Here is a 57,671-nt window from a genome sequence, read left to right on the forward strand (position 1 = left end):
CTACAGACATTAGTGAGTATTCACTCGATACAGAGTATAACGTATCAACTGTGTCCCATTCGTCTAGAGGCCTAGGACACCGCCCTTTCACGGCGGTAACAGGGGTTCGAATCCCCTATGGGATACCATATTATTCAAGTTTTAGTTTTTATTAGCTAGAATTTGGGGCTATAGCTCAGCTGGGAGAGCGCTTCGCTGGCAGTGAAGAGGTCCACGGTTCGATCCCGTGTAGCTCCACCATTAAATTGGTATTCGTACATATTGATATGTATTCGAAACAAAAAAACCACCTCACGGTGGTTTTTTTGTGCCTATTAGAAAATGATATTACGCGATATCATCTCAATTTCGACTCAACACCAGCAACATTTCGCACGGCTCACGTATCAAACACCATATATACAGAAAACGAGAGCGCCATAACGCCAACAATAAATGTGTGACATTCCACCCATAGGTAGATTTATTTTGTGTGACATCCCACACAAACCACAGTATCTACATATCAGTACTTAAATTAAAGTTAATAACTATCATAATGTTACAAAAAATTAACACTATGGCCTAATGCTTGCTATGTTTTATCTATCCTCATAATGCGTTTATGGTTGGCTTGTTCTGGAACGGGTCACCACCGTGAGGAATATATAACACTAAAAAAAGGAAGCTAAACCTCATGAAAAAATCGACAAGTACCTTTACCCAACCATTAAAGTCAATCGCTAAACTGGCCACCATCGCTTCAATTTTGGCAGCAAGCTTTAATGTATTTGCTGAACCTGTGGAAATTAAATTTTCACATGTTGTGGCCGAAAATACTCCTAAAGGCCAAATGGCGCTCAAGTTTAAAGAATTAATTGAGCAGCGTTTACCTGGCGAGTACGTCGTTAACGTATTTCCTAACTCGCAATTATTTGGTGACAACAATGAATTAGCGGCATTGCTATTAAACGACGTGCAATTTGTGGCGCCTTCCCTATCTAAATTTGAACGCTATACAAAAAAACTACAAATTTTTGACTTACCTTTTTTATTCGAAGATATGGCTGCGGTCGATCGTTTTCAACAATCAGATTCAGGCCAAAAACTTCTTAACTCAATGAACCGAAAAGGTGTGGTGGGCTTAGGGTATCTTCATAACGGCATGAAACAATTTTCAGCTAACAACCCACTGATGTTACCAAAAGATGCAAATGGCAAAAAATTCCGCATTATGGCATCAGACGTTATCGCGGCACAATTTGATGCTGTAGGCGCTATCCCTGTTAAAAAGCCATTCTCAGAAGTTTTTACGTTATTACAAACCCGCGCCATTGATGGTCAAGAGAACACCTGGTCGAACACTTATTCTATGAAGTTCTACGAGGTGCAAAGCCACATCACTGAAAGTAACCATGGCGTATTAGATTACATGGTTGTGACATCAAATACTTTCTGGAAAGGCTTGCCAGCCGACAAACGCGCGGTATTTAAATCATCTCTTGATGAAGCCATCGCCCTTGGCAATAAAATTGCTGCCGAAAAAGACAATGAAGATAAACAAGCTATTTTAGACTCAAAACGCTCTGAGTTAGTGACCTTGTCACCAGAAGACCGTCAACAATGGGTTAATGCAATGAAACCGGTTTGGGCGAAATTTGAAGATCAAATTGGCAAAGACATGATCGATGCCGCACAAGCTGCAAACACAAAATAATCTTAACACTTAATGTGGTGCTGAAACTTATTACCATCAGCACCACACCATCCTTATTTTATTCAAGGAGTATAACTGTGATATCAAGATTATTTGGTTATTTCGAAGAAGGTTTTCTTAACCTTCTCATCACATTGATGACCCTACTTGTATTTGGTGAAGTCATTGCCCGTTTCTTTTTTAATACTGGCTTTTTATGGATACAAGAACTGACATTAACCTTGTGCGGCTGGTTTGTTCTTTTTGGTATGTCTTATGGTGTCAAAGTCGGTGCACATATTGGCGTCGACGCATTTGTATCTAAACTTTCTGGTAAACCACAAAAGATGGTAGCGATATTTGCTTGCTTATGTTGCGTTATATATTGTGCAATGTTTTTGAAAGGTTCGTGGGATTACTTAACACAAATGTACCAAATTGGTATTCCAATGGAAGATATTGATTTTCCAGCATGGTTTATCCATCAGTTAGACCCAGACTATGCATGGGAAACATTACGCATCGATGTTGAAGATGGCGCGGTACCAATCTGGTTGTCTCAAAGTATCTTATTGATTGGTTTCTCAATGTTAACCTGGCGTTTCATTGAGTTATTTATTGCCATTTTACGAAATCAAGCTGTCGGTTTTCAGCTAGCCGATGAAGCAAAAGACAGTATGCACCTGATAGATGAAGCCGCCAAATCAGCTCCAGAACAACAAGAACAAACTGATAAGGACGCAAAATAATGACTATCGCTACATTATTTATCACCCTGCTTATTTGTATGATGGTAGGTATGCCTATTGCAATTGCATTAGGCTTTTCAAGCATGCTCACTATCTTGCTTTACTCAAATGACTCGCTTGCTTCAATCGCTTTAAAACTTTACGAATCAACCTCAGAACATTACACCTTACTTGCGATACCATTTTTTATTTTATCTTCAGCGTTTTTATCAACCGGTGGCGTCGCAAGGCGGATCATCGACTTTGCAATGGACAGTGTCGGGCATATTCGTGGCGGTCTAGCAATGGCGTCAGTCATGGCCTGTATGTTATTTGCTGCGGTATCAGGCTCTTCACCCGCAACTGTTGCCGCCATTGGCTCAATTGTCATCGTAGGTATGGTTCGCGCTGGATACCCAGAGAAATTTGCAGCGGGAGTTATCACAACCTCGGGCACACTTGGTATTTTAATTCCGCCATCCATTGTGATGCTGGTGTATGCGGCGGCAACCGAAGTGTCGGCGGCCAGAATGTTTATGGCAGGCTTAATTCCAGGATTAATGATGGGCTGTATTTTAATGATCGCCATCTATATTGTCGCTCGAATTAAAAAACTCCCCTCACGTCCATTTCCAGGTGTAAAAGCACTCACAATATCAAGTGCTAAGGCAATGGGTGGATTAGCACTCATTCTTATTGTGCTCGGCTCTATCTACGGTGGTGTTGCCAGCCCAACAGAAGCCGCTGCGGTAGCTTGTGTGTATGCCTATTTTATTGCTGTGTTTGGATATCGTGATATTGGACCACTAAAAAATGTTGCCTGGCGAAATAACCAAGAATCGCTCGTTGTAGCAGCTCTGCGCAATATCGGATTCATGTTACTCGCTGTGATTAAAACACCTACAGACAAAGAAATACGTCATGTGGTACGTGATGGGGCAAAAGTCAGTATTATGCTGTTGTTTATTATTGCTAATGCCATGCTATTTGCTCATGTACTAACAACAGAGCGAATTCCTCACATCATCGCTGAAGCAATTGTGGGGCTGGGTTTACCAGCTTGGGGCTTTTTAATTATTGTCAATTTATTGCTGTTAGCGGCGGGTAACTTTATGGAACCGTCAGCAATCTTATTGATTATGGCTCCAATTTTGTTCCCCATTGCAACTCAGTTAGGTATTGATCCAATTCATTTAGGGATCATCATGGTTGTTAACATGGAAATTGGCATGCTGACACCGCCTGTGGGGCTCAATTTGTTTGTCACCGCGGGCATAACAGGAAAAAGCATGGGGTGGGTAATACAGTCTTGCTTACCTTGGTTAGTACTATTACTTGGCTTTTTAATATTAATCACTTACATCCCGCAAATATCACTATTTTTGCCTGAGTATATCGACAAATTAAACGGCTATTAGCTTTTATCATTTATTAAGCGAGCCTTATTAAATTAAGGCTCGCGCTATACCTTAACCAAAAACACACCAACGGCTCAAGTTCCTATGACGTCATACTATTGCGTTTCATCTGAGTCATGTAAAATGGTTTACAGCAATAAACACGACATTGGTTATACTTCCACTATTCAGTAAACCTTCTTTCGCGATTAACCGACCAAAATATTAACCTTCATTACTCACGGTATTTTGCATGCTTTCATTTACAACGATTAAAAAACGTAAAGTACTAATAGGCATATTACTGCTTATCGGGTTATTGCTAACACTCAAGGCGACACACTGGTATTTACTTGATCAAGGTACAAAAAGAATTGCTCAACAATCAGAAAAACAAATTAATGAATTAGTTCTCTTTATTGATAACGCCCTCGCCCATTACGAAAATATACCCGCAGTGTTGGCCAAAAACCCAATCTTAGAACAGGGCTTGCTTGATCAGCAAAACCCTAACACTATCCAAAAGCTGAATGCATACTTGTCAGAGCTACAACAAGTTACAGAATCCTCTGATATATATCTCACAGATGCATTAGGCGTTGCCATTGCAGCAAGCAATTGGGACAAACCCAACTCTTTTGTCAATCATGACTATTCTTTTCGCCCTTATTTTATTGAAGCCATATCCGGAAAATCAGGACGTTACTATGCAGTAGGCACATCATCAAACAAGCGCGGTTTTTACTTTGCCAATCCGGTTTATCATAAAGGCTTAGTCCTAGGAGTCATCGTCGTCAAAGTTGATATTGGTCTTGTAGAGCAGCAAGGGAGTGGCATAGCCTTAGCCAGCCAGTACGAATTTATGATCAGCGACCCTGATAACATTGTCTTCTTGTCTAGTGTTAGTGGATGGCGCTTTAATTCATTAACGCCATTATCACAAGCTAAACGTTTCGCATTAAATTCTTCAAAGCGATATGCCAATCGGCCAATTGGCGAATTACATTTTGCGCCTAAATTCGCATTGGGGGCATCCAACACAACACAGGTTTATCAAATCGCCTCTTTTGAAGAAAATGAAAAATACCTAGAGCGTCATCAATTGATGCCCAACGCCAATTGGCATGTTCATGTTCTGGCACCAATGAAACCTCTTTACGAATCATTACCCCCAATAATGCTGCTAAGTGCAACCTTATACATGCTATTTGCTTTATTTATTGTGTACAGCATTGAACGAAGAAAAAACTTACTCAGAATGCGGCACGCACAAAACCAACTCGAACTGCGTGTAAAAGAGCGCACGATAGAATTAGAACAAGCCAACAATCAATTAAAAGATACCCAAGATGAGCTCATCCAAGCGGCAAAACTGACTGTAATCGGCAGCCTATCGGCCAGTATTAACCATGAGTTAAATCAGCCATTGGCAGCATTAAGGAGTTACGCTCAAAACACTCAAACGTTTATTGGCCGTAACATGATTGATGAAGCCAGCAGTAATATCAAAACCATGATAGAACTGACAGACAGATTAGCCGATATTATTGGCCAATTTAAAAGCTTTACTCGCAAGTCGCAAGGTAAGGACAATGCCACAGAGATCAACCAATCAATTGAGCAAGCTATTACTATTGTGCAACCAGAGCTAGATAAGCAAGGGGTTAAATTGTCTCTTGCATTATTAAAAGGAAAATGCCAAATATGGGGCGACAGCGTTAGATTACAACAAGTACTAGTTAACTTAATCAGTAATGCAATTGTTGCCATGCAACTGTCAAAAAACAAACAATTACACATTGCTGTGTATTGCGATAACAAAGTCAACATCAGCATTCAAGATAGCGGCCCAGGAGTAAGGGAGAGCCAAATGAGTAAAATATTTGAACCCTACTACACCACCAGCGAACGCCAAGGATTAGGGCTAGGATTATCAATATCTCAACGCATAATTGAATCGATGCAAGGCTCAATTACAATCGAAAATGCACAACAAGGCGGCGCTATTTTTCATATTATTTTGCCGCTCTACCTACGCGAGGAAATGTAAACGTGACCCAAATACAAAACATCAATGATTACCAAGTGGTCATTGTTGATGATGAACCCCACATCGGTACCGTATTACAACAGTTGTTTAAACTTGAAAATATCAGTGCACTTGCCATAACAGATCCACAAACCATTGCCCGCCACATTACACCCAATTGGGGTGGCATCATTATTTCAGATGTCAATATGCCGCAGCTTGACGGCCTTAGTCTACTGCAACAATTAAAACAACAAGATAATGATTTACCAGTGGTACTCCTTACTGGCTTTGGTGATATTGCCATGGCCGTTGATGCGCTAAAAAAAGGGGCGTATGACTTCATTGAAAAACCCTTTAACAACGAACACATTCTCGACGTGACCAAACGCGCACTAGAAAAGCGATCACTCACATTAGAAAACCGTAAACTAAAACGTGAGCTAGAATCACACATAGCTCCTGGCCCTCGTATTTTAGGTAGCAGCCCTGGTGTAATGAAAATGCGCCACCTCATTGATCAAGTACTCGACACGCCAGCCGACATCATGATCGAAGGAGAAACAGGGGCAGGCAAAGAGCTAGTCGCTCGTTACCTACATGATCATAGCTACCGTAACAAAGCCAATTTTGTCGCGATTAACTGTGGTGCTATTCCCGAGAATTTAATCGAAAGTGAATTGTTTGGTGCAGAATCGGGCGCATTTACCGGTATTGATAAACGACGCATAGGCAAATTTGAATATGCAAATGGTGGCACGCTTTTTCTAGATGAAATAGAAAGCACACCAATGTCTTTACAAGTTAAATTATTACGAGTACTAGAAGACCGAAAAGTGGAACGCCTAGGCTCTAATACACCTATCAATTTAGATATTAGAGTCATCGCCGCCACAAAATTAAACTTGCAACAACTGTGTGAAGAAGGAAAATTTAGGCAGGACTTACTCTATCGTTTAAATTTAGTCACTATTGCAATTCCACCACTGCGTGAACGTCTAGAAGACATCCCACTGCTTTTTTTGCACTTTGCTCGAATTGCCTCTGCACGATATCACAAAGCATTAATTGCCTTAACACCTCAACAAACCATGGTACTAACCTCTCATGATTGGCCTGGTAACGTTCGCGAATTACGTAACTTAGCCGAGCGCTATGTTTTACTAGGCGCAGATGCCGCCTTTGCTGGAAATTTAGATAACCACACCACCATGCATACAAGTATGTCATTACAACAAAGAGTGGAGTTTTTTGAGCGAATGCTCATTGAAGAAGCGCTAAGTCATAACAAAGGCAGCATAAAATTAACTATGGAGCAGTTAGAATTACCCCGAAAAACCTTATATGACAAAATGCGTAAGTTTGACCTAGACCGCAAACAATTTATCGAAAGCTAACCCTCCCAGACTTATTCAATCAGCCTTTCACTGGGAGCACCTTAGTGCTCCCGTAGTGAACACCCAAACGCCAAACTGCAACCATTAACAATGCCAATAAACTCATAGAGCCTATCACCACCCCATTCCATTGTGCGTCATGCCAAAACCACATCAAATAAGGCCCCCCTAAAGACGCCCCAAGGTAGTAACAACACAAATACAATGATGTCGCTTTAGCTCTATGCTGGGTAGCTCGCATAGCCACAAATGAGTTACAGCAACTATGAGTTAAGAAAAAGCCACAAGCACTAATCAAAAAGCCTGCAACAATGGCAAACAAGGTGTCAACTAACGTCACTAAGGTTCCACACACCATTAAGCACAAAGCCACTCTAAATAAAGGCATAGAACCAAAGCGCATAATCCACTTAGCCGACAAATAAGAAGCAAACGTGCCACTTGAGTAACATAAAAAAATCAAGGTTGCCTGAAAGCGGCTTAACTCATAAGGCTCAGCCATAAGATGCAGCTGAATAAAACTAAATTGATTCACCATCATCATAAAAGCTAAGCCGCCAATTAAATATGCCAAGCACATTTGCTTATCAGCCAAATGAAACATAAAACCATCAATATCTTGTTTTATCTTTCGCAGCAATGATACTTTTTGTTTTATCACGTTGGGTTTAATTTCTCTACGTGGCAGCAAATAAGTCACTAAAGCCACCCCCATTAACGACACTAAAAACACCAACCCCATCGACGATTGCCACGATAGATGCTGAGCCATGAGGCCCCCAAAAATTCGTCCAGCTATTCCACCCATACTGTTGGCCATAATGTAAACCGCAGCAGCTTTGAGCATAAATTGTGGCGCTAATTGCTCCTTAAAATACGCCATAGAAATGGCAGGTACTGCAGCTAACAGCACACCTTGAAGCAAACGAACCCAAACCAACTGATCAAATGTTTGAGCAAACATTAATAAAATATTAGATGCAGCCAAAAGCCATAAACTAACAACAATAGGCGCCAATCGGCCAACCCTGTCAGATAGCACTGCATAAAATAATAACGAAAATGCTAGCGTAAAACTGGTTACCGACAACACTAAGGTCGCTTTAGCACCAGACACATCAAAATGCTCAGCAATTGAAGGCAGCATTCCTTGCACAGTGTACAAATTAATGTAAATCACTACAGAAGCAATACATAAAGCCCAAATCAATCGTGATTGAGCTTCACTGCGATGAACCGGTGTTAACTCTGTCATAGGTAACCTAAACAGCACATTAGGAAAGAAAACAGATTATTACCCGCCAAACATAAAGATCAATGACGGGTAGATAAGTTTGTGAACTAGATTGATTGAAACGTTATTTAACGCGCTTCATCAATACTTCGGCAGAGTATTTACCGTTATTGATCACATGATAGCGATCATAGGTTTGAAAAATCGCTTTCCCCTGGTAAGTAATCATAGCAACTACACCATAATCAACAGCGTTACTGATCACTTCAGCAGGTAAAATAAACTTAAATGGAACAGGCGTTTTGGCCACATCAAAATTTTTCTGTGAAATAATCACCCCAGGACGGTTAAAATCAATTATCGAAATATTAATTTTACACCCTTTAGTAAGCGCTATTTTTTCTAAATATCCAGCATAGCCGTTAACGACAACAGGCTTTGGAGGTTCAACAGTCACACAGGCACTTAGAACAACACTTATCAAAATAAATACACATAACTTAAACCATTGCGTCAATTTACACATTTAAGCATCCTTACTTGTCATTATTATTTGTGAGTCATTCTTAACAGGCCTTCCTGGGTTGCCGAAGCAACAAGCTGCCCTTGCCTATTAAAAAACTGCCCTTTGACAAAACCTCGGCCACCACCCGCATTAGGGCTTTCAATGCTATAAAGCAGCCATTCTTCCATGTTAAATGGGCGATGGAACCACATAGCGTGATCAATGGTCGCCATTCGCATACCTGGAGTTAAATATGACACGCCATGAGGCTGAGCCGCAGTCACTAAAAAGTTAAAATCAGAAGCATACGCCAGCAAATATTCTTGAATATTATGATTATTTGGCACTTGCCCATTGGCTCGCAGCCATACATACCGCTTAGGTTCATTAGTCCCTGGAGCAAGTGGATTAAGCGGGTTAACCAGGCGCATTTCAATCGGCGAATCGGCCATAAACTTTTCCAGCATTTGCTTAGGCACTTTATCTCGCATGGTCATTGCTAACTCTTGCTGATTTAATAATCCCTCAGGCCCCGGTACGTCAGGCATTGAAGCCTGGTGCTCAAAACCGTTTTCGTGTTTTTGAAACGAACAGGTCATATAAAATATGGGGCGCCCCTTTTGTATCGCCTTAACACGACGAGCACTAAAACTGCCACCGTCACGCATGTTCTCAACGTCATACACAATAGGGTGTTTTTCATCGCCAGCACGCAGAAAATAAGAATGTAAAGAGTGCACATGCCTGTCTTCGCTAACAGTTTGTTTTGCTGCACTTAACGCTTGCCCCATCACCTGACCGCCAAAAACATGGCCAAATCCTAAGTCCTGGCTTTGACCGCGAAATAAGCCATCCTCAAGTTTTTCCAATGACAACAATGACAACAAATCGTTTAATACCTGACTCATACTACCTTCTATACAGCAAAAATTAACACCTAAGGTTACCTTAGTTGCATTGATATTTTCTAGCATAATCGCAGTTAAATCGTTGAATAAACATCATCACAAACAATTAGTAAAAGAGTGATACAACGCAAAAATTCATATCAGCACCCAAATTGAAACTTTGATATGATATTAGCCATGGCTAATCGACCCTGTTTTTGACAAAAATATGCAAGCTAGTTCTATACAATCATGGCTTATGGCTATTCGCCCACGCACCTTACCTGCCGCCATAGGCCCGTTACTCGTCGGTAACATGCTCGCAATAGGCTTAAGTCAATTTAGCCTATTGATCGCTTTTACCTCTATGTTATGCGCAATTTTATTACAAATATCGGTCAATCTTGCTAACGATTACTTTGATTTTAAAAATGGCATTGATACTGAAGATCGGATTGGCCCCGTGCGAGTCACACAAAGCGGTTTGATAGCACCACGCCATGTTAGAAATGCCATGATAGGCTGCCTTATCACAGCATTAGTGGTGGGTTCGCTGTTAATCGTCCATGGCGGCTGGCCCATAGCAATTTTGGCAGCAGCTTCGATTTTAGGCGCGCTTTGCTACAGTGGCGGGCCTTATCCACTTGCATCGCACGGATTAGGCGAAATAGCCGCATTTGTTTTTTTTGGCTTAGTGGCCGTGGTCGGAAGTTATTATTTGCAAGCAGGCACCACCACAATTACAGCCTGGTTACTCGGCAGTGCTATCGGTTTTTTTAACGCGGCAATCATGTTAGTTAACAACACTCGTGATATTTCAACCGATACCAAAGCAGGTAAAAATACCCTTGCGGTTCGAATAGGTGAATCACAAGCAAAGGTGTTATATCAAAGTTTGGTGTACTTACCCTTTGGGATCATCATAGCGGGATTTTTATTGGGTTCACTTGATGGCTTACCCGTGTTACTTGCCGGAGTGTCATTAGTCATTGCCCGTAATTTAAGCCGAGAGTTTCATAACAACTCTGGTGAGGCGTTAAATCCAATCCTTGGACAAACTGCAAAGCTTTGTATGATTTTCAGCATCTTGTTTAGCGTCGGACTATTTATCACCCTTAGTTAATACGACAACCTTGTAGGTGGGGTTACTTACCTGCAAGGTTGTACCATAACGAGTTATTAATACCTTGCTCTAAAATGCACTTCGTGTGGTTCCATCTCATTTTTTACCGCAGCCTTAATCGAGTCATCAATAACAGTTGCACTTAAATCATATAAACCACAAAGGGCAAATGCTTTAGTGATATTAATTGATGCACCTAGATACTCATAAACCACTCGAGTACAAATTGGCATTCGCTCACCACTGCCACTTACTCCTATTTTCAAACCTTTGAGCTGAGTAATCCGATTCTTAAATGTTGGAAACAAAATAGTTTGTGAAATCTCATGCTTGGTTAATGACTCATAATCAACCATAAAAATACGGTCTACCAAAAAGTTCGCCATTCCTAGATAGACACCATGATAGGGCTTTCGATGAGACTGTTCGACTATTCGCTCCGTGCGTTGGTAATAAATTTTTTGATTTACCTTGGTAAAACAAACTAATGTTCGCAGTAATTTACCTGGGTGCGCCATCGACAAATAGTATTCGAAATAATAACCAAGATATTTGTCTAAATCATGAGTACTGCTGCGCGCTAATGTTTCAAAGTGGGTGGTTTCAGGTAAGCGCACATTCTCTGTAGTGTGTAATTGAGGCCTAACTTGAATTAATAACTTAAATTGGTTTTGAGGCATCATAATCTCGAACTCTTCAACCCCAAAGAACTCGCAAATTTTTAACATGGTATTGGCACTCGGTTTATGTGTGCCGTTTAAATACCGATTAAATTGAGCGCGGTTAAACCCCAATCTGCGACATACTTCAGCGATTGATTTGTAATAACTACAGAGTAATTGCAAGTTTTTAGAGAAATCGGACGACAAAGCCATTAAATACACCTTGGATTAAGAGCAAGCTAAAAAGCATCGAGGCATCATAAGTTTATTGCCCTTGATACACAACCACAGTCCATTCGCAAAAAGATGCCATAACAGCATCAACTAGCACCATTTATAGTTAACTTGTCAAATCGCTTCTTAATCAAAACATTGGTTAAATATCGTTGAATTTAGCGTAACAGCTTGGCAAACCAATGCCACGAACAACCATTAATCTCAATCAATATAGGCCAGTATATGCTTGCTAGAACAGAACATGATCTTATCGGTGATATGGAACTACCAAATACGGTTTGGTACGGTATTCAGACTCAGCGAGCGCTTGATAACTTTTCAATTTCTGGTATTCCTATCGGGCATTTCCCAGAATTAATTACTAGCTTAGCAATGGTAAAACAAGCGGCTGCGTCAGCTAACCAACAGCTGGGGTTATTACCTCAACATAAAGCTGAAGCGATTATTGCTGCCTGCAAAGACATTCAGTCAGGGCAATATAATCAAGATTTTGTGGTTGATGCAATTCAAGGAGGAGCTGGTACCTCCACCAATATGAATGCAAACGAGGTTATCGCTAATATCGCGTTAACTAAAATGGGACGTATTAAAGGTGATTATCAATTTTTACATCCTAATGACGATGTAAATCGTTGCCAGTCGACGAACGACGTTTACCCAACGGCTGCCAGTCTAGCGATTCAATTTGCCGGTGACGCCTTAATTCTAGCAGTTGCTTCATTAACTCAATCTCTGGATAACAAAGCACAAGAATTCAATCATGTCATTAAAATGGGCCGAACTCAGTTACAAGATGCGGTGCCAATGAGTTTAGGCCAAGAGTTTAAAGCATTCGCCACTGTACTAGGAAAAGAGAGAGCGCGGCTCCAAGAAGCAGGTAAATTACTCTGTGAAATCAATCTTGGCGGCACTGCGATAGGAACGGGGATCAACAGCCATAAAGATTACCCCAATTTGGCCATTGCTCATTTGGTTGCCATTTCAAATAAACCGCTATTTCAAGCAAGCGATCTTATTGCGGCAACATCCGACATGGGCGCCTTTGTTTATTATTCAGGAATATTAAAACGTCTCGCGGTAAAACTAAGTAAAATAAGTAATGATTTAAGGTTGTTATCAAGCGGACCAAGGACCGGATTAGCCGAAATATCATTACCGGCGGTACAGCCAGGTTCAAGTATTATGCCAGGGAAAGTCAACCCGGTAATTCCTGAAGCCGTCAACCAAACTGCTTATCAGGTTATTGCAAGCGATCTTGCGGTCACTCTGGCTGCTGAAGCTGGGCAGTTGCAACTCAATGCGATGGAGCCGCTAATCATCTACAACTTATTAAACTCAATCAAAATGCTAACCTCAGCTTGTAAAATGCTTGATGAGCGCTGCATAAGAGGAATACAAGCTAACGAACAGCGGTGTCGAGATAATGTCGACAACAGTATTGGTGTCGTGACAGCTTTGGTTCCGGTGCTCGGTTATAGCAATGCCAGTGCAGTAGCTAGACAAGCGCTAGCAGAAAACAAAACAATTAGTGAAGTGGTGTTAGCTCGAAATCTACTGAGTCAGCAGCAGCTTGATAACTTATTGAACCCCACCAGCATGATGGGTATTGCTTAATAACATTTATACTCATCCTTATTTATCCCAATAAAAACGCTCTCATTTCAATGAGAGCGTTTTGGTGTTAACAACCCTTACAGCGGATTTATACTTTAGATAATGTGCGCTGTTTGGCGCTCCAGTCTAAATGGTATTTTTCACCTGCGGGTTTATCAGTACGCTCAAAGGTGTGAGCACCGAAAAAGTCACGCTGACCTTGCAATAAGTTAGCCGGTAATGTCTCACAGCGATAACTGTCGTAATAGGCAATAGCCGAGCTAATACAAGGCGCAGGGATCCCTTGCATAACTGATGCAGCAACAGTTTTTCGCCAGCTAAAGTGTTTTTGCGACAAAGTCTGACTAAATGTATCGGCCATTAATAGATTAGCTAGGGTTGCATTTTCTTGATACGCCTGAGTAATCGATTGCAAGAATGTAGCGCGGATAATGCATCCCGCTCGCCATATCTTGGCTATCTCAGCAAAATCTAAAGCCCAATTCTGCTCTTTTGCCATCATCGCCATAAGCTGGAAGCCTTGAGCATAACAACACACTTTGGCGCAATATAATGCATCTTCAAGGTTAGCGATAAACTCCGCTTTTTCGGTTTCGCTCAATACAACCGGGGCCGGCCCCGCAAGCTTAGAATTTAACTGCACTCGCAACGTCTTTTGAGTACTTACAGCACGTGCGTAAACTGCTTCTGCAATCGTTGGCGCCGGGCAACCAATTTGTAAACTGCTCACTGCAGTCCATAAACCGGTGCCTTTTTGACCTGCTTTATCTAAAATCATTTCAACTAGGGGCTTACCCGTTAATGGGTCATCTTGCTGTAATACTTCAGCACTAATCCCCATAAGGTAACTGTTTAATATTCCCTTGTTCCATTGTTTAAATACGGTACCGATTTCATGGGCAGACATCCCCAAACCATCATTAAGCAACTGATAGGCTTCACAAATAAGCTGCATGTCAGCATATTCAATACCGTTATGGACCATTTTGACATAATGGCCAGAGCCCGCAGGACCAATATAGGTTGTGCAAGGCTCGCCTTCAGTCACCGGATTGCCCGGTTCAAAACGCTCAATCGGTAAACCGGTTTGTGGATCCACTTTAGCCGCTATAGCATTCCAAATTGGTTCAACATAACGCCATGCTTTTTCGTCGCCACTTGGCATTAATGAAGGCCCAAAGCGTGCCCCTACCTCACCACCAGAAACGGCTGAACTAAAAAAAGTAAACTGACCTTTATACTTAGCTTCACGCTCTACAGTATCAGTCCATAAACTGTTACCCGTGTCGATAACAATATCTTGAGCTTCTATACCTGCGTCAATTAATGACTTACATACACCATCTACAGGAGCGCCCGCAGGAACAGATAACACGATCACACGAGGTTCGACTAAATTGGCGAGCATTTCTGAAAGATTATTACACGCTTGCATACGGTCAGCTAAGCCAGCCTTGCGCTCATTTGCTTCTTGAGAAATTGCAGCGTTCACTTTTTGAGTATCGAGATCAAAAACAGCCACATGATAGCCGTTATCTGCGATGTTTAGTGCAAGGTTCTTGCCCATCACACCAAGGCCAATAACGCCGACGTGAGATTGTTGGGTGTGGTTATTCATAGTCTATATTTCCACAGGTCACAGAGATTAATCGCGTAATGCGAATCCATTTGGGTGGCAATTATAGCGATTCTTGTAACTAAATTACCAGTAACAAAACGCGGAAACGCTGTTTTTTACAAAGTAAGTCTAGCCGAAGAATATAAAGGTAACCTATTGTCAGAATAGAAAAAACCATAAAAACTACTGTGCTTTTATGGTTTTAGTTCAGTTTAATTAAGGCATTTATTTGTGTTACAAAATGATTTAACCACCAGTGTGCTCTGATGCGAGTGCATTTGCATAACCCATTTTTGTCAACGCGTTACGAACAATTTCTAAGGTGTTTGGATCTTCAATGGTCGCAGGCATGGTGTAATCTTGATTGTCAGCGATTTTGCGCATGGTTGCGCGCAAAATTTTGCCCGAACGCGTTTTTGGTAATTTTTGTACTGCACTCACTAGTCTAAAGGAAGCAACAGGGCCAATTTCATGGCGCACTAACGCCAGTAATTGTTTATACAAGTCATCATCAGATAACGTCACCCCATTTTTAAGCACCACTAATCCAAGCGGAACCTGGCCTTTAAGCTTATCTTGCACGCCAATAACCGCGGCCTCAGCAACGGCTTCATGTTGACACAATACCTCTTCAAAGCGCCCAGTAGATAATCTATGCCCTGCGACATTAATAATATCGTCAATGCGGCTCATGATGTACAAATAGCCATCTTCATCAATGTAACCTGCATCTCCAGTTAAATAATAACCTGGGTACATAGACAAATAACTATCAATATAGCGTTTGTCATTTTGCCACAGCGTAGTAAGCGTGCCTGGTGGCAAAGGCTGCTTAATCACCACATTACCACTTTCATTGGCCGCAACAGGCTCGCCCATCGCATCTAATATCTCGACTTGATAGCCTGGTACAGCTCGTGCGGGGGAACCAGGTTTAATCGCGATTGGATCTGTACCCATTAAATTGGCTGCAACTGGCCAACCGGTTTCTGTTTGCCACCAATGATCAACCACTGGCTTACCTAACTGTTGCTGACTCCAATTTAACGTTTCAGGATCGCAGCGCTCGCCAGCTAAATACATTTGTTTAAGGCACGATAGGTCAAACTGTTTAATAAATTCACCGTTTGGATCTTCACGTTTAATTGCACGAATAGCCGTTGGCGCAGTAAAAAAGCTGCGAACGTGCTTTTGTTCAATAATGCGCCAAAAAGCGCCTGCATCGGGAGTGCCTATCGGTTTACCCTCATACATAATTGTGGTCGCCCCCACAAGCAATGGCCCGTACACAATATAAGAATGTCCAACTACCCACCCTACATCGGATGCAGCCCAAAACACATCACCCACACCAGTGTCATAAATGTGCTCCATAGACCAGGCTAGCGCAACAGCATGACCACCGTTATCGCGAACAACCCCTTTAGGTTGGCCAGTTGTACCTGAGGTATACAACACATATAAAGGGTCTGTCGCATCTAACGAGACACAGTCAACATCTTGTGCATCAACCAATGCACTGTACCAATCAAGATCGCGCGGGGCGTTTAGCTCAGCCTGATATTCAGTGCGATTTAAAATGATACAATGTTCAACTGTGTGTGTTGCCTGAGCTAAAGCATTATCTAATAAAGGCTTATAAGGCACGACACCCGACGGCTCAATACCACATGAAGCAGATAAAATTAATTTGGGTTTCGCATCATTAATACGAGTAGACAACTCATTGGCAGCAAAGCCACCAAACACCACAGAGTGAATGGCGCCAATGCGCGCACAGGCAAGCATTGCGTAGGCGGTTTCAGGGACCATTGGCATGTAAATGACGACACGATCGCCTTTAGTGACACCTAATGACACCATTAACCCCGCAAGGCGTTTGACTTGCGCTAGCATTGATTGATAACTAATCGCGTATTCATTTTGAGTCACGGGACTAATGTAATGGATAGCAGTTTGCTCACCACGACCAGCGAGTACATGACGATCGACAGCATTAAAACAGGTGTTCATTTTGCCATCAGCAAACCATCGATAAAATGGCTTGTTGCTATCATCTAATACCTTATTAGGTACAATGTCCCAACTGATGGCCTTTGCCGCTTTTTGCCAGAAAACTTCGGGCTCAGCTATCGACTGTTCATGCATTAAGAGTCCTAAATCCGCCATATTGATCTCCATTAATCAGGGTGTATGACAATGATTATGAGCAGAATTCATGAAATAGCCCTATTAGACAAAGGGATAACAATTCATCAAATGCACAAAAAAATCTTTAATTTCAATCAAGTGTTTAATATTATAATGACGTTAACTACTAAAGATTAATATCAAATATAACAATTGGTTAATGTATAATACTTAGCAACGTGGCAAGTAGAATTAACACGTATTTGCAGGATAAAAAATCAAAATAAACCCCACAAACTTTACCTTTACGTAAACTTCATATATCTTGCATCAAAAGAAACAGTTTTGGTGACATGATGAGCACAATCCATAGCCCTCAATCCACATACTCAATCAGTGACTTATCAAAAGAATTTGATATCACCACCCGCAGCATTCGTTTTTACGAAGACCAAGGCTTAATCAAACCTAAGCGTCGTGGTCAAACTCGTATATACAGTTTAAAAGACCGAGTACGTCTTAAACTCATACTTAGAGGAAAACGACTTGGGTTTTCATTAGCAGAAACACGCCGATTATTTGAACTTTACGATGCAGATAAAAGCAGTTCGACTCAATTACAAACTATGCTTGATTTAGTCAACGAGAAAAAAACCGCACTACAGCAACAAATGGACGACATTAAAGTGGTATTGATGGAATTGAACTCAGCAGAGCAGCAATGCAAAGCAGCATTAGCAGATAACACAGCCAAAAAGATGAAATAAATAACAGCAAAGAATGGCTGAATCAATTCGGCCAATGTTTTACCCGCTACCCAAAACGCAACTCTATAAGCGTTGGTAGTCAGTGCTTTACAAGACAATAATAAAAATTCAACAGGACACATGCAAATGAGCGACTTATATACCAGCCTAAACTTTGGTTTAGGTGAAGATGTTGACATGTTACGTGATGCAGTTCGTGGTTTTGCCGCCAACGAAATCGCCCCGATTGCCGCCCAAGTCGACCTCGATAACGCCTTCCCTAATCAATTATGGCCAGTGCTTGGCGATATGGGGTTACTTGGCGTCACCGTCGATGAGCAATATGGTGGTGCTAACATGGGCTACCTTGCTCATGTGGTCGCAATGGAGGAAATCTCACGCGCATCAGCGTCTATTGGATTAAGTTACGGCGCGCACTCAAACCTATGTGTTAACCAAATTAACCGCAATGGTAATGACGCGCAAAAGGCAAAATACCTGCCTAAGCTTGTGAGTGGTGAACACATTGGTGCATTGGCCATGAGCGAGCCTAATGCGGGTTCAGACGTTGTATCGATGAAATTGCATGCCCGTAAAGAAGGCGACCGCTACATTCTTAACGGCAATAAAATGTGGATCACCAATGGTCCAGATGCACACACCTATGTGATTTACGCCAAAACCGATCTTGAAAAAGGCCCTCATGGTATTACGGCGTTTATTGTCGAACGCGGATTTAAAGGATTTAGCCAGGCACAAAAACTCGACAAACTCGGGATGCGCGGCTCAAATACCTGCGAATTAGTATTTGAAGACTGTGAAGTGCCAGAAGAAAACATCTTAGGCGGCCTCAATAATGGCGTTAAAGTGCTAATGAGCGGGCTAGATTATGAGCGCGTTGTGTTGTCTGGTGGCCCATTAGGCATTATGTCTGCTTGCATGGACATCGTTGTACCTTATATTCACGAGCGCGAACAGTTTGGGCAGTCCATTGGCCAGTTCCAGTTAGTGCAAGGAAAATTAGCTGATATGTACACAGGCATGAACGCTGCCCGTGCTTATGTTTACAGCGTGGCAAAATCTTGCGATCGCGGTGAAACCACACGTAAAGATGCTGCTGGCGCCATTTTATACAGCGCCGAACTGGCGACTAAAATGGCCTTAGATGCTATCCAATTGCTGGGCGGCAATGGCTATGTTAATGAATACGCCACTGGCCGTTTATTACGCGATGCTAAGCTTTACGAAATTGGTGCTGGCACCTCTGAAATTCGCCGTATGCTCATTGGCCGCGAATTGTTTAACGAGTCAAAGTAACCAGCATTTCAGTATAAAGGTGATATAACAAACATGTTATGTCGCCTTAATTAAGCCCCTATTTTTTGCTTCATTAAGGATATAAAAATGACGCAACTGAGCAGCCGTATCAATCCTCGCAGTGACGAATTTAAAGCCAAGTCAGACAGCATGGCCTTACTTGTCGACGATCTTCAACAAAAACTCAAAAAAATCGAACAAGGTGGCGGCCCTGTCGCACTTGAGCGCCATTTGTCTCGTGGTAAGTTATTGCCGCGCCAGCGCGTTGAAAAGCTACTCGACCCGGGCTCACCCTTTTTAGAAATATCACAATTTGCCGCATTTGAAGTGTATGACGAAGAAGTCCCCGCAGCGGGTGTAATTGCCGGTATCGGCCGCGTCAGTGGTGTTGAGTGCATGATTATCGCCAACGACGCCACAGTCAAAGGCGGCACCTACTACCCAATTACGGTTAAAAAGCATTTACGGGCGCAAGACATTGCCAGCCGTTGCCACTTGCCCTGCATTTACCTAGTCGATTCAGGCGGGGCCAATTTACCCCGCCAAGATGAAGTGTTTCCAGACCGCGATCATTTCGGCCGAATTTTCTATAACCAGGCGCAAATGTCAGCCAAAGGTATTCCACAAATTGCCGTCGTCATGGGCTTGTGTACCGCAGGCGGTGCTTATGTACCTGCCATGGCCGATGAGTCAATTATCGTCAAAGAGCAAGGCACCATCTTTTTAGCTGGCCCACCGCTTGTTAAAGCCGCAACGGGTGAAGAAGTCAGTGCAGAAGAGCTTGGCGGCGCTGAAGTACACACAAAAATATCCGGTGTCGCCGATCATTTAGCCCAAAATGATGAACACGCCCTTGAGCTTGCTCGCCGTGCAGTACTGCGTCTTAATCATCAAAAAGAAATCAAAAGCTTATTAAGCCCAGTTAAACCACCAAAATTCGACATCCATGAGTTGTATGGCATTGTCGGTACCGATCTTAAAAAGCCGTTTGATGTAAAAGAAGTCATTGCCCGTGTGGTAGATGACTCAGACTTTGATGAATTTAAAGCCAACTATGGCGCAACGCTCGTGTGTGGTTTTGCACGTATTCATGGCTACCCCGTCGGCATTGTGGCCAATAACGGTATTTTATTTTCTGAGTCGGCGCAAAAAGGCGCTCACTTTATTGAACTGTGTTGCCAACGTAAAATTCCATTACTGTTTTTACAAAATATCACCGGCTTTATGGTGGGTAAAAAATATGAACATGAAGGCATTGCTAAACATGGCGCCAAAATGGTGACCGCGGTGTCTTGCGCTAAAGTACCTAAGTTTACCGTGATTATTGGCGGCAGTTATGGCGCAGGCAACTACGGCATGTGCGGCCGAGCGTTTGAACCCACCATGATGTGGATGTGGCCTAATGCGCGTATTTCGGTCATGGGTGGCGAACAAGCCGCAGGCGTATTAGCCACAGTGCGCCGCGATGGTTTAGCCCGTAAAGGCGTTGAATGGTCAGCACAAGATGAGCAAATCTTCCGTAAACCCATTGTTGAGCAATACGAAAAAGAAGGCCATCCATACCATGCCAGCGCCCGCTTATGGGACGACGGCATTATTGATCCAGCGCAAACCCGTGACGTGGTCGGCCTAGCCTTGTCGGCAGCATTAAATGCTCCTATTGAAGACACCCACTTTGGGGTGTTTCGCATGTAATTGTGCGGTTAATTCAACAAATAAGGAGTCATAAATCATGTTATCAAACCAATATAAATTTATTGAATGCCGCCTTGAACAAGGGGTGGCAGAGCTTATTTTAAATCGCGTTGAAGTGCACAATGCCTTTGATGAAGTGATGATCAGCGAGATGATCCAAGCTATCGAACACTTTGCCAAAAACAGTCAATGCACCATGTTGATATTGCGCGCCAATGGTAAAAACTTCAGTGCAGGCGCCGATCTTAATTGGATGCGCAAACAAGCCCAAATGGACTTTGAGCAAAATCTGACTGATGCCCATGAGCTTGCCAAGCTGATGCATGTGTTAGACAAGTTTCCCAAACCGACCATCGCCCTTGTGCAAGGTGCCGCGTTTGGTGGTGCATTAGGCTTAATTTGCTGCTGCGATATTGCCATTGCCACCACTCGCGCCAGTTTTTGCTTAAGTGAAGTAAAACTCGGACTGATCCCAGCTGTAATAAGCCCTTATGTGGTGCGTGCCATGGGTAATCGTCAATCACGCCGCTTTATGCTAACCGCAGAACGTTTTAGTGCTGATGTTGCCTTAACCCATCAAGTCATTCACGACATTAACGACGACCTCGATGCCGCGGCAGCGCCTTTTATTGCTGCATTGAATGCCAACAGCCCTCAAGGCATGGCATGGGCAAAAAATCTTGTGGCGTATTTAGAAAACGGCGTAATTGACCACGAAACGCTCAACTTTACCAGCGAGCAAATTGCTCGTATTCGTGTATCAGATGAAGGTCAAGAAGGCCTTAATGCCTTCTTTGAAAAACGACCGCCAGCATGGCAAACCGCTAAATCTGATCCACAAGGAGCCCAATAATGTTTACCAAATTACTGATTGCTAACCGTGGTGAAATTGCGTGCCGTATTATTAAAACCGCGCAAACCATGGGCGTACGCACCATCGCCCTTTATTCTGATGCCGACAAAGATGCCCGTCATGTCGCCATGGCTGATGAGTCATATTACCTAGGCGGCAGCGCCCCTGCTGACTCATACCTAAAAGCTGACTTGATTATTGAAATAGCTAAAAAATCGGGCGCAGAAGCTATTCACCCAGGTTATGGTTTTTTGTCAGAAAATGCCGAATTCGCCCGCAAATGTGAGCAAAATGGTATTGCCTTTGTTGGCCCAGGTAGCGATGCCATTGATGCCATGGGCAGTAAAAGTGCCGCCAAAAAGATCATGTCAAAAGCCAATGTCCCCCTGGTGCCTGGCTATCACGGCGACGATCAAACCGATGCAACCTTAATTGCCGAAGCAAAAGCCGTTGGTTTTCCTTTGTTAATTAAAGCGGCTTACGGCGGCGGTGGCAAAGGGATGCGTATCGTTGAAAACGAAGGCGAAATACTTGAAGCCATTAAGTCTGCACGCCGTGAAGCCATCTCGTCATTTGGTAATGACAAGCTACTCATGGAGCGCTACTTACGCCAACCGCGCCATGTCGAATTACAAATATTTGCCGACACCCATGGCAATGCCATTTATTTATCTGACCGTGACTGCTCTATTCAACGTCGCCATCAAAAAGTGGTTGAAGAAGCGCCAGCACCCGGTTTATCAGACGAACTGCGTGCCCAAATGGGTAATGCCGCAGTAGCAGCAGCTAAAGCCATTGATTATGTTGGCGCAGGCACGGTTGAGTTTTTACTGGATACCGACAACAGCTTTTACTTTATGGAAATGAATACCCGATTACAGGTCGAACACCCTGTAACCGAAATGGTAACTGGTCAAGACTTAGTAAAATGGCAGTTAGTGGTCGCAAGTGGTGGCGAATTGCCGCTACGCCAGGATGAAGTGCGTATCCATGGGCATTCATTTGAAGTACGCATTTACGCTGAAGATCCGCAAAACGAATTTTTACCCGCCAGCGGTAAGCTAAACTTTTTGCGTGAACCAGAGCAAAATCGTCACGTACGCATAGATTCAGGCATTCGTGAAAACGATGTTATCAGTAACTTTTATGACCCCATGATTGCCAAACTAATAGTATGGGATGAGTCGCGCCCTCGCGCCCTGCAACGTTTAGTGCATGCGCTTGAGTCATACCAAATCAGTGGCCTTAAACATAACATCGAGTTTTTAGCCAATATTGCCGAGCACCCAGCCTTTGCAGCTGCCGATTTCTGCACCGACTTTATTGAACGATATGGCGACACCTTAATTGGTGATGCCGCCATTGAAGCCGATACCGCGTTAGCACTAGCAGGACTGTATCAAGTGCTGTCTCGCAAACAAGCGGCCAAAACATTGGCCATAAATAGCGCCGACCCATATTCACCTTGGGGCCTCGTGAGCGGCTTTAGACTCAATAGTTCAAGCGTACACCATGTGTCACTGTTAACTGATACCGCAACGGCCACTCAACAGCACGATCTCGTTATTACCGCCGTGGGTGAGCAATACCAATTATGCTTACATGAGCAAGTGCTAAACCTAGCGGGTGATCTCAAAGCAGACTTACTTTTAGCCGAAATTAATGGCCACAAAAGCAAAGTACCTGTGAGCCACCAAGGTGACGACTTTACGCTATTTTTACCTTCTGGCAGCTATCACTTTAAAGCCATATTGGCTCAAGTGGCTGAAGAGGTGGTAAACCATGCAGATAAGCTTAAAGCACCAATGAACGGCACAGTGGTAACCCATTTAGTTGAAGTTGGCGAGCAAGTTAAAGCTGGCCAAGGCTTATTAGTGATGGAAGCCATGAAAATGGAATACACCATAGAAGCGCCATTTGACGGTGTGGTCAGCGAGTTTTATTTCCAAAGCGGTGAGCTTGTCAGTGACGGGGCACAACTGCTAAACGTTGAACCATTAACCAGTGAAGCTAACGTCGAGGAAGCATAAATGTTACCGACAAAAGTCAGCATTTTTGAAGTCGGCGCCCGTGACGGCCTACAAAACGAAGTGCCGGTGACTACAGCCGATAAACTCACGCTAATCACACAACTTGGTGATGCAGGTGTTAAACGTATTGAAGCGGGCAGCTTTGTGTCACCTAAATGGGTGCCACAGATGGCAGACTCCCATGAGGTACTGCAGCAACTTAAACGCCAAGCGGGTGTGGTTTACAGTGCCTTAACCCCTAACCTAAAAGGGTTTGAACTGGCATTAGCGGCTGGCGCCGATGAAGTGGCCATTTTTGGCGCCGCATCAGAGAGTTTTAGCCAGAAAAATATTAACTGCTCAATTGATGAGTCAATCGAGCGCTTTGCTCCGTTAATGGAAGCCGCCAAACAACATGGGCTTGCTGTGCGCGGGTATGTGTCTTGTGTGCTAGGTTGCCCATATGAAGGCGAAATTGCAGTAAGTGACGTCGCCAGAGTATCTGAGATCCTTTATAAAATGGGTTGTTACGAAATATCACTTGGCGACACCATCGGTGTGGGTACGCCCACTAAAGCACGGCAAATGATTGAAGCTGTCGCTAAAGTGGTGCCCATAGACAAGTTAGCTTTGCATTTTCACGACACCTACGGCCAAGCGTTAGCCAACATACTTGTCTGCCTTGAAACCGGTGTCAGCGTGTTTGATACCTCGGTTGCAGGCTTAGGCGGCTGCCCCTATGCCAAAGGTGCGTCAGGCAATCTTGCCACAGAAGATTTAGTTTACATGCTCCATGGTATGGGCATTGATACCGGTATTGACCTCACAAAGCTTGCGTTTGCAGGCGACACCATTAGCCGCGTGTTGGGGCGCGCTAATGGGTCTAAAGTGGCAAATGCAATCAGAACATAATCACATATACTCACAGGGGTGAGGCAAAACACTCCCCCTTGTGAACATAACAATAAGGACAACAAGATGGCAGGATTCAATAAAGTCGTCCACAGCTATGACGAAGCGCTAGCAGGACTGAGTGACGACATGACCATTATGGTCGGCGGATTTGGTTTATGTGGTATTCCTGAAGGCTTAATTAACCACATGGTAAAATTGGGTGTAAAAGGCTTAACAGCCATTTCAAACAATGCAGGTGTAGATGATTTTGGTTTAGGTTTATTGCTTAAACAACATCAAATTTCGACCATGATAGCCTCTTATGTTGGCGAAAACGCCACCTTTGAGCAACAAATGTTGTCTGGTGAACTTAATGTCATACTCACACCACAAGGTACGTTGGCTGAAAAAATTCGCGCTGGCGGTGCTGGTATTCCAGCCTTTTTTACCGCGACAGGTTACGGTACCCCTATTGCTGACGGCAAAGAAACCCGTGAAATTAAAGGTCGTCATTACGTATTAGAAGAATCATTAACGGCAGACTTTGCTTTAGTCCGCGCCTGGAAAGCCGACACCATGGGTAATTTGGTGTTTCGAAAAACCGCCGCTAACTTCAACCCAATGATGGCCACCGCAGGCAAAATTACCGTGGTAGAGGCTGAAGAGATTGTTGAGCCAGGCGAGCTCGACCCAGACCACATCCACACACAGGGTATTTATGTTGATCGCGTTATCAAAGCAAGCTTTGAAAAACGTATCGAGCAACGCACCGTTAAAGCTGCGAAATAAGGGAGGCAACACCATGGCATTGACCAGAGAACAACTCGCCCAGCGCGTAGCAAAAGAATTACAAGACGGTTTTTACGTAAACCTTGGTATTGGTATCCCAACCCTTGTGGCCAACTATATTCCACAAGGCATGCAAGTGATGCTGCAATCTGAAAACGGTTTACTCGGTATGGGCGAGTTCCCGACTGAAGAAAACATTGATGCAGACCTTATCAACGCCGGCAAACAAACCGTTACAGCAGTACCTGGCGCATCATTCTTTTCATCAGCAGAAAGCTTTGCGATGATCCGTGGCGGCCACGTAGACTTAACTGTACTCGGCGCATTTGAAGTCGATGTTAACGGCTCTATCGCCTCGTGGATGATCCCGGGTAAGCTCATTAAAGGCATGGGCGGCGCAATGGATTTAGTGGCAGGGGCTGACAACATCATTGTTACCATGATGCATGCAGACAAGCATGGTAATTCAAAATTACTGCCCAAATGTGAACTGCCATTAACCGGTTATGGTTGCATTAAGCGCGTAATGACCGATTTAGCCTTTATGGAAATTAAAGACGGCGCATTCCATCTTTTAGAGCGCGCACCTGGCGTATCTGTTGAAGAGATCGTCACAAAAACAGCCGGTAAGCTAGTGGTACCAGATCATGTACCCGAAATGACGTTTTAAAATTTGCTTATCACGATCAATAAAGCCCGGTTTTTACCGGGCTTTTTGTTACTGGCTTTATGAGTGTTATTCTTCTGTTGGGATAACCAAAACATTACTGCGCATCCGGCTTAAAATGGCTTCTGCAGTATTACCAATAATTCGCCCTAACAAGCCTTGGCGCTGCCTTGCACCGACCACAAAGTATTGGCTTTTTAAGCGGCAGGCTAATTCAAATAAACACAATTCAGGCTCACCGGTAATGATATGCATGCAATCGGCATCAACACCTATCTCGGCAATTTTTTGTTTATGTTCCGCATAAGCCTTTTTCACTAGGGCATTGATATCAAGTATATCCATATCGCGCACAATTTGCGGAATTCTGAGCACATAAGCCACATGTAGCTTTGTCCCCGTTGCTTTAGCAAACTGCTTACCATGGGCAATAACGGCATCATTAAGGCGCTGTTTTGCAGGGTTACTGGTGCCAAGGTCAATTGAAATTAACGTCGTGTTGCCGTTATTAAGCGGATTGTTAGTAAGCAACAACAAGGGCACTGTTGTATGGCGAATAAGCTGCCAGTCGGTCGGTAAATAATGCTCTGCATGGTGCACCGCTTTAACCATCAAATCAAAACCATGACGCTGAGCATGGCTGCAAGCATGTTCAAAAAGGTATTTACTCCAAATCACATGTAATGGCACATCTTCAGCATCGAGGCTATCTAAATGAGCTTGTAATTGTATTTCGCGTTGAGTCATCAAGGCTTTTTGCGCCACGCCCGCTAACCTTGGGTTGTCTCGGTCGGCACCACTTAAATAAGCATAAGTATAAGCAAACACTTCAACTTGTTTATTTAATTGTTTCGCTAACACTAATCCATGAGCAATGGCATCTGTGTGGGCATTTTCCATTTGAGCAATAACAAACATTTTGTTCATTTATATCTCCTTTATGAGACGTGTTAACGATCCAAAGCCACTTAAAACACATTGACTAAAGCTAATATCATCATGTTGTCACGTCATTAAAAACGCAGTAATTACCTAACAGCTACCCCATAACACATTCTCTAAAAACGTGAGCTAGCAACTATCTTTAGCTTAGCTAATAGCGTAAGTTTGTGCATAAATATCGGTATAAAAATTGATCAACATCAAGTTTATTAGATCAAAACAATCAAATACATATTGCCCAACTTAAGGAAAATGAGATGGCAATAGACAGCTTTGTCGTGTCACTGTTTCTTATTCTCATTGCCGGAAGGTTATTAGGAGAATTAAGTGACAGGTTGGGGTTTCCTAGCGTGGTGGGAGAAGTCACTGCGGGAATAATCATTGGTCCGTCACTGCTTAATTGGGTGTTACCACACAGCACTTTGGCCATCATCGCAGAACTCGGTGTTATCTTATTGTTATTTGATATTGGTTGTGAAACATCAATCAAACGCCTTGCTCATTCAGGTAACCAAGCTATTCGCGTTGCCTTGCTAGGAGTTGTCATTCCATTAATGACCACGGGGTTGGCGAGTTTGTACTGGTTATCACTGTCTCCTTTTACTGCATTATTTTTTGGCTGCGCATTAACTGCCACCAGCATAGGCATTTCAATTCGCGTTTTAGCACTCAATAACCAAACTCAGAGTCACGCAGGGCAAATTATCCTAGGTGCTGCGGTAATAGACGATATTGTTGGCGTAATGTTGTTAAGCATACTGTTTAATTTTGCCTCATCGGGTGAATTAGCACTTAGTTCAACATTGATGTTATTTATCATGATCGCCTGCTTTATTATCTTTAGCCCGCCGCTCATCAGAGCCATTATTTATCTTACTCGTTGGCTTCACCTAAAAGCGCGTATTCCAGGGTATGAAGTGTTTGTTGTCATGACCATGATTTTGTTATTTGCATGGTTAGCACACTTGTTTGGTACACCTGCCATTTTAGGTGGATTTGCAGTCGGAATGGGCTTGTCGAAACACTTTACATCTCCCTTTAATCGTTATTTAAAGAACCCTTTTACTTACACCAACCAACTAGAAGGAGCAGCAAAACCGTTAGTCCAATTATTTAGTCCAGTCTTTTTCGTGTACGTTGGCATCAGTTTAGACTTAAGCCAACTTGATGTGAGCTTTACAGGCTTAATATTACTGGCATGGCTAAGTTTTATTGCTGTTGTCAGCAAGTTTTTAGCGGGGCTCACCGCAAGCTCTAAATGGCAAGAAAAACTCATTGTAGGCTCGGCAATGGTGCCACGGGGTGAAGTCGGCTTAGTGTTTGCTGAAATGGGTCGTCAGCTTGGAGTAATACAAGCCAAAGAATTTGCCATACTTGTTATGGTTATTGCTCTGACAACACTGATTGGGCCGTTAATCTTAAAATTAACAATGGAAAAAAATCAATCTCAGTGACGAAATAGCAAGCGTATTTTAATATCGCTATTGCTGATTAACCCGTTCATTTATGCCTAACAGTTCAAAAAAAACAGTCACAACGACCTTAAGAAGGTGGCAATTGAACACAATTTACAGACTACCCAAGCCAAGCAAATAATGATCGTTTAGGCATAAACCTCCGTATCGAACAACATTCATACAGCATATGCGCCAAAGTAAATTTAACAATACATCCAATATTCGAAAAAGTTTACGCTTACGTAAAAATAATGCTGAGTTTTTACTCGAAATTGGTTATGTTAGATAACACAAGCCAAAGAGATTGGACCAGTATTAAAAATGATGGTTTACCGCCTTTGTTGAAATATTGAAATACACAGTAACCAAGGAAAGACTTTATGCCAATTTATCAAGCCCCTCTTCGCGACTATCAATTCATTTTGTCAGAATTACTCAGCATTTATCAGCAAACTGATCTACGCGGTTTTGATGAAATAGACGCAGATCTCACCGATGCAATCTTACAAGGTGTAGCAGACTTTACTACCGACATCATGTTACCACTTAATGCCAGCGGCGATTTAGAAGGCTGTAAACTGGTTGACGGCAAAGTCATTACCCCAACAGGGTTTAAGCAAGCATACAAACAATATGTTGAAGATGGTTGGGCCACATTAACATGCGACCCAGAGTACGGCGGCCAAGGTTTACCAGAAGTGATTGGCACGTTTGCTACCGAAATGAAAACGGCAACCAACATGGCGTTTGCCATGTACCCAGGGCTTACCCATGGCGCCTACTCAGCCATTCATGTACATGGCAGCGATGCACTAAAACAAAAATATTTAGCGAAATTAGTCAGTGGCGAATGGACAGGCACCATGAACTTAACTGAATCGCATGCAGGAACAGACCTGGCATTACTGCGCACTAAAGCCGTTCCTGCGGGTGATGATCTGTATGCCATCAGTGGTGAAAAAATCTTTATTTCATCTGGCGATCACGATCTTGCTGAAAACATCATTCACCTGGTACTGGCACGCTTACCAGACGCACCTGAAGGGGTTAAAGGCATTTCGTTGTTTGCTGTACCTAAGTTTTTAGTTAATGCTGACGGCAGTTTGGGTGAAGCCAATACACTTGGTGCGACCGGCCTTGAGCATAAGATGGGCATACACGGTAACTCAACCTGCGTAATGCATTTTGACGGTGCCATTGGCGAATTAGTTGGCGCCCCACATCAAGGCTTAAAAGCCATGTTCACTATGATGAACCAGGCTCGTTTAGGTGTCGGTATTCAAGGCTTAGGTGTGTCTGATATTGCATACCAAAACGCATTAGTCTATGCCAAAGAGCGCATTCAAGGCCGTGCATTAAGCGGTGTAAAACAGCCTGAGCAAGCTGCTGACTCATTATTAGTGCATGGTGATGTTCGCCGTATGTTGTTGTCACAAAAATCGTTTAACGAGGGTACCCGCGCACTAATGGGCCAACAAGCATTATGGCTTGATGAAGCTGAGCGCCATACCGACCCTGTAAAAGCCAAACAGGCCTCGGCGTTAGCTGCACTGTTTACGCCAATCGTTAAAGGATTTGTTACAGATCAAGGCTTTAAAGCTTGTGTCGATGCACAGCAAGTATACGGTGGCCATGGTTATATTAACGAATGGGGCATGGAGCAATTTGTCCGTGATATCCGTATTGCGATGATTTACGAAGGCACTAACGGTGTGCAAGCACTTGATTTAGTTGGCCGTAAATTACTGGCAGACAAAGGCGCTGCATTAACGCTATGGTCTGGCATGGTGAAAGCATTAATCGAGCAACATGCAACTAATGATGCGATGAAACCTTATTTAGCGGGGTTAATGGATGCGGCGGGCGATCTTGAAAAAGCCACCGGCTTTATTGTTCAAGCTGCCAGTAAAAATCCAGATCTCATTGGTGCTGCATCAATGGCCTATATGCAGTTATTTGGCATTACCGCACTAGCTTGGATGTGGACACGCGTTGCAGCAACGTCATTAGCCGCATTAGAAGCCGGAACCGAAGAAACTGGCTTTTACCAGGCTAAACTTAAAACAGCACAGTTCTTTATGAGTTATTGGGGCATCCAAACACGCAGCTTACGCAAACAGATTGAATCTAGCAGTGCTGATATTGTTGATTTCGCAGACGCTGATTTTTAATCGGTAAATGCAAACAAAAAAGCCGCGTCATTTCACATGACGCGGCTTTTTTTTATTCAATCAGCTTAGGTTGGCCTAATCCCACAAAAACTCTCTAAAATGCTTACGACACACTGACTCGTAACTTTCGTTGCCACCAATGGCGACCTGCTCACCTTCTCGCATCGGTTTGCCTTCATGGTCCAGCCTTACCACCATGTTGGCTTTACGGCCACAATGACAAATCGTTTTTAGCTCAACCAACTTGTCAGCCCAAGCCAATAAATAATGGCTGCCAGGAAATAGCTCACCTTGGAAGTCGTTACGAAGGCCATAGCACAACACGGGAATATCCATATTATCGACCACATGAGTTAACTGACGTACTTGTTCTTTACTCAAAAATTGGCTTTCATCGACCAGTACGCAATGGATTTTTTGCTCGTTGTTCGACGCGGAAATTAATTCGATTAAATTATCGTCATCTTTAAAAACCTGCGCATCTGTTTCAATACCAATACGCGACGACACTTTACCTACGCCATAACGATTATCTATCGATGCGGTCATCACCAAAGTGTGCATGCCACGTTCGCGGTAATTATAAGAAGACTGCAGCAATGAAGTTGATTTACCGGCGTTCATTGCCGAATAATAAAAATACAGTTGCGCCAAAATTAAGCGTCCTAATCGTTAATGATAGATAGGCTGTCATATTACCTTTATTAACATCGCAACAACAAACAAAAATGCCGTATTCGTTACGAACACGGCATTTTTAAACGTTAAGCACAACGACTAAGCAGCTTAAAGCTAAGCTCAACGTTTATTTTTTAGCCCAAAAGTGTAACATCACAATGCTGAACACAAACAATACACTACAACAGATTAATCCTGCCATTAGCGAGCCAGTAAACCCTAATACGCTGTAACCAACCAAACTGATAGCAGCTGCTATCAAGGCATAAGGTAATTGCGTCACAACATGGTCTATATGGTGACAACTTGCACCGGTTGATGACAAAATGGTGGTGTCAGATATCGGCGAGCAATGATCGCCAAACACCGCACCAGACAAAACCGCTGCCAACATAGGTAACATCATGCTGCTGTCACTGCCCATAGCCATATCAGCTGCAATCGGTAACATAATGCCAAATGTGCCCCAACTTGTGCCTGTAGCAAACGCTGTAATTCCCGCTAATAAAAACAACACGGCAGGTAACAAGGCAAACGGGATATTGTCTGTGGCTAAACTTGCCATATATTTACCCGTTTCAAGCTGACCAATCACACTTGAAATGGTCCAAGCAAATAGCAATATGTAAATTGCAGGTAACATAGAGCGAGCACCCACGGCCAGCCCTTTAAATAGCATTGAAAGTTCGACTTTCTGAAATATAGCAAGCGCAACTGTAGCGACAAAGCCGACAAGCGAGCCAAAGAAAAGCGATGAACTCACATCGGTGTTTTCAAAAGCACCTAACACACTAAACGGCAAGTCACTTGCAGCTAATGCATCAGCGCCGCTTGCAACCATAAAATACACAGTAGCAAATACCAAAATGGCAATCGGTAAAAATAAGCCTAGTACTTTGCCTGTATCAGCCTCTGGTAAGTCAGCAACAGCCCCAGGAGGTTGACCTTTATTCTCGTCAAATAATTCACCACGTAATGCATTTAATTCATGCTGGCGCATAGGGCCAACATCTAAACTAAAAGCTGCAACGCACAGTAATAACAACAAAGAAAACAGAGCATAAAAGTTCATTGGGATCATTTGCACAAAAACGCTTAAATGGCCTGAATCGGTAAAACCATGAGCGGTTAAAATGCCACCAATTAACGCAATAATGTAAGCTCCCCAACTCGAAACTGGAGAAATCACACACACAGGCGCTGCTGTCGAATCCAGAATATAGGCCAATTTAGCACGCGAAATATGATAACGGTCAGTAATAGGGCGCGAAATGGAGCCGACAACTAAGCTATTGAAATAATCATCAATAAACACCACACAACCCAAAAACATGGTCATTAATTTAGCATCTCGTTTATTACGGATACGCAATTTAGCCCAATCAGCAAATGCCCTTGCAGAACCACTGACGGTAATTAATGCTGTGATCATCCCAAGGACAATCAAAAAGCCCAGAATGTACACATTCCAACTGTTCAGAGCAGCGTCTTTCCACACAAGTTGGCTTGCGGTATTGGCGATATATTCACCACTACCCACAACAGAAAAATCTGTTAACAACAACGCGCCTAAGACAATACCTAAGCCCAAAGATAGCAGCACTTTACGCGTAAAAATGGCCAATGTAATCGCCACAAGTGGTGGCAAAACTGACAGTGCCGAATCGGCATAACTTATGATCATAATTTAATTATTTCTTCGTTGGATACGAATAGAGCAAACTAGAAATAAGACTGGACACACACAGAAAGTGTATGCTTGAACTTAACTAGTAGCACTCCACAGCAATACCCATTTAATATGAATATCATTTTTTATCATCACGATAAAAAACACTATGACAGTGCAGTCCCTTTCGAGAACTGCCCCAACAAATGAGGGTGATAGACTCATTTATTTCGGCATTGCATCCTTTGGTGCTGAATTATTGGAATCACCCAATCCAGCATTACTCTTATACAATGCACCTCTACTTTCACTACTTGCCAATGACACCTCACAAATAGCGCCGACATACAATCATAAATGGTACGTAGTCCGCTAGCAATAAGCGCTAAAAGGCGGTGCAAATAACAATTATGACAACTAAAGCCACAATTGCATTTCATTATATTAACGTTTTTGAATCAAATAAACACGGCACACACTGAATACAAAAAACAACAACTAAGCAATTTAGGCAAAAAACGCCCAATATAAAAGGTTTCTACCGGTTAAGTAGAAACCTTTTATTATCTCAAACAGCCCATCAAAAGATGAGTTGTTTAAATGAGCAAACGATATGATTAAACTAAATTATTTAACGCCGGAACCGCCTCAAATAAATCAGCGACTAAACCATAGTCTGCGACCTGGAATATCGGTGCTTCAGGATCTTTGTTAATAGCAACAATCACTTTAGAGTCTTTCATGCCCGCAAGATGTTGAATAGCACCAGAAATACCCACAGCAATGTACAAATCAGGCGCCACAATCTTACCTGTTTGACCCACTTGTAAATCATTAGGTACAAAGCCTGCATCAACTGCCGCACGAGAAGCACCCACTGCAGCACCTAACTTGTCAGCTAACTGCTCAAGAATGGCAAAGTTTTCACCACTGCCCATACCACGGCCGCCTGAAACAATTATGCCAGCGTTACCTAATTCAGGACGCGCAGATTCAGTTAATGCTTGTGATACAAACTCAGTACGAGCTGTAATAACCTGAGAAAGGTTAACTGTTTCGGCGCTGCCTGTTGAGGCAACCGCGTCAAACGCACTTGAACGTACCGTCATGACTTTTTTAGCATCTAAACTTTGTACTGTCGCTAATGCATTACCCGCATAAATAGGACGAACAAAAGTATCGCTGCTAACAACATCAATAACCTCAGAGATTTGCGCAACATCTAATAACGCTGCAACACGCGGCAAAGTGTCTTTACCAATGCTCGATGCTGCGGCTAAAATGTGCTCGTAATCAGCCGCCAACTCAACCACCAATTTAGAGAGGTTTTCAGCAAGCTGAGCACCATATTCAGCGCTATCAGCAACCAATACTTTACTCACACCCGCAAGCGCTTGAGCAGCAGTGACCGCAGCGCCACAATCAGCCCCCGCCACAAGTAAGTGAATATCACCACCAATGGCCGTCGCAGCGCTAACAACCTTGGCCGTATCAGATTTTAAACTGACGTTATCGTGTTCTGCTAATACTAAAATGGCCATGTTAGATCACCTTCGCTTCGTTTTTTAACTTCTCAACCAACTCTTCAACTGAAGACACCATAATACCGGCTTTGCGATCCACAGGCGGAGTAACTTTAAGCACAGTTTGATGAGCTTTTAAGCTCACACCAAGATCGGCAACGGCTAAAGTGTCTAACGGCTTACGTTTGGCTTTCATTATATTTGGTAATGATGCGTAACGAGGCTCGTTTAAACGCAAGTCAACAGTGACAATAGCAGGTAACGGCATTGATAAGGTTTGTAAGCCTCCGTCAATCTCGCGAGTAACAGTCACCTTCTCACCATCAAGTTTAACTTCAGATGCAAAGGTAGCCTGTGGCATATCGGTTAATGCCGCGAGCATTTGGCCTGTTTGATTGTTGTCACCATCAATTGATTGCTTACCAAATATAATTAGCTGTGCTTGTTCTTTTTCTTGCACCGCTTTTAAAAGTTTGGCAATAGATAAAGGAACTAAATCCTCATCAGTTTCAATATGAATGGCTCTGTCTGCACCAAGAGCCATAGCCGTTCTTAACTGCTCTTGAACTACTTTGGCACCCACACTCACCACAACAACTTCAGTGGCTATGCCAGCTTCTTTTAATCGAACCGCTTCTTCTACTGCGATTTCACAAAATGGGTTTAACGCCATTTTAAGGTTTGTCGTATCAACATTTGTGTTATCAGCTTTTACCCTGACTTTCACATTGGCATCGACTACGCGTTTAACAGGCACCAATACTTTCATAGGTTTTCCTTCTTACACCTTCAATGTATGTGGACAACACACTGGCGTTTGCCAATGCAAGATGGGATTACTTTACGTCCTGTTAACGTTAACGTCAATCAAAGTCAAACGCTTGTTTAGATTTTTTTATCCGCGAGGTGGCAATCAAACTACACGGCATTTAAACAAAAGGGCATAAAATATTAAGTTTAATTAAAAATATTGGGTATTAAAGGTAATTTAATTTGATCCTATACTGAATAGTTTCTATTATTGTAACTATATTCGGTATTATTAATTTTGCATTGGTCATCTTGTGAGATTAACTCTCATCAATATAATTAAAAAGAATCCAAATAAACCACATGCAATACTGAAATTTACCCTGTAAGTTGAACAAATTACCTTAAATAAATCTTTTATTTTTAATAATAAATCATTAGGAAACTAAACAACATGAGTGACTTTTTAGATATTTTAACCCACGGTCGTCGTTTTAAAGCAGCAGTAAAAGAATTGTCTCTTGATGATTTACGTGACACAGCCGCCAAGTTAGAAAAAATTATTGCTGATCGTGAAGAAGAAGAAAGATTAGAGCTTGAAGCCAATGCTGAGCGTAACGCTCGCATTGCGGAAATTCTCGCACAAATCGAAAACAGTGGTTTATCAATTGAAGATTTAGGTGACGTAACATCTGCACCTAAAGCGGCTAAAGCCAAACGCGCACCACGTCCACCTAAATATCAAATTACGGTTGACGGTGAGTTAATCCAATGGACGGGTCAAGGTCGTATGCCTACTGTATTTAAAAACCAAGTTGAAAGCGGTAAAGACATTAAAGAGTTCTTAATTCCTGGCATGGAATAATTTTTTAATAACATATTTGTTGATTAACGATAACAAAGGGCTTACTTAGGTAAGTCCTTTTTATTTGACTGCTTTATCAACACCAGAAGACAGGGTAAACTTAAGCCGTTGGCTCATACTTATTAATTAAAGGCTACGGCTATGATTTTTTCTGTTAAACACGCATTGTTTCTTTCTAGTGCCGCACTTTTATTGAGCGCGTGTGCAAGTGATTATGTTTTCAAAAGTAATTTAGACGGTAAAGCAATAAACGAATACTTTAAAGTAGGTGACGTTGTTTTATATGATGGGGAGGTTCAACCTAAAGGGCAATTTGAAGTATTAGGTTTAGTCGAGGGCGAAGCCTGCCAAGAAACCCAAAAAGACACGCCGCCCCAAATGGCAGAAGCAAGAACCAATGCCAGAAAAGCCGCTGCTGAATTAGGTGCAAATGGTTTTGTCGTAAAAAGCTGCTTTATGATTACCGAAGCGGATAACAGCTGTTATAGCCGTGCATTTTGTGTAGGACAAGCAATCAAAACAACTAATACCAACTAAGCTAAAGTGACAGAATCAATATTAACCGCAGCACTGAATCTAACGTGATGAAACACACAAATAATGAGTCATCACGTTAGTTATTATCTTTATTCGACTATTTGCTTATTTCAGGTATTGCATGACTCAAGATGCCACTCAAATTCATTTAAACACACCAAACAACACTGGCTCGTTTAGCAGTCAAATTAATGCCGTAGCCATTTGCAGAACCCCCTATAAGCAGAAATTTGGCATTCCTCGTCAACCAGGTCTAGTTAAGGCCACTGGCTATATTGAGTTTGAACCGGCGTTTAACCATATCGACGCCATTCGAGGCATTGAGCAATATTCTCATTTATGGCTTCTGTTTTGCTTTCATGAAAATTTAGCACAAGGCTGGAAAACCACGGTGCGCCCACCAAGATTAGGTGGAAATGAAAAGCTTGGCGTATTTGCCACTCGCTCAACATTTAGGCCCAACGGTATCGGCCAATCCGTTGTCAAATTACATGGCATAGTCAATCGTAAAGGCAAAGTATGTTTAGCCATATCTGGCATGGATTTACTAGATGGCACGCCTATCATTGATATTAAGCCTTATATTCCATTTTCAGATGCGATCCTTGATGCAAAAGGTGGCATTGCCCAACAAGCTCCAGAGCTCATCGCGGTACATTACACTGAACTGGCTAAAACCCAAATTGCACAATATGGCACACAAGCGCAATACCAGGATCTCATGGAGCTTATTAATGGTGTCCTATCCCAAGACCCTCGCCCCGCTTACAAAAAAGCCAAAGACGATCCCAAATTGTATCAAGTAGCCTTATACGACTTAGATATTTTTTGGCATATCACCTCTCACGGAATTGAAGTGCTAGAACTTAAACCCACTAAAGTCTTTCTACTGAAGGACTAACAATATGGCAGATCTCAACTACCAAGCTCAGCATAAAAAACGTTTATCTTGGATGCCATGGCTATATTTTTCACTTAAACCAAAACATTTGCTGTGGGCTAAACCTTGGCAAGACGACATACAGCAGCAGTTAACACAACTTGAAACCATTCACATTGGTGAACATTGTTTTATTGCACCACAAGCACAATTATTTGCAGAACCCGGACGTGATATCGTTATCGGCAATCAATGTATGATCAGTGCCGATGTGTTTATGCACGGCCCAATCACAATGGGAAATGAAGTCGCAATCAATCACGGTTGCAGTCTTGATGGCGGACGAAATGGAATACAAATAGGCCATCAAACGCGTATCGCTAATAATGTGACCATCTATGCCTTTAACCATGGTATGGCACCAAATACGCCAATTTATCAACAAGCAGCAACCTCAAAAGGCGTAGTTATTGGTAACGACGTTTGGATTGGTGCCCAGGCTGGAATTGTCGATGGCGTAACAATTGGTCACCATGCAGTAATAGGTATGGGCAGTATAGTCACCAAAGATGTGGCCGAATATGCAATTGTGGCAGGAAATCCAGCCCGAGTGATTGGCGATAGACGAGATAAATAATCACCTTAAGCAAATAAAGCACAATAAAGACATATTTTGAGTTGAATTAGCAGGTGACATCGTTCATGCAGGTGCTAAAATGACGCACATTCATAGTAATTATTTTGGACATTGGGAATGCGAGTTAGTAAGTACCTGCTTTCAACACAAAAAGAAACCCCTGCAAATGCAGAGGTGATTAGTCATCAGTTAATGCTTCGCGCGGGTATGATCCGCCGTAACGCATCAGGTCTATACAGCTGGTTACCCTCAGGTTTACGTGTACTTCGTAAAGTTGAAGCCATTGTTCGTGAAGAAATGAACAAAACAGGCGCTATCGAAATCCTAATGCCTTTAGTACAACCAGCAGATCTTTGGGTTGAAACTGGCCGTTGGGAAAAGTTTGGCCCTGAATTACTGCGTTTCCAAGACCGCCACAACCGTGATTTCGTGCTCGGGCCAACCCATGAAGAAGTGATCACAGATTTAGTACGCAAAGAGTTAAGTTCATACAAACAATTACCACTGACTCTTTACCAAGTACAAACTAAATTCCGTGACGAAGTTCGTCCTCGTTTTGGCGTAATGCGCGCACGCGAATTTTTAATGAAAGATGCCTACTCTTTTCATTTAGATCAAGACACTATGGATAGCACATACCATGCTATGCATACCGCATATAGCAACATCTTAACGCGTATGGGCTTAGAGTTCCGCCCAGTATTAGCCGATACAGGTTCAATTGGTGGCAGTATGTCACATGAATTCCACGTATTAGCTAACAGCGGTGAAGATCTTATTGCTTACTCAACTGGTAGCGATTATGCCGCTAACATTGAAAAAGCCGAGTCGCCAATACCTACACAAGCTCGCCTTGAACCAACTCAAGCAATGACATTAGTTGATACACCTAATGCCAAAACCATTGCTGAACTGGTAGAACAATTTAATCTAGACATCACCAAAACTGTTAAAACATTGATTGTGAAAGGCGCAACCGAAGAAGCTCCATTAGTTGCATTGGTTATCCGTGGCGATCATGAACTTAACGAGATCAAAGCCGATAAACTCGAGCTTGTTGCCTCTCCGTTTGAATTTGCCTCTGAAGCAGAAATTCGTGATGCTGTTGGTGCAGGTCCAGGTTCATTAGGCCCTGTGGGCTTAACAATGCCTATTGTTATCGATTATAGCGTCGCGGTTTTAAGTGATTTTGCTGCCGGTGCCAACACTGAAGATAAGCATTATTTTGGTATCAACTGGGAACGTGACTTACCACTTGCAACAACTGCAGATATCCGTAATGTTGTTGAAGGCGAACCAACACCTGATGGTCTAGGTACTTATGCAATGGCACGTGGCATTGAAGTTGGCCATATTTTCCAACTTGGTACCAACTATTCAAAAGCCATGAATGCCACAGTATTAGATGAAAACGGTAAAGCTCAAATACTGTTAATGGGCTGCTATGGCGTGGGTGTAAGCCGAATTGTGGCCGCCGCAATTGAACAAAACCATGATGATCGTGGCATTATTTGGCCAGAAGCGATTGCACCGTTCAGCGTCGGTATCTTACCGATGAACATGCATAAATCTCATCGCGTTGCAGATATTGCAGAGAAACTTTACCAAGACTTAGCCGATGCTGGTATTGAAGTGTTGATGGACGATCGTAAAGAGCGCCCAGGTGTAATGTTTGCTGATATGGAATTAGTCGGTCTACCGCATGTTGTGGTCATAGGCGATCGCAATATCGATGCAGGCGTATTTGAATACAAAAACCGCCGCACCGGTGAAAAACAAGATATTCCATTCGATCAAATCGTAGAATTCTTAAAGAATGCGGCAAAATTGTAACCACTAACTGCTAAATTAAAATCCGAAAAACGCACTTTATGGTGCGTTTTTTATTGGCTTCTTTTCAGGATTAACATAATTTAGTCCAATTGGTGTTAATCCCCTATGGAGTGCAATAGAAAAACAATTCATACTAGAATGTAAAATAACCTTATATTTACATAAGAAGGAAACAGATTGTCAGTGTCTACAGCATTAGTTTTAGGTGGAGGCGGTGCAAGAGCTGCATATCAAATTGGTGTGCTTAAGGCCCTAGTACAATTTTACCCGCGCAATCATCATGTTCCATTTGATATCATCTGCGGCACCTCCGCCGGCGCTATAAATGCAACCTCACTTGCAACCCATGCATCGTGTTTTCATTTGGGTGTCAAAAAACTTGATTGGGTTTGGCGTCACTTCGAAACAAAGCAAGTTTACCGTACTGATATTTTTCAAGTGCTTAGGCATCTTGGGCGAATGGCCATCAAAGGCCTACAGGACGATAAAGTCAGTACCGACGCAGGCAGTCTACTCGATAATCAACCCCTAAGAGAGCTACTGAATAAACTTATCGACTTCAAACGTATCGATCGTAACATTAGTAATAATGCGCTCAAAGCAATTAGTGTTGATGCGTCTTGTTACAATAACTGTCGCTCATACAGCTTTTATCAAGGCAATGAACACATTGAAGACTGGCAAAGAGCCAGAAGGGTTGGATTACGCAGTTTGCTCAATACCGAGCATTTATTAGCGAGCTCAGCTATCCCTATGGTGTTTCCTTCCATAAAACTCAATCAAGCTTATTATGGCGACGGCTCGGTACATCAATTATCCCCTCTTTCTAGCCCTATTCACCTAGGCGCAAACAAAGTGTTTGTGATAAACCTCGACAGCCCACATAAGCATTTTCCGATAGAGTTCGAATACCATCCTAAAACCGCCACCATAGCAGGCCACTTATTAGATACTATTTTCTCAGACACGCTAAACAGTGATCTAGAGCGTTTACAGCGCGTTAATAACACATTATCAATGATATCACCGCAAGACAGAGTGTCATTAAACCTACGACACATCGACACGTTTGTGATTAAACCCAGCCAAGATCTCAGCCGAATCGCAGCGCGTTTTTACGATGACATGCCATTTGCAATAAAAACATTATTAAAGTTTTTTGGTATCAATCGCCAATCAGACTCAAGTATTGTCTCTTATTTACTATTTGAAAAAAGTTACACCAGCACGCTAATCGATTTAGGTTACCAAGACGCAATGGCCCAAATTGATGAAATAAAACAGTTTTTTGAAATCACAACTAAAGTATAACGTGAGGTTAAAAATAACTGTGCTATAAAGAATAGTGAGTTCGATTTAGCATGATAGTGGCTGATAGTTAGATGATTTAGAACAAATTTATCACACAAGTAAGACAGGCAGATTGCATGACGCAAACATGCCGCCAACGAGTTACATTTTAATATCTAAAAGGATTTTAGATGAAAAAAGCATGGTTATTTCTCTTATTAACGCTCCTAGGCTGTGACCAAAAAGCACCTATAAATGATGATATTGCGACCAGCAGCATGAATACCATCCAATGGCCAGGTGTGTATCATGGCATTTTTCCCTGCCCCAGTTGTGAAGGAATGGACACCACCATCGAACTCTTTCGTCCAAACAACTATATTATTCATACCGTACGACTAGGCAGCGATCCAAATCCATATCGAGGCAGTGGTACATTTAAATGGGATGAAACTGGCAATATCATTATTTTAGACCGAGGGCATATCTACCAGGTGTATCCTGATCACCTGTACTTACTCGATATCACATTTAAACGCATAAAAGGCCCAGATGCAGAACGATATCGTGTAGATAAAATAAAAGGCCTAGGTCAGTCCCGCGACTAATTACACCAAAGCGCCCTGCTTTATTGGCTATAGCTGTGTTAAAATTGCCAGATTAGACACTTGAAGACAGTTAAATGAGAAAAGGTATTTTATTAGCGGGTGGTTCAGGCACACGACTTTATCCCATCACACAAGTTGTCTGTAAGCAATTACTCCCCATATACGATAAACCCATGATTTATTACCCTCTTTGCACCTTAATGCAAACAGGGATCACTGAGATTTTGGTCATATGTACTGAAACAGACTTACCACTGTTTAAATCGCTGTTAAAAAATGGCCATCAATGGGGCATCAAAATTGAATACACTATTCAAGCTAAACCTGAAGGCCTAGCCCAGGCTCTTATTCTTGCAGAGCCATTTTTAAATGGTAGCCCTAGCGCACTGATTTTAGGTGATAACCTATTTTATGGCCATCAGTTGCAGACCACATTGCAAGCCGCCAATAACATGACTGGCGCAACCATATTTGGTTACCATGTTGCAGATCCGCAGGCCTATGGTGTTATAGAGTTTGATCAGCATAAACGAGTCAAATCCATCACCGAAAAACCGACAACACCAAAATCAAATTTTGCCATGCCTGGGTTATACTTTTTTGACAACAAAGCATGCCAATATGCAAAGAAAGTGTCGCCCTCAGCAAGAGGTGAGCTCGAAATTGTCGATGTGATTATTCAATATTTAAACACTGAACAGCTCAATGTTAACATTTTAGGGCGTGGCACCGCATGGCTAGACACGGGGACACCAGATGCGATAGCCGATGCGACACAATACATTGCAGCCATTGAAAAGCGGCAAGGATTAAAAATTTCCTGCCCAGAGGAAGTCGCATTTTCAATGGGATTAATCGATCAACACCAACTCACCATACTGGCAAACCAACTCATTAAGAGTAGTTATGGTCAATATTTACTGTCATTAATTAATAAGAATTTTCCTGATGAAATGCATCAATACTGAGCTTGATGAAGTCTTGTTATTTAGTCCACAAAAGTTCGTTGACGAGCGTGGGTTCTTTATGGAGACATTACGCCAAAATGTATTCAATGATGCGTTTGCACAACGAAAGTTGACTACACCGCAATTAGTTCAAGAAAATCAATCTCGTTCGGTTAAAAATGTGCTCAGAGGGCTTCATTTTCAGAGACAGTACCCACAAGGAAAATTAATTAGAGTATCAAGAGGTTGCATATTCGATGTCGCAGTAGATTTAAGAAAAGGCTCTAGCACCTACGGCAAATGGATAGGACAGCAACTTTCTGATGAAAATGGCTACCAAATGTGGATCCCACCGGGTTTTGCACATGGTTTTTATGTGTTATCAGAAGTCGCCGACATTATTTATAAGTGCTCAGAATATTATCGCGCTGATGACGAACACACCCTGGCATGGAACGACCCAACACTGAATATTCAATGGCCAATCACTGCTGATATTGAGCCCATTGTCTCCAGTAAGGATAACCCAAAAATAAACCCTAACATTGTTACATTTGGCACTTAACGTCATGACAGCACAAAACACACAAACACTCAAAATCCTTATTACAGGGGGCTGTGGCTTTATTGGTTCGGCATTAATCCGCCATATCATTAGCTTAACATCACACCAGGTTATCAATCTCGATAAACTCACATACGCAGCAAACCCACTGAGTTTATCTTCAGTACAAGACAATAAACGCTATCATTTTATTCAAGGTGATATCTGCGATGACAAGTTAGTTAACTCTGTATTTGAGCAATATCAACCCAATGTGGTGATGCATTTGGCGGCTGAAAGTCATGTTGACAGATCGATAGCGGGACCCGCTGATTTTATTCACACTAATATTGTCGGTACCTTCAATTTGCTCGAAGCAAGCCGACATTTTGTTAATCAGTTACCATCACATCAAGCCAAAGGATTTCGATTTCACCATGTTTCTACCGATGAAGTCTTTGGCGATTTACCTCAAACGGGTTTCTTTAATGAGCAGAGCGCTTACTCGCCTAGCTCGCCTTACTCTGCAAGTAAAGCGTCTAGCGATCACCTAGTAAAAGCATGGCATAGAACATACGGACTCCCAACATTAATCAGCTATTGCTCAAATAATTATGGGCCGTTTCAGCATCCTGAAAAACTGATCCCGTTAACCATTACTCGCGCAATAAAAGGACAGCACATTCCTATTTATGGCGATGGTCAACAAATACGCGATTGGTTGCATGTACAAGATCACGTCGAAGCATTATTGACCGTGCTAACACAAGGCCAAATAGGCGAGGCTTACGCAATTGGGGCCAATAATGAACAAACTAACCTGCACCTTGTTCAATCTATTTGCAAACATTTGAGTATCTTAATGCCAGAACACCATCTTGCGCGCAATAATGGGTTTGAATCATTAATTCGTCATGTAAAAGATAGACCTGGACATGATCAACGCTACGCCATCGACGCGAGTAAATTAATGTCCGAGCTTAATTGGACACCCAAATACACTTTTGAAACGGGTTTAAATCAAACTGTTCAGTGGTATTTGGCAAATAGCAAATGAAGATACTGACATTTGGCCAAACGGGCCAGCTAGCAAAAGCATTAAAACGCACTAAGCCAAACAATATTGAGTTGACGCAATTATCACGACAGCAAGTGGACATCACGCAACCTCAGCTTATTGACGAAGCCTTGGAATATTATCGACCAGACATTATTATCAATTGTGCAGCTTTTACCGATGTAGAACGTGCTGAAAACAATGGTCCGCAGGTTTTGCAAACCAATGTTGAAGCGGTTAAATTTATGGTTAACACGGCGAGCAAACTTGGTATTCGATTTATTCAGTTATCAACCGATTATGTATTTGATGGCAATTCGTCATTACCTTATTCGGTCAATCAAAAGCCTACTGCGATTAACGTATATGGCCAATCCAAGTTACTTGCCGAAAAAGTCATTTTGCAGCAACAATCAAATCAATATTGCATTGTTCGTACTTCTTGGCTCTATCACTATAGTGGCAAAAATTTTGTCACCACTATGCTGAAACTCATGTCACAAGCGCAATCCAATTCTCACATAATTAGTGTAGTTAACGACCAAACTGGCAGCCCGACGATGGTTGATGATCTTGCTCATTTTTTATGGAAACTGTGTTTACAAAAACAATGGTCGGCTATTTATCATTGGAGTGATGCAGGTAAGTGCACCTGGTATGAGTTTGCCCTGGAGATACAATCACAAGCCCTAGCATTAGGGTTAATACCGTCAACAGTGTCCTTAATACCTGTGACATCTGAACAATATAACTCTTGTGTTAAACGCCCATCTTTCAGTGTGTTAGATACAAAACAATCACATTCAATTGTTAAACCTAAACCCTGGCAACAGCAATTGGCGCACAGCCTTAATTCATACTCACTCGATAAAGAGTGAGCCCTTAAAGTAAAAAATAAACCGTCATCTAATTGTCATTTTGTCATGCAATAATTTTTACCGTCAAGAATGAAATATTTCGCTTTAGCTTATTATTAACTTTAGGTAAAAAGAGGCTGTACCAACAGCGGTACAGTTATCTGGAATGTTGAAAATGTCACACTCATTTGAATTTGATGAAGATGATGCGCCATGGGGCGATAACATCAAGGGAAAACCAAAATCTAAAAAAGTAAAACAGCGTCGCCGTGATACTAAACGCCGCTACTTTGACGATAATGCAGAAATGGAGTTCGCACCTGCTAAGTGGAAATAAGCTAACAGGATTTTCTCATCAAGTTTAAAAAGCAAGTTGCCTGCAACTTGCTTTTTTGTTTAAAAAAAATGGCCTTGAATAATTCAAGACCATCTTATTATTACCGCATCTGCCAATACAGATATTACTTGTTTTTTACTTGGTTACTTATAGATAAAGTATTGAGGCTAAACCTAAAAAGGTAAAAAAACCTACCACATCGGTGACTGTGGTTAAAATAACCGAACCCGATAACGCCGCATCCTGGTTAAAGCGCTGTAAAATCATTGGCACCATAACCCCTGCAATTGCCGCAACGGCCATGTTGATCAAGATTGCACAGGCAATCACAACCCCCATTACGGTATCATCAAACCACCAGCCAGCAATTATCCCGATAACAATGGCCCATAACGTGCCATTTAACGCACCAATACCGAGTTCGTTTTTCATTAACGACATCACGTTACCTGCAGTGATTTGGCCCATCGCCATACCGCGGATCATAAGCGTTAATGATTGGCTCCCTGCAATACCGCCCATTGAAGCAACAATTGGCATTAATACTGCTAATGCCACTACCTGAGATAGCACGTTTTCAAACATACCAATGGTGGCAGAGGCCAAAAATGCAGTCAGCAAATTAATCCCTAGCCACACGGCACGACGTTTAGCACCAACAACAATCGGAGCAAACAAGTCGTCGTCTTCATCCATACCTGCGGTTGCCATTAACTGCGCTTCATAATGTTCGCGCACTAAAGCAGTGGCTGTACGCAGTGTCATGCGGCCAATCAAAATACCGTCTTCATCAACAACGGGGAGCTCTAATTCACGGCTATGCTCTATGGCTTCAGCAGCCTCAATCAGCGACGAATCAGCAGAGATAACACGACTGTCATCCCACTTTAATGCTTGCAGCGGGGTATCGGTATCCACCGTTTTAAATACATCGTAACGACGTACTGTACCTAAATATTTATCATTGTTGTCCACTAAAAATAAGTGATCATTACAGTCTAAATCGATACGTCTAAAAAATCGCTGGCCTTGTGCCACCGTAGAGCTTGGATTTAATGCCAACATTTGGTGATCGGCATAACGACCAATTTCATTTTCAGTATATTGATCGTATAACTCAAAGTGTTTACGTTGACGCTCACCCATTTGTGCCAATGCACGGTCGGTAATATTGTCAGGTAATGAATCACTCCACTCAATGAGATCTTCAGGGCTTAATTGCGAAAACAGTAAATCAAGCTCCTCATCAGGCATTTTCTTTAAAATGCCTAAACGAGGATCTGCACGCATTAAGTTAAGAACATCAACACGTTCTTCTACATCAACTTGCTGCCAACGTTCATAACGTTCATCAAGCGGTAACGATTCGAGTAATAGTGCGATGGTACCAGGCTCAGCATCAATCAAAATCTCACTGAATACTTCAGCCTGTTCCTCACCTTCGGCTTCAGTTAATTGGAGGACGACTTGGCTAACATCAGCTTGGGGAGATGAGCTGGATTCGATTTCATCATCAGAGTTAAGTTCGTTCTTTAAATCATTCATAAGCACGCCCTAATTCTCTAGTTAAATATGCGCAAACTATATTGAAATTGTCATTAATAAGCAAATAGATATATTTTATTGTGCGCAATTAAATTGCCAACAACTAAAATCTACATTATAGTCATAGTTTTCTATGCAGGAGTGACATAATGAGCAGTGCAATATATTCAATCACAGTAAAAGATATTAAAGGCCATGATATCGTCATGAACGCGTACAAAGATAAAGTCTTATTAATTGTAAACACTGCCAGCAAATGTGGATTTACTCCACAATACCAAGCACTTGAGGCATTAAATCAAGAGTATAAAGATAAAGGTTTAGTCATTTTAGGCTTCCCATGCAATCAATTTGGTAAGCAAGAACAGGGAAATGAACAAGAAATTAGTCAATTTTGCGAATTGAATTTTGGCGTTACCTTCCCTTTGTTCAGCAAAGTTGAAGTTAATGGTACTCACACACACCCTTTATACCAATTACTCAAAAAATCCGCCAAAGGCTTGCTTGGTAGCGAGTCAATTAAATGGAATTTCACCAAATTTTTAGTCGACAAAAATGGCAATGTAGTTAATCGATATGCTCCAACCACAAAACCTGAAGAACTAAAAAGTATAATTGAAAAATTATTAGCCTGAAGCCCCTGAGCCGTGCACATCACTCTAGCATAGCTCTAAGATATTGAATAATATCAAAAATTAAAAGTAACTTAAAAAAGTGATAAATTTATACTTAATTTTTGAACTTTTTATCTATTTGATACTCAAAATAAGTAACAGTGAAATTGACTTTTATTGTTCATCATCTCCCTGAGACTTCTAGCGCAGTCTCCTTGATCGTAAAATCGATCGATAGGCAATCATTTGGTTGCCTTTTTTTATGGCTTGGATTTAAACCACTCAACATTGATCGCGCCATGAGTTAGCTCTTGCTCCACCTACCACCTACAACCTACAACCTACCACCTACCACCTACCACCTACCACCTACCACCTACCACCTACAAAATACGTATAACTAATTAATTTAAAAGAATAAAAATTATTATTGATTAATAATCAATTTTATTATGAACTTTTTAGCACTCTTCTAGTCTTAATATATGTAGCAAGTTGAAACACAAATAAGCAACGTTTACCTCCAGCGGATCTTGTTTGTAGCAAAGCCTTAATACTTTGATCCAACCTGCACAGATTTATGTTCATTGTTCATCATCATCCCTATTTGGAGAGCATTAACACGCTAGCGCACTGTTAACCGCCCTTCGTAAAGAACGACTTAGGCAACCATATTGGTTGCCCTTTTTTTTGACCTTTTTATCCTTCACAAACAAGATTTAAGCAAAATATAATTACAAACAATAACCTGACCCCAACAATTCATAATTGCCCATCAACATTGATCAAATAGATAAATAATTTTTCCCGGGTTGTGAACTTTTAAAATATTGTCTGGTCAGAATATATGTAACGAATGAGATGCCGTTGATGTGAGTCATAAAGCCATGATTTAACCTTCTCCCCCGGAGTTAAATCAACACGCTCAATTGACTCGCTCTAACTTCTGATAGGATTAGTTACTGCTACAGGTTTTAATGTTTATTGTTCATCATCCCCCATTGGGCAGTATTAGCACGCTAGCGCACTGTTAATGACAACCCGCAGAGATTTATTTTGGCAGCCGATAGGCTGCCATTTTTTTGCAAGTACAAGTCTTAAATCCCCCACAAAATAGTAAATTCACGCCATCAGGATCCACAAAATGCCATTGCGAGCAAATTATCATTTTTTTTAATAAAATTTTTGAACTAATTTGAAATCACTGTGTCTGATTATATGAACCAAATTTGCATTACTTATTTTGTAGCTAGTAGCGTTTTTTTGTTCATCATCATTCTCCTATTTGGTAGTAGATTAATTCTATCGACAGTATTGCCTTTAGCAATAGCAGCAACCTTCTTCTTGGGTTGCTTTTTTTTGTCTTTTTTCAGCGTGAATGGTGCTAACAATTTTTTGCGTTAATCATGTCTCATTTCTACATAAGAGACATCTGCACACTCAATGATTCTGCGTCCAACATAACGTGATAAAAATGCCGTAGGCGCATTATGGGCTCTCTTAACACCTGGACGATATGGATATTGGACATATCAAAATGATGCAAGACTCATCTTATACCTGTGTTTCAACACATTTAAGTCCAGCCTTAACGTTGACTCGATTTTCCATCACCAAGGGGCAGTGATATCACTAAGTGATGTGCAATGGTATAGCTTGAGGGATATTTGACATTAAAAACAAAAAAGGCCTCAAATGAGGCCTTTAGATTAATGGAGTAAGCGATTAAAGCTTAACACCCACTTTTTCTAAATCTTTAATAACAACTGCTGAAGGAACTGGTACATAACCGTCTTTTTCAACAACTTGCTGACCTTGCTTAGACAATACAAAGCGTAAAAACTCACGGTCCATTGGCGATAAATCTTTATTTGGGTGCTTGTTCACGTAAACATATAGGTAACGTGATAATGGGTAAGTACCGTTAGCAGCATTTTCTGCAGTTGCTTCGATGAACTTATCACCTTTTTTAGACAGAGGAACCGCTTTAACGCCAGCAGTTTTATATCCAATACCTGAGTAACCAATCGCATTTAGTGACTGTGATACCGATTGAACTACAGACGCAGAACCTGGCTGTTCGTTCACGTTTGCACGGAAGTCACCTTTACATAATGCTTCTTCTTTAAAGTAGCCATAAGTACCAGATACTGAGTTACGACCGTAAAGCTGAACGTCTTTAGCGCTCCAGTTTCCATCTAAACCAACATCGCCCCAACGATTGATTTCTGTTCCGCCACACTTGTGTGTAGAAGAGAAAATGCTGTCGATTTGCTCGATGCTTAAACCTGTGATTGGGTTATCTTTGTGCACAAATACTGCTAAAGCATCAATCGCAACACGGATAGCAGTTGGTTGATAACCGTAATGTTTTTCAAAGGCTTCGATTTCATTAGGCTTCATCTTACGGCTCATTGGGCCAAATTGTGAAGTGCCTTCAGTCAGTGCTGGTGGCGCAGTAGAAGAACCAGCAGCTTGAATTTGGATGTTTACGTTAGGATAAATATGTTTGAACTCTTCAGCCCACAACGTCATCATGTTTGCTAAAGTATCAGAACCTACAGAAGACAAGTTACCAGAAACACCACTTGTTTTTTCATATACAGGTAAAGTTGGGTCAATAGCAGCCATTGATGCTGCTGAGAATACACCAGCGGCTGTTAGGGTAATTGCGCCGACAAGTTTGTTCAGTTTCATTGTATTGCTCCAGAATTAAGCGTACTTAGTTTTTTTAAACGTAGTCAGTATCGACCTCATTGATCACAAGTCTATGACTTTGATATGACAGTTGTATTACAGTTGTTAAAAATACCCCAATACGGCATCCCAAATGGCCTATTTATGTTTATCAATAGCTTAGCTCATGCTTATATAAGGCATTCCGTCACTTATTGTTAATAAAACTGTAGAATTACAGCGAACCATAGCGGATATAGCAAGATGAGCACGTTATTATAGACATAAAAAAACAGCAAAAATGCTGTTCTTTAGATGGCTAACCATAACACTCGTTATTGACGTTCTAATAAATGCGTTGGAATTATAAAACTGAAGGTACTGCCTTTACCGTATTCACTGGTCACGTTAAGCTCGCTGTGATGATGGCTTAATGCATGCTTTGCAATGGCTAATCCAAGCCCTGTACCACCGGTTTTACTTGACCGTGCATTATCAACACGATAAAAACGCTCAGTTAATCGATTGATGTGTTGAGGTGCAATCCCCACACCAGTATCTTTTACCGAAAATAGCGCGCCCGTAGCCACACTTCGCCAAGTCACCGAAATGATACCACCGGGTGCTGTGTAACGGATGGCGTTAGAAATGAGGTTTGAACAAGCGCTTCGTAGCTGTAATTCATTACCATGGGTATTTAATCCAGGTTCACAGCTAAACTCTAAGGTATATTCAGTTCCGGCAAGGGCTTGAGCTTCTTCTCTTAGAATATCCATCATGGCTTGCATATTAACTGTTTTTGATAAATCAACGTCAGCGGCATCTTCAATACGCGATAATGCTAATAACTGCTCAACCATCGACTGCATACGTGAGGTTTGCTGTTGCATTAAAGAAAGAGGTTTTTGATTTGGTGAGCCTTCGTCTTCCATTCCTTGCATTATCTCTAGATACCCCTGCAACACTGTTAGTGGGGTTTTTAATTCATGAGACACGTTAGCAACGAAATCTTTTCGCATACCTTCTAATTGATGGATCCGAGTAATATCACGGGCAATCAATAACAGTTGCCGATCGCCATAACTCATAATACGAATTTCTAATAATCGCTTGTCAGAAACAGGAGATGGGAGCTCTAAAGGCTCTTTATAACTGCCTTTTTTAAGATAATCTGAAAAATCAGGATGACGGATAAGGTTATCAATCCTTTGCCCACTGTCTTGAGGCCAAACAAAACCTAAAATTAATTGGGCTAATTTATTACACCACAAAATATTATGCTCAGCATCAAGCACCACGGCTGCATCAGGTAACGCTTCTGCACCTTGCCGAAATCGAGCTAATAACGTGGCTAACTGACCAACACGGCGGCGATTTTTTCCTTGTAAGCGATAGATACCATTAAACACACCTTCCCAACTTCCCTGGCCTTGTGGAGGTGTTAATTTTTTATCTTCCCAAAGCCAAAAGTTAAGTCGAGCAATTTGCCGATAATGCCATACAAGCATAAAAATGGTGCCCAGTAGCATTACAATTGCGATATGACCAATTAAAGCACCCACAAAGAAAAATAATGTCAGAAACAACGCCAAACGGAAAAATAACCGCAATCCAGAATAAGAGTTAAGCATAAGCAACCTAATGGCTAAAGTAACGCAGCCAACACTCAATAGTGTCGTTACTGATTATTAGGACTAACGAGGGATAACAAGATAGCCTAAATTGGCTATTGTGGCTAGGGAGCAACATGTAAAGAAACTCTGTTAACATCAACAGAGTTTCTCTTGTTATCCGTTAGATTACATTCTGGTCGAAAAGCGATAACCAGCACCACGAACGGTTTGAATAAGCTTGTCATGCCCGCCCTGCTCAACCGCTTTACGTAACCGGCGAATGTGCACGTCAACGGTACGATCTTCAACATACACATTGGTTCCCCAAACGTTATCGAGTAACTGCTCTCGACTGTATACCCGCTCAGGGTGAGTCATGAAAAAGTGCAACAATCTAAATTCAGTTGGCCCCATATCTAGTACAGCATCACCTACAGTCACACGATGACTCACAGGGTCGAGTTGCAAACCTTGCACATCAATGGTTTCTTCTAAACGCGTAGGCGCGCTTCGGCGTAACACCGCTTTTATTCTGGCAACCAACTCTTTAGGAGAAAACGGTTTAGTAATATAGTCATCAGCCCCAACTTCAAGGCCTTTCACTTTATCTTCCTCTTCTCCGCGAGCAGTTAACATGATAATGGGAATTTGACGAGTAAACTCATCTTGCTTTAAACGTTTTGCCAATTGGATACCGCTACCACCAGGGAACATCCAATCTAACAAAATTAAATCTGGATACGGCTCTTGAAGCAACTCAATGGCTGAATCAAAATCTTCAGCAGCAGCTGTCGTAAAACCATGTTGATCCATCACAAATGTCAGCATCTCACGAATTGCTGATTCATCTTCTACTATTAAAATCCTAGCTGTCATTTTGGGTTTCTACATTAATTTGCCACATGAGTATTATTGGACACTTTTGTTACACTTTCATGACCCTAAAGCCAATATTGCCACTAAAAAACGTTTTTTGTCATAAAAAATTAATTGCTGTTATCACGTTGTAACAAAAAAAGGGCCGAAGCCCTTTTTTTTAAAATGACAGGATATACCTTAGTGGTTAGAACTTATGTTCAATACCTACACCAACATAGTTGTCATCTTGGTCGTTTGAGTCAAACGAGTTCGCGGTGTAAAAAGCAAATAACTTAGTAGGTTTACCTAAGCTGTAGTCTGCGCCAACAGACCATGAGTCGCCTTTATTTTCCATATCAGCAAATTGCGCTTTAAGCGTAACATCGTTGATGTCATATGCAGCGCTTAGTAAGAAACCATTGTCACTTACACCGCTGTCTAGTGCTTCTTGTTGCTGGTACATACCACCAAGCACAACACCTGCAACTTTACCTTGTACCGTAGCACGCGCAGTGTCATAACCCTTCACTTTAGAGTCATAGGCAATCGCCGCGTATATTGACGAATTTTTTAAACCAGCATCGCCGTACATCACAGCCATGCTCACACCATCTTCACCGCTTGTGTTATCACCCACAACTTGATCAGAGTCGCCAGATGCAACATAAGTTACACCAGCTTGAACATCGCCAAACATTGGCGTGTAATATGTCACTGTCTGCGCCATGCGGTTTTCACCTTTAAATAAGGTTTTAACATCACCAGACAAGTCGTTGAACTGGTCAACTTTACCTTGAGATACTTTTAAAATAGTGTCGTTACGACCAACAGAAACAGCACCAAAGTTGCCTTTTAATCCCACAAACTGATTGCGAGCTAAAAAGTTTTCTTTGTCTTCATCACCCGTGTCAACTTCGTATTCGATAGTGTAGAAGGCTTCTAATGAATTGCTTAATTCAAAGTTTCCGGTCACACCAAAACGTGATGCATTACTTTGAACTGTCGTTTCGGTTTCATCAGAAACATCGTTTGACTGTGCTGTAACATTTAATTTGCCATACACTTTTAGAGGTTCTGCAGCATATGCACTTGAAACTACAGAAGCGGCCATTGCAGAGGCTAATAGAGTTTTACAAAAAACGTTCATCATTTCATCCTTTTGACGATTATGTCGTCATGGTTATTCAGGGTAAGTTGTATCGGAACGAGCGGAATTCTGCCTTGTAAATGTTTCAGAAATATTTCACTAGTTAATTAAATACTGATATTCAACTCACAAAAAGAACCCTCAACCCACGAAATGCTGCAACAGTGGTTTGAGTAGCGATATATTAAATATGACAGTTTGATGAATTCTCATTCTTAGCAAGTGGCTCATCATGCAAATGCTGCTTTTTTGTAGGTTTACCGCTTTGCATCTATCCCGTAAACTGCTGTAACTGAATTTATCCTGTAAATTAATGAGAGCATTCTATGTGGTTTAAAAATCTCACCCTATACCGTTTCAACAAACCGTTTACAACTGATACCGAAACACTAGAAACAGCATTATCGGACTTCACCTTTTCGCCTTGCTCTAGCCAAGACATCAGTAAGTTTGGTTTCTCATATGCGTTAGGAAAAAAAGGCAATGCGCTGGTACACAGTGCAGAAAATCGTCATTTAATCTGTGTAACCAAAGAAGAAAAAATCCTCCCGGGCCAAGTAATAAAAGAAGCACTCGATGAAAAAGTGGCTGAAATCGAAGCGCAAGAAAACCGTAAAGTCACTAAAAAAGAAAAAGACAATATTAAAGACGAAATCACCACCACATTGTTGCCGCGTGCATTTTCTCGTCGCAGCCAAACTCATGCTCTTATCATGCCTGAACTAGAGATGATTTTAGTCGACAGTTCAAGTGCCACTAAAGCTGAAGAGTTATTAGCTTTACTTCGTAAAGCGCTTGGCAGTTTACCCGTCATTCCATTGAGTTTTGCTACCCCAATTGAAGCCACACTGACCCAATGGTTACAAGCAGGAGAAGCGCCAGCCCCTTTTGAAATGCAAGATGAAGCTGAATTAAAGTCAGATTCAGATGAAGGCGGCATAGTTCGCTTTAAACAACAAGTTCTTCAAGAAGATGAGGTACTGGCGCATATCGCTACTGGTAAGCAGGTACATAAGTTGGCACTGCACTTTGGCCAATCGATTGCCTTTTTGATGCAATCAGATGCCAGTGTCAAACGCATTAAATTTTCAGAAGAATTTAGAGCAGGTAATGATGAAGTGGGAACTGAAGACCCTATTGCCCGCCTAGATGCCGATTTGGCCCTCATGGGTAGCGAGTTAGTTGCCTTTATTAATGCACTTAACCAAGCATTGGGTCCATTAGAGCAAAGCGTATAAACTTAACAAGGACATAATATGAAACTATACGGAAGTTATACCTCACCTTTTGTTCGCCATTGTCGTATTGCGTTATTAGAATCGACACTAGATTATGAATTTATCGAAACCGATCAAGCTGCAAGTGCCACAATGTCGCCCACAAAACGGGTACCGTTTTTACAAGATGGCGAGCTAACACTTACCGATTCTAGTGCCATATTACGTTATATTCGTCAAAAATCCGCCAAACCTTTTATCGACAGCGCGGTTGAGTTTGATCAATATTGCATGATCAATACCGCGCTAGATAGCACCATTAATTTATTTTTCTTGGCTCGCGATGGTGTCGACATTGAACGCTTTGATTACACTCTTAGGCAGGCACAACGTGTTGAATCCATTTTAGTCGAGTTAGAGCAACTCAACTTGCCATTACATGGACCCTTTAATGATGTTCAACTGCGTTTAGCATGTTACTTAAGTTGGGCTGTATTTCGCCAACGCATCAATATAGACCGTTATCCAAAATTGAAATTGTTTTTAGCGGCACTAGAACACGAACCATTTTTTGTTGAAACGGCCCCACCCGCTTAATCAAAATAACAAAAAGCCCTGATATTTCAGGGCTTTTTTAAAGTTAAACGTCTTCGTTAATTGTTAACCACTCGCCGTCGTCATCAAATGGCCAATCAATACCAAGCCATGATTTAAAAAAGGCTTTTTGTTTGCCAGTCACCTGCTCTAGTGGCTTAATGGCTAATGTTCCTTTGGGCTGCTCGCCTAACACCATAGTCACTTCTTTTAAGCGATCATTACTAAAAACGGTTACCGAAATCTTATCTCCTGGGGTAAAGTCATCAAAGCGTTTAGCAAAAGCATCAGCGGTTATTTTCAAACCATTGACAGCAACTAACTCATCACCAGCCGTTATCCCCGCGTTCCATGCTGGGCTGTTCTTAGCCACCGTCGCAAGCACTAAATCGGCATGCAAACCAGATAATCCCATACCCGTTTCAACCTGGATTTTGGGTTTGTCACCATAAGTTGTGACCAAACCGGCTTGAGCCAATAAGTTATCAAAGTCTACACGAACAGGTTGCTCCACAAACTCCTGCCACCAAGCTTGATAATCTTTCCCTGTGAGGGTCGTTAAAATCTGTTGTACGTCGGCGACATTATAACCCATTGGAATTTTAAAATTCTGATATAAAGCCTTATGCACATCCCGATAAGAATGACGTAAATCGCTGTCTTTGATCACGCTAAAATCTAATGCCATTGATGCAAGGTAGCCCTCAGAATAAATATTTACACTGTGGTTAATTGCATAATCCCCCCAGGTGCTGCTCCACTGGCCTAAACTTGCTTCAGCGACCGATTGCGTGTCTCGACCGGGATTATCTTGATTGAGCACAATACGTTGGCTTAAATCTTCAAAAAACTCTTTTGGAGTAATCACACCAGCTCGAAGTAACAACTGATTTTGAAAATAACTTGTCGAGCCTTCAGCAACCCACAGTAAATCACTCATGTTTTCAGACTGATAATCATAAGGAACTAACCCTTGTGGACGATAAGACTTTACATTCCATGTATGAATAAACTCATGCGAGGCCGTGCTAATAAAGCGTAAATAATCTTTTCGTTCCCTAAAATTAAACCTTGGTAACTGAATCACGGTAGAATTAAGGTGCTCGGTAGCACCTGTGGCGCCGCTTGTGGCATGCACCATATAGACATACCGTTCAAATGGATAATCATCCCAAATCATTGACGCCTGGCCACTAATTTTGCGCAAATCTATTAAAATTTGCTCCGTATCGTAATTACCCTCGCCCCAAAAAACGACCTCGTACTCACGTCCATCAGCGTCAAAACTAAAATGTTGATTAATGCCTGTCTCGATTGGCGAATCAAGCAATACATCATAGTTGGCTGCAATAAATGAATGAGGATGACGGCCTTTTTCCATACCAGAAAAACTCTTCCAGCCATTAGGCACTTTCATATCGACTGAAATAGGTTGTTGGCGAAATTCTGGGCTGTACATAAACACACCACTGGCATCTAAATAGGCATGGCTGTCATCAATATGGCGCAAACGATCAGCTAATTGATTAGCATGTAGCTGATATGTCACGTTAACAGCGGTTGGTTCAGTTAAACTGATTGTCCACTCGCCACTGGCTGTTCGCTCCCAGGGTAATGCC

Annotated in this window: 49 protein-coding genes, 2 tRNA genes and 1 riboswitch (1 of these 52 only partly in view); of the genes, 34 read left to right on the forward strand and 17 right to left on the reverse strand. The window is 42.0% G+C overall.

From position 1 onward, the window contains the following. Nucleotides 1–52 precede the first annotated feature (52 nt). The 7 genes from IEW93_RS02575 (at nt 53) to IEW93_RS02605 (ending at nt 7,226) form a co-directional block, all read left to right on the forward strand. Nucleotides 53–128, forward strand: a tRNA-Glu gene (locus IEW93_RS02575). Nucleotides 129–164: 36 nt separating this feature from the next. After that, a tRNA-Ala gene (locus IEW93_RS02580) sits at nt 165–240 on the forward strand. Between the two features lie 436 nt (nt 241–676). After that, entirely contained in the window at nt 677–1,696 is a 1,020-nt protein-coding gene (locus tag IEW93_RS02585; protein ID WP_188736619.1) for a TRAP transporter substrate-binding protein, read from the forward strand. Nucleotides 1,697–1,773: 77 nt separating this feature from the next. Further along, entirely contained in the window at nt 1,774–2,424 is a 651-nt protein-coding gene (locus IEW93_RS02590; protein WP_188736621.1) for a TRAP transporter small permease, read from the forward strand. Further along, nucleotides 2,424–3,821, forward strand: coding sequence for a TRAP transporter large permease (locus IEW93_RS02595; RefSeq protein WP_188736623.1), 1,398 nt, complete (start codon nt 2,424–2,426; stop codon nt 3,819–3,821). The genes IEW93_RS02590 and IEW93_RS02595 overlap by 1 nt, the downstream gene beginning before the upstream one ends. Nucleotides 3,822–4,053: 232 nt before the next feature. Then, nucleotides 4,054–5,850 (forward strand): sensor histidine kinase, encoded by a 1,797-nt coding sequence (locus IEW93_RS02600; RefSeq protein WP_188736625.1) that lies wholly within the window; start codon nt 4,054–4,056, stop codon nt 5,848–5,850. A gap of 2 nt (nt 5,851–5,852) precedes the next feature. Then, a complete protein-coding gene (locus IEW93_RS02605) occupies nt 5,853–7,226 on the forward strand; it encodes a sigma-54-dependent transcriptional regulator (RefSeq protein ID WP_188736627.1) in 1,374 nt (457 codons plus the stop codon). 19 nt (nt 7,227–7,245) lie between these two features. On the opposite strand, the gene IEW93_RS02610 is transcribed toward IEW93_RS02605, so the two are convergent. From IEW93_RS02610 to tesB, 3 genes are all read right to left on the reverse strand, one after another. After that, nucleotides 7,246–8,481 (reverse strand): MFS transporter, encoded by a 1,236-nt coding sequence (locus IEW93_RS02610; protein WP_188736629.1) that lies wholly within the window; start codon nt 8,479–8,481, stop codon nt 7,246–7,248. Nucleotides 8,482–8,584: 103 nt separating this feature from the next. After that, complete coding sequence (locus tag IEW93_RS02615) at nt 8,585–8,986, reverse strand: YbaY family lipoprotein (protein WP_188736631.1); 402 nt, start codon at nt 8,984–8,986, stop codon at nt 8,585–8,587. Nucleotides 8,987–9,009: 23 nt separating this feature from the next. Continuing rightward, nucleotides 9,010–9,873 carry an acyl-CoA thioesterase II gene (gene tesB / locus IEW93_RS02620; protein ID WP_188736633.1) on the reverse strand — a complete coding sequence of 288 codons (864 nt, stop codon included), beginning with the start codon at nt 9,871–9,873 and terminating at the stop codon, nt 9,010–9,012. 208 nt (nt 9,874–10,081) lie between these two features. On the opposite strand from tesB, the gene IEW93_RS02625 reads away from it, so the two are divergent. Continuing rightward, entirely contained in the window at nt 10,082–10,975 is an 894-nt protein-coding gene (locus IEW93_RS02625; RefSeq protein WP_188736635.1) for a 1,4-dihydroxy-2-naphthoate polyprenyltransferase, read from the forward strand. A 56-nt stretch (nt 10,976–11,031) separates the two neighbouring features. On the opposite strand, the gene IEW93_RS02630 is transcribed toward IEW93_RS02625, so the two are convergent. Beyond that, on the reverse strand, nt 11,032–11,850 hold the full coding sequence (locus IEW93_RS02630) for a helix-turn-helix domain-containing protein (RefSeq protein ID WP_223418406.1): 819 nt from the start codon (nt 11,848–11,850) through the stop codon (nt 11,032–11,034). Between the two features lie 246 nt (nt 11,851–12,096). Between IEW93_RS02630 and IEW93_RS02635 the strand changes: the two genes are divergently transcribed. Further along, nucleotides 12,097–13,488 (forward strand): aspartate ammonia-lyase, encoded by a 1,392-nt coding sequence (locus tag IEW93_RS02635; protein WP_188736637.1) that lies wholly within the window; start codon nt 12,097–12,099, stop codon nt 13,486–13,488. An 88-nt stretch (nt 13,489–13,576) separates the two neighbouring features. Here IEW93_RS02635 and gnd read toward each other — a convergent pair whose 3' ends face one another. Both gnd and IEW93_RS02645 read right to left on the reverse strand, forming a co-directional pair. Further along, on the reverse strand, nt 13,577–15,106 hold the full coding sequence (gene gnd / locus IEW93_RS02640; RefSeq protein ID WP_188736639.1) for an NADP-dependent phosphogluconate dehydrogenase: 1,530 nt from the start codon (nt 15,104–15,106) through the stop codon (nt 13,577–13,579). Nucleotides 15,107–15,352: 246 nt separating this feature from the next. After that, the gene (locus IEW93_RS02645) at nt 15,353–17,275 is read right to left on the reverse strand and encodes a propionyl-CoA synthetase (protein ID WP_188736641.1); all 1,923 of its coding nucleotides are present in this window, start codon (nt 17,273–17,275) and stop codon (nt 15,353–15,355) included. 317 nt (nt 17,276–17,592) lie between these two features. Here IEW93_RS02645 and IEW93_RS02650 point away from each other — a divergent pair, with 317 nt between their 5' ends. From IEW93_RS02650 to IEW93_RS02685, 8 genes are all read left to right on the forward strand, one after another. Continuing rightward, a complete protein-coding gene (locus IEW93_RS02650; RefSeq protein ID WP_188736810.1) occupies nt 17,593–18,003 on the forward strand; it encodes a MerR family transcriptional regulator in 411 nt (136 codons plus the stop codon). A gap of 126 nt (nt 18,004–18,129) precedes the next feature. Then, nucleotides 18,130–19,299 carry an isovaleryl-CoA dehydrogenase gene (locus IEW93_RS02655; protein WP_188736644.1) on the forward strand — a complete coding sequence of 390 codons (1,170 nt, stop codon included), beginning with the start codon at nt 18,130–18,132 and terminating at the stop codon, nt 19,297–19,299. Between the two features lie 87 nt (nt 19,300–19,386). Further along, nucleotides 19,387–20,994, forward strand: coding sequence for a carboxyl transferase domain-containing protein (locus tag IEW93_RS02660; protein WP_188736646.1), 1,608 nt, complete (start codon nt 19,387–19,389; stop codon nt 20,992–20,994). A 37-nt stretch (nt 20,995–21,031) separates the two neighbouring features. Continuing rightward, nucleotides 21,032–21,847, forward strand: a complete 816-nt coding sequence (locus tag IEW93_RS02665; RefSeq protein WP_188736648.1) for an enoyl-CoA hydratase-related protein — start codon at nt 21,032–21,034, stop codon at nt 21,845–21,847. Next, nucleotides 21,847–23,877, forward strand: a complete 2,031-nt coding sequence (locus tag IEW93_RS02670; protein WP_188736650.1) for an acetyl/propionyl/methylcrotonyl-CoA carboxylase subunit alpha — start codon at nt 21,847–21,849, stop codon at nt 23,875–23,877. Before IEW93_RS02665 ends, IEW93_RS02670 begins: the two co-directional genes overlap by 1 nt. Next, nucleotides 23,878–24,768, forward strand: a complete 891-nt coding sequence (locus tag IEW93_RS02675; protein WP_188736652.1) for a hydroxymethylglutaryl-CoA lyase — start codon at nt 23,878–23,880, stop codon at nt 24,766–24,768. 66 nt (nt 24,769–24,834) lie between these two features. Continuing rightward, nucleotides 24,835–25,539 carry a CoA transferase subunit A gene (locus IEW93_RS02680; RefSeq protein WP_188736654.1) on the forward strand — a complete coding sequence of 235 codons (705 nt, stop codon included), beginning with the start codon at nt 24,835–24,837 and terminating at the stop codon, nt 25,537–25,539. A 13-nt stretch (nt 25,540–25,552) separates the two neighbouring features. Beyond that, a complete protein-coding gene (locus tag IEW93_RS02685; protein WP_188736656.1) occupies nt 25,553–26,209 on the forward strand; it encodes a 3-oxoacid CoA-transferase subunit B in 657 nt (218 codons plus the stop codon). A 66-nt stretch (nt 26,210–26,275) separates the two neighbouring features. Here the strand turns inward: IEW93_RS02685 and IEW93_RS02690 are convergent, their stop codons facing one another. Further along, nucleotides 26,276–27,133, reverse strand: coding sequence for a universal stress protein (locus tag IEW93_RS02690; protein WP_188736658.1), 858 nt, complete (start codon nt 27,131–27,133; stop codon nt 26,276–26,278). Nucleotides 27,134–27,405: 272 nt separating this feature from the next. Here IEW93_RS02690 and IEW93_RS02695 point away from each other — a divergent pair, with 272 nt between their 5' ends. Both IEW93_RS02695 and IEW93_RS02700 read left to right on the forward strand, forming a co-directional pair. Further along, the gene (locus IEW93_RS02695) at nt 27,406–28,602 is read left to right on the forward strand and encodes a cation:proton antiporter (RefSeq protein WP_188736660.1); all 1,197 of its coding nucleotides are present in this window, start codon (nt 27,406–27,408) and stop codon (nt 28,600–28,602) included. Between the two features lie 383 nt (nt 28,603–28,985). Next, on the forward strand, nt 28,986–30,776 hold the full coding sequence (locus tag IEW93_RS02700) for an acyl-CoA dehydrogenase C-terminal domain-containing protein (protein ID WP_188736662.1): 1,791 nt from the start codon (nt 28,986–28,988) through the stop codon (nt 30,774–30,776). A 75-nt stretch (nt 30,777–30,851) separates the two neighbouring features. Here the strand turns inward: IEW93_RS02700 and IEW93_RS02705 are convergent, their stop codons facing one another. The 4 genes from IEW93_RS02705 to IEW93_RS02720 all read right to left on the reverse strand — a co-directional run bounded on the left by IEW93_RS02705 (nt 30,852) and on the right by IEW93_RS02720 (nt 35,415). Then, nucleotides 30,852–31,430 carry a thymidine kinase gene (locus IEW93_RS02705; RefSeq protein WP_188736664.1) on the reverse strand — a complete coding sequence of 193 codons (579 nt, stop codon included), beginning with the start codon at nt 31,428–31,430 and terminating at the stop codon, nt 30,852–30,854. Nucleotides 31,431–31,581: 151 nt separating this feature from the next. Further along, entirely contained in the window at nt 31,582–33,138 is a 1,557-nt protein-coding gene (locus IEW93_RS02710; RefSeq protein WP_283104385.1) for a Na+/H+ antiporter NhaC family protein, read from the reverse strand. Nucleotides 33,139–33,219: 81 nt separating this feature from the next. After that, nucleotides 33,220–33,435, reverse strand: a riboswitch (Lysine riboswitch). 305 nt (nt 33,436–33,740) lie between these two features. Continuing rightward, entirely contained in the window at nt 33,741–34,664 is a 924-nt protein-coding gene (locus IEW93_RS02715; RefSeq protein WP_188736665.1) for an electron transfer flavoprotein subunit alpha/FixB family protein, read from the reverse strand. A gap of 1 nt (nt 34,665) precedes the next feature. Further along, nucleotides 34,666–35,415, reverse strand: a complete 750-nt coding sequence (locus IEW93_RS02720; protein ID WP_188736667.1) for an electron transfer flavoprotein subunit beta/FixA family protein — start codon at nt 35,413–35,415, stop codon at nt 34,666–34,668. Nucleotides 35,416–35,850: 435 nt separating this feature from the next. On the opposite strand from IEW93_RS02720, the gene IEW93_RS02725 reads away from it, so the two are divergent. The 12 genes from IEW93_RS02725 (at nt 35,851) to IEW93_RS02780 (ending at nt 45,788) form a co-directional block, all read left to right on the forward strand. Beyond that, complete coding sequence (locus tag IEW93_RS02725; RefSeq protein WP_188736669.1) at nt 35,851–36,261, forward strand: H-NS histone family protein; 411 nt, start codon at nt 35,851–35,853, stop codon at nt 36,259–36,261. Nucleotides 36,262–36,402: 141 nt separating this feature from the next. Next, on the forward strand, nt 36,403–36,798 hold the full coding sequence (gene rcsF / locus IEW93_RS02730) for an Rcs stress response system protein RcsF (protein WP_188736671.1): 396 nt from the start codon (nt 36,403–36,405) through the stop codon (nt 36,796–36,798). A 121-nt stretch (nt 36,799–36,919) separates the two neighbouring features. Then, nucleotides 36,920–37,699: a tRNA (N6-threonylcarbamoyladenosine(37)-N6)-methyltransferase TrmO gene (gene tsaA / locus IEW93_RS02735; RefSeq protein ID WP_188736673.1), complete on the forward strand. Its 780-nt coding sequence runs from the start codon at nt 36,920–36,922 to the stop codon at nt 37,697–37,699. A 4-nt stretch (nt 37,700–37,703) separates the two neighbouring features. Beyond that, complete coding sequence (locus IEW93_RS02740) at nt 37,704–38,315, forward strand: acyltransferase (protein WP_188736675.1); 612 nt, start codon at nt 37,704–37,706, stop codon at nt 38,313–38,315. Between the two features lie 117 nt (nt 38,316–38,432). After that, a complete protein-coding gene (locus IEW93_RS02745; RefSeq protein WP_188736677.1) occupies nt 38,433–40,148 on the forward strand; it encodes a proline--tRNA ligase in 1,716 nt (571 codons plus the stop codon). Nucleotides 40,149–40,325: 177 nt separating this feature from the next. Further along, the gene (locus tag IEW93_RS02750) at nt 40,326–41,459 is read left to right on the forward strand and encodes a patatin-like phospholipase family protein (protein ID WP_188736678.1); all 1,134 of its coding nucleotides are present in this window, start codon (nt 40,326–40,328) and stop codon (nt 41,457–41,459) included. Nucleotides 41,460–41,629: 170 nt separating this feature from the next. Next, a complete protein-coding gene (locus IEW93_RS02755) occupies nt 41,630–42,046 on the forward strand; it encodes a copper resistance protein NlpE (protein ID WP_188736680.1) in 417 nt (138 codons plus the stop codon). A 74-nt stretch (nt 42,047–42,120) separates the two neighbouring features. Next, the gene (gene rfbA / locus IEW93_RS02760; protein ID WP_188736682.1) at nt 42,121–43,014 is read left to right on the forward strand and encodes a glucose-1-phosphate thymidylyltransferase RfbA; all 894 of its coding nucleotides are present in this window, start codon (nt 42,121–42,123) and stop codon (nt 43,012–43,014) included. Next, nucleotides 42,995–43,558, forward strand: coding sequence for a dTDP-4-dehydrorhamnose 3,5-epimerase (gene rfbC / locus IEW93_RS02765; protein ID WP_188736684.1), 564 nt, complete (start codon nt 42,995–42,997; stop codon nt 43,556–43,558). The genes rfbA and rfbC overlap by 20 nt, the downstream gene beginning before the upstream one ends. 4 nt (nt 43,559–43,562) lie before the next feature. Then, nucleotides 43,563–44,594, forward strand: a complete 1,032-nt coding sequence (gene rfbB / locus IEW93_RS02770; protein ID WP_188736686.1) for a dTDP-glucose 4,6-dehydratase — start codon at nt 43,563–43,565, stop codon at nt 44,592–44,594. Then, entirely contained in the window at nt 44,591–45,472 is an 882-nt protein-coding gene (rfbD, locus tag IEW93_RS02775; RefSeq protein ID WP_188736690.1) for a dTDP-4-dehydrorhamnose reductase, read from the forward strand. The genes rfbB and rfbD overlap by 4 nt, the downstream gene beginning before the upstream one ends. 154 nt (nt 45,473–45,626) lie before the next feature. Beyond that, nucleotides 45,627–45,788 (forward strand): hypothetical protein, encoded by a 162-nt coding sequence (locus IEW93_RS02780; RefSeq protein ID WP_041413129.1) that lies wholly within the window; start codon nt 45,627–45,629, stop codon nt 45,786–45,788. Between the two features lie 147 nt (nt 45,789–45,935). Here the strand turns inward: IEW93_RS02780 and IEW93_RS02785 are convergent, their stop codons facing one another. Then, nucleotides 45,936–47,333 carry a magnesium transporter gene (locus IEW93_RS02785; protein ID WP_188736692.1) on the reverse strand — a complete coding sequence of 466 codons (1,398 nt, stop codon included), beginning with the start codon at nt 47,331–47,333 and terminating at the stop codon, nt 45,936–45,938. Between the two features lie 149 nt (nt 47,334–47,482). Between IEW93_RS02785 and IEW93_RS02790 the strand changes: the two genes are divergently transcribed. Then, entirely contained in the window at nt 47,483–47,968 is a 486-nt protein-coding gene (locus tag IEW93_RS02790) for a glutathione peroxidase (RefSeq protein ID WP_188736694.1), read from the forward strand. A 1,704-nt stretch (nt 47,969–49,672) separates the two neighbouring features. Here the strand turns inward: IEW93_RS02790 and IEW93_RS02795 are convergent. The 4 genes from IEW93_RS02795 to IEW93_RS02810 form a co-directional block, all read right to left on the reverse strand. After that, nucleotides 49,673–50,644, reverse strand: coding sequence for a PstS family phosphate ABC transporter substrate-binding protein (locus tag IEW93_RS02795; protein ID WP_188736696.1), 972 nt, complete (start codon nt 50,642–50,644; stop codon nt 49,673–49,675). A gap of 314 nt (nt 50,645–50,958) precedes the next feature. Continuing rightward, complete coding sequence (gene phoR / locus IEW93_RS02800) at nt 50,959–52,254, reverse strand: phosphate regulon sensor histidine kinase PhoR (protein WP_188736698.1); 1,296 nt, start codon at nt 52,252–52,254, stop codon at nt 50,959–50,961. Between the two features lie 168 nt (nt 52,255–52,422). Next, complete coding sequence (gene phoB, locus IEW93_RS02805; RefSeq protein WP_188736700.1) at nt 52,423–53,112, reverse strand: phosphate regulon transcriptional regulator PhoB; 690 nt, start codon at nt 53,110–53,112, stop codon at nt 52,423–52,425. A gap of 187 nt (nt 53,113–53,299) precedes the next feature. Continuing rightward, complete coding sequence (locus IEW93_RS02810; protein WP_188736702.1) at nt 53,300–54,244, reverse strand: porin; 945 nt, start codon at nt 54,242–54,244, stop codon at nt 53,300–53,302. A gap of 323 nt (nt 54,245–54,567) precedes the next feature. Here IEW93_RS02810 and rdgC point away from each other — a divergent pair, with 323 nt between their 5' ends. Continuing rightward, nucleotides 54,568–55,479, forward strand: a complete 912-nt coding sequence (rdgC, locus tag IEW93_RS02815; protein WP_188736704.1) for a recombination-associated protein RdgC — start codon at nt 54,568–54,570, stop codon at nt 55,477–55,479. Nucleotides 55,480–55,497: 18 nt separating this feature from the next. Beyond that, the gene (locus tag IEW93_RS02820; RefSeq protein ID WP_188736706.1) at nt 55,498–56,055 is read left to right on the forward strand and encodes a glutathione S-transferase family protein; all 558 of its coding nucleotides are present in this window, start codon (nt 55,498–55,500) and stop codon (nt 56,053–56,055) included. Nucleotides 56,056–56,098: 43 nt separating this feature from the next. On the opposite strand, the gene IEW93_RS02825 is transcribed toward IEW93_RS02820, so the two are convergent. Next, a protein-coding gene (locus IEW93_RS02825) for a M61 family metallopeptidase (RefSeq protein ID WP_188736708.1) crosses the window boundary here: on the reverse strand, nt 56,099–57,671 show its 3' portion. It continues 260 nt past the right edge of the window; 1,573 of the gene's 1,833 nt are visible here — the last part of the coding sequence; its start codon lies off the right edge, out of view; it ends in the stop codon at nt 56,099–56,101.

The organism is Shewanella inventionis, from assembly GCF_014641855.1.
Classification (GTDB): domain Bacteria; phylum Pseudomonadota; class Gammaproteobacteria; order Enterobacterales; family Shewanellaceae; genus Shewanella; species Shewanella inventionis.

Bases quoted from the DNA above. Each gene is read 5' to 3' on its own strand.
- IEW93_RS02585 (WP_188736619.1), top strand. From the start codon at position 677: ATGAAAAAATCGACAAGTACCTTTACCCAACCATTAAAGTCAATCGCT.
- IEW93_RS02595 (WP_188736623.1), top strand. From the start codon at position 2,424: ATGACTATCGCTACATTATTTATCACCCTGCTTATTTGTATGATGGTA.
- IEW93_RS02600 (WP_188736625.1), top strand. From the start codon at position 4,054: ATGCTTTCATTTACAACGATTAAAAAACGTAAAGTACTAATAGGCATA.
- IEW93_RS02610 (WP_188736629.1), bottom strand. From the start codon at position 8,481: ATGACAGAGTTAACACCGGTTCATCGCAGTGAAGCTCAATCACGATTG.
- IEW93_RS02615 (WP_188736631.1), bottom strand. From the start codon at position 8,986: ATGTGTAAATTGACGCAATGGTTTAAGTTATGTGTATTTATTTTGATA.
- tesB (WP_188736633.1), bottom strand. From the start codon at position 9,873: ATGAGTCAGGTATTAAACGATTTGTTGTCATTGTTGTCATTGGAAAAA.
- IEW93_RS02625 (WP_188736635.1), top strand. From the start codon at position 10,082: ATGCAAGCTAGTTCTATACAATCATGGCTTATGGCTATTCGCCCACGC.
- IEW93_RS02630 (WP_223418406.1), bottom strand. From the start codon at position 11,850: ATGGCTTTGTCGTCCGATTTCTCTAAAAACTTGCAATTACTCTGTAGT.
- IEW93_RS02635 (WP_188736637.1), top strand. From the start codon at position 12,097: ATGCTTGCTAGAACAGAACATGATCTTATCGGTGATATGGAACTACCA.
- gnd (WP_188736639.1), bottom strand. From the start codon at position 15,106: ATGAATAACCACACCCAACAATCTCACGTCGGCGTTATTGGCCTTGGT.
- IEW93_RS02645 (WP_188736641.1), bottom strand. From the start codon at position 17,275: ATGGCGGATTTAGGACTCTTAATGCATGAACAGTCGATAGCTGAGCCC.
- IEW93_RS02650 (WP_188736810.1), top strand. From the start codon at position 17,593: ATGAGCACAATCCATAGCCCTCAATCCACATACTCAATCAGTGACTTA.
- IEW93_RS02655 (WP_188736644.1), top strand. From the start codon at position 18,130: ATGAGCGACTTATATACCAGCCTAAACTTTGGTTTAGGTGAAGATGTT.
- IEW93_RS02660 (WP_188736646.1), top strand. From the start codon at position 19,387: ATGACGCAACTGAGCAGCCGTATCAATCCTCGCAGTGACGAATTTAAA.
- IEW93_RS02665 (WP_188736648.1), top strand. From the start codon at position 21,032: ATGTTATCAAACCAATATAAATTTATTGAATGCCGCCTTGAACAAGGG.
- IEW93_RS02670 (WP_188736650.1), top strand. From the start codon at position 21,847: ATGTTTACCAAATTACTGATTGCTAACCGTGGTGAAATTGCGTGCCGT.
- IEW93_RS02675 (WP_188736652.1), top strand. From the start codon at position 23,878: ATGTTACCGACAAAAGTCAGCATTTTTGAAGTCGGCGCCCGTGACGGC.
- IEW93_RS02680 (WP_188736654.1), top strand. From the start codon at position 24,835: ATGGCAGGATTCAATAAAGTCGTCCACAGCTATGACGAAGCGCTAGCA.
- IEW93_RS02685 (WP_188736656.1), top strand. From the start codon at position 25,553: ATGGCATTGACCAGAGAACAACTCGCCCAGCGCGTAGCAAAAGAATTA.
- IEW93_RS02690 (WP_188736658.1), bottom strand. From the start codon at position 27,133: ATGAACAAAATGTTTGTTATTGCTCAAATGGAAAATGCCCACACAGAT.
- IEW93_RS02695 (WP_188736660.1), top strand. From the start codon at position 27,406: ATGGCAATAGACAGCTTTGTCGTGTCACTGTTTCTTATTCTCATTGCC.
- IEW93_RS02700 (WP_188736662.1), top strand. From the start codon at position 28,986: ATGCCAATTTATCAAGCCCCTCTTCGCGACTATCAATTCATTTTGTCA.
- IEW93_RS02710 (WP_283104385.1), bottom strand. From the start codon at position 33,138: ATGATCATAAGTTATGCCGATTCGGCACTGTCAGTTTTGCCACCACTT.
- IEW93_RS02715 (WP_188736665.1), bottom strand. From the start codon at position 34,664: ATGGCCATTTTAGTATTAGCAGAACACGATAACGTCAGTTTAAAATCT.
- IEW93_RS02720 (WP_188736667.1), bottom strand. From the start codon at position 35,415: ATGAAAGTATTGGTGCCTGTTAAACGCGTAGTCGATGCCAATGTGAAA.
- IEW93_RS02725 (WP_188736669.1), top strand. From the start codon at position 35,851: ATGAGTGACTTTTTAGATATTTTAACCCACGGTCGTCGTTTTAAAGCA.
- rcsF (WP_188736671.1), top strand. From the start codon at position 36,403: ATGATTTTTTCTGTTAAACACGCATTGTTTCTTTCTAGTGCCGCACTT.
- tsaA (WP_188736673.1), top strand. From the start codon at position 36,920: ATGACTCAAGATGCCACTCAAATTCATTTAAACACACCAAACAACACT.
- IEW93_RS02740 (WP_188736675.1), top strand. From the start codon at position 37,704: ATGGCAGATCTCAACTACCAAGCTCAGCATAAAAAACGTTTATCTTGG.
- IEW93_RS02745 (WP_188736677.1), top strand. From the start codon at position 38,433: ATGCGAGTTAGTAAGTACCTGCTTTCAACACAAAAAGAAACCCCTGCA.
- IEW93_RS02755 (WP_188736680.1), top strand. From the start codon at position 41,630: ATGAAAAAAGCATGGTTATTTCTCTTATTAACGCTCCTAGGCTGTGAC.
- rfbA (WP_188736682.1), top strand. From the start codon at position 42,121: ATGAGAAAAGGTATTTTATTAGCGGGTGGTTCAGGCACACGACTTTAT.
- rfbC (WP_188736684.1), top strand. From the start codon at position 42,995: ATGAAATGCATCAATACTGAGCTTGATGAAGTCTTGTTATTTAGTCCA.
- rfbB (WP_188736686.1), top strand. From the start codon at position 43,563: ATGACAGCACAAAACACACAAACACTCAAAATCCTTATTACAGGGGGC.
- rfbD (WP_188736690.1), top strand. From the start codon at position 44,591: ATGAAGATACTGACATTTGGCCAAACGGGCCAGCTAGCAAAAGCATTA.
- IEW93_RS02780 (WP_041413129.1), top strand. From the start codon at position 45,627: ATGTCACACTCATTTGAATTTGATGAAGATGATGCGCCATGGGGCGAT.
- IEW93_RS02785 (WP_188736692.1), bottom strand. From the start codon at position 47,333: ATGAATGATTTAAAGAACGAACTTAACTCTGATGATGAAATCGAATCC.
- IEW93_RS02790 (WP_188736694.1), top strand. From the start codon at position 47,483: ATGAGCAGTGCAATATATTCAATCACAGTAAAAGATATTAAAGGCCAT.
- IEW93_RS02795 (WP_188736696.1), bottom strand. From the start codon at position 50,644: ATGAAACTGAACAAACTTGTCGGCGCAATTACCCTAACAGCCGCTGGT.
- phoR (WP_188736698.1), bottom strand. From the start codon at position 52,254: ATGCTTAACTCTTATTCTGGATTGCGGTTATTTTTCCGTTTGGCGTTG.
- phoB (WP_188736700.1), bottom strand. From the start codon at position 53,112: ATGACAGCTAGGATTTTAATAGTAGAAGATGAATCAGCAATTCGTGAG.
- IEW93_RS02810 (WP_188736702.1), bottom strand. From the start codon at position 54,244: ATGATGAACGTTTTTTGTAAAACTCTATTAGCCTCTGCAATGGCCGCT.
- rdgC (WP_188736704.1), top strand. From the start codon at position 54,568: ATGTGGTTTAAAAATCTCACCCTATACCGTTTCAACAAACCGTTTACA.
- IEW93_RS02820 (WP_188736706.1), top strand. From the start codon at position 55,498: ATGAAACTATACGGAAGTTATACCTCACCTTTTGTTCGCCATTGTCGT.